The 57,671-nt window shown below is 37.5% G+C and carries 52 protein-coding genes, 2 tRNA genes and 3 pseudogenes (1 of these 57 running past the window's edge); 41 read left to right on the top strand and 16 right to left on the bottom strand.

Annotated elements, in window-relative coordinates; translation table 11 throughout:
* On the bottom strand, window positions 1-1,134 hold the 5' portion of the coding sequence (locus tag A0F92_RS12345; RefSeq protein WP_068246560.1) for a class I SAM-dependent rRNA methyltransferase. 42 nt of this gene lie to the left of the window's left edge; only the first 1,134 of its 1,176 coding nucleotides appear in the window; the start codon lies at window positions 1,132-1,134; its stop codon lies beyond the left edge, outside the window.
* A gap of 92 nt (window positions 1,135-1,226) precedes the next feature.
* On the opposite strand from A0F92_RS12345, the gene A0F92_RS12340 reads away from it, so the two are divergent.
* Window positions 1,227-1,787, top strand: a complete 561-nt coding sequence (locus A0F92_RS12340; protein WP_068246557.1) for a nucleotide exchange factor GrpE — start codon at window positions 1,227-1,229, stop codon at window positions 1,785-1,787.
* Window positions 1,788-1,827: 40 nt separating this feature from the next.
* Window positions 1,828-2,988, top strand: a complete 1,161-nt coding sequence (gene dnaJ, locus A0F92_RS12335) for a molecular chaperone DnaJ (RefSeq protein WP_068246555.1) — start codon at window positions 1,828-1,830, stop codon at window positions 2,986-2,988.
* A gap of 121 nt (window positions 2,989-3,109) precedes the next feature.
* On the opposite strand, the gene rfaE2 is transcribed toward dnaJ, so the two are convergent.
* The 4 genes from rfaE2 to panC are packed head-to-tail and all read right to left on the bottom strand — an operon-like array spanning window position 3,110 to window position 5,948.
* Window positions 3,110-3,604: a D-glycero-beta-D-manno-heptose 1-phosphate adenylyltransferase gene (rfaE2, locus tag A0F92_RS12330; protein WP_068246553.1), complete on the bottom strand. Its 495-nt coding sequence runs from the start codon at window positions 3,602-3,604 to the stop codon at window positions 3,110-3,112.
* 31 nt (window positions 3,605-3,635) lie between these two features.
* Window positions 3,636-4,658: a lysylphosphatidylglycerol synthase transmembrane domain-containing protein gene (locus tag A0F92_RS12325; RefSeq protein ID WP_068246550.1), complete on the bottom strand. Its 1,023-nt coding sequence runs from the start codon at window positions 4,656-4,658 to the stop codon at window positions 3,636-3,638.
* Window positions 4,659-4,698: 40 nt separating this feature from the next.
* Entirely contained in the window at window positions 4,699-5,043 is a 345-nt protein-coding gene (panD, locus tag A0F92_RS12320; RefSeq protein ID WP_068246547.1) for an aspartate 1-decarboxylase, read from the bottom strand.
* A 50-nt stretch (window positions 5,044-5,093) separates the two neighbouring features.
* Window positions 5,094-5,948 carry a pantoate--beta-alanine ligase gene (gene panC, locus A0F92_RS12315; protein ID WP_068246543.1) on the bottom strand — a complete coding sequence of 285 codons (855 nt, stop codon included), beginning with the start codon at window positions 5,946-5,948 and terminating at the stop codon, window positions 5,094-5,096.
* Window positions 5,949-6,053: 105 nt separating this feature from the next.
* Here panC and A0F92_RS12310 point away from each other — a divergent pair, with 105 nt between their 5' ends.
* From A0F92_RS12310 to A0F92_RS12285, 6 genes are all read left to right on the top strand, one after another.
* The gene (locus A0F92_RS12310; protein ID WP_068246541.1) at window positions 6,054-6,866 is read left to right on the top strand and encodes a glycogen/starch synthase; all 813 of its coding nucleotides are present in this window, start codon (window positions 6,054-6,056) and stop codon (window positions 6,864-6,866) included.
* A 95-nt stretch (window positions 6,867-6,961) separates the two neighbouring features.
* Entirely contained in the window at window positions 6,962-8,215 is a 1,254-nt protein-coding gene (gene metK, locus A0F92_RS12305; RefSeq protein ID WP_068246534.1) for a methionine adenosyltransferase, read from the top strand.
* A 93-nt stretch (window positions 8,216-8,308) separates the two neighbouring features.
* Window positions 8,309-8,878, top strand: coding sequence for an NUDIX domain-containing protein (locus A0F92_RS12300; RefSeq protein WP_068247090.1), 570 nt, complete (start codon window positions 8,309-8,311; stop codon window positions 8,876-8,878).
* Between the two features lie 9 nt (window positions 8,879-8,887).
* Entirely contained in the window at window positions 8,888-9,634 is a 747-nt protein-coding gene (gene rlmB / locus A0F92_RS12295; RefSeq protein ID WP_068246531.1) for a 23S rRNA (guanosine(2251)-2'-O)-methyltransferase RlmB, read from the top strand.
* Window positions 9,635-9,673: 39 nt separating this feature from the next.
* Complete coding sequence (locus A0F92_RS12290; RefSeq protein ID WP_068246520.1) at window positions 9,674-10,540, top strand: beta/alpha barrel domain-containing protein; 867 nt, start codon at window positions 9,674-9,676, stop codon at window positions 10,538-10,540.
* A 42-nt stretch (window positions 10,541-10,582) separates the two neighbouring features.
* Window positions 10,583-11,587, top strand: coding sequence for a GSCFA domain-containing protein (locus A0F92_RS12285; RefSeq protein ID WP_068246517.1), 1,005 nt, complete (start codon window positions 10,583-10,585; stop codon window positions 11,585-11,587).
* A gap of 19 nt (window positions 11,588-11,606) precedes the next feature.
* Here the strand turns inward: A0F92_RS12285 and miaE are convergent, their stop codons facing one another.
* Window positions 11,607-12,215 carry a tRNA-(ms[2]io[6]A)-hydroxylase gene (gene miaE / locus A0F92_RS12280; protein ID WP_068247087.1) on the bottom strand — a complete coding sequence of 203 codons (609 nt, stop codon included), beginning with the start codon at window positions 12,213-12,215 and terminating at the stop codon, window positions 11,607-11,609.
* An 88-nt stretch (window positions 12,216-12,303) separates the two neighbouring features.
* On the opposite strand from miaE, the gene A0F92_RS12275 reads away from it, so the two are divergent.
* From A0F92_RS12275 to trhO, 4 genes are all read left to right on the top strand, one after another.
* The gene (locus A0F92_RS12275; RefSeq protein WP_068246514.1) at window positions 12,304-13,401 is read left to right on the top strand and encodes an aminotransferase class I/II-fold pyridoxal phosphate-dependent enzyme; all 1,098 of its coding nucleotides are present in this window, start codon (window positions 12,304-12,306) and stop codon (window positions 13,399-13,401) included.
* A 167-nt stretch (window positions 13,402-13,568) separates the two neighbouring features.
* Window positions 13,569-16,031: a penicillin acylase family protein gene (locus A0F92_RS12270; RefSeq protein ID WP_068246511.1), complete on the top strand. Its 2,463-nt coding sequence runs from the start codon at window positions 13,569-13,571 to the stop codon at window positions 16,029-16,031.
* Between the two features lie 67 nt (window positions 16,032-16,098).
* Window positions 16,099-16,452, top strand: coding sequence for a hypothetical protein (locus A0F92_RS12265; protein ID WP_068247083.1), 354 nt, complete (start codon window positions 16,099-16,101; stop codon window positions 16,450-16,452).
* 142 nt (window positions 16,453-16,594) lie between these two features.
* A complete protein-coding gene (gene trhO / locus A0F92_RS12260) occupies window positions 16,595-17,641 on the top strand; it encodes an oxygen-dependent tRNA uridine(34) hydroxylase TrhO (RefSeq protein ID WP_068246508.1) in 1,047 nt (348 codons plus the stop codon).
* Here the strand turns inward: trhO and A0F92_RS12255 are convergent.
* Entirely contained in the window at window positions 17,638-18,573 is a 936-nt protein-coding gene (locus A0F92_RS12255) for a phosphoribosylaminoimidazolesuccinocarboxamide synthase (protein ID WP_068246503.1), read from the bottom strand. The two genes, trhO and A0F92_RS12255, sit on opposite strands and share 4 nt — an antisense overlap.
* Window positions 18,574-18,738: 165 nt before the next feature.
* Here A0F92_RS12255 and A0F92_RS12250 point away from each other — a divergent pair, with 165 nt between their 5' ends.
* From A0F92_RS12250 to A0F92_RS12195, 12 genes are all read left to right on the top strand, one after another.
* Window positions 18,739-21,609: a TonB-dependent receptor gene (locus A0F92_RS12250; protein ID WP_068246500.1), complete on the top strand. Its 2,871-nt coding sequence runs from the start codon at window positions 18,739-18,741 to the stop codon at window positions 21,607-21,609.
* A gap of 131 nt (window positions 21,610-21,740) precedes the next feature.
* The gene (locus A0F92_RS12245; RefSeq protein ID WP_068246497.1) at window positions 21,741-22,727 is read left to right on the top strand and encodes a pyruvate dehydrogenase complex E1 component subunit beta; all 987 of its coding nucleotides are present in this window, start codon (window positions 21,741-21,743) and stop codon (window positions 22,725-22,727) included.
* A gap of 179 nt (window positions 22,728-22,906) precedes the next feature.
* The gene (locus tag A0F92_RS12240; protein ID WP_068246495.1) at window positions 22,907-24,946 is read left to right on the top strand and encodes a TonB-dependent receptor; all 2,040 of its coding nucleotides are present in this window, start codon (window positions 22,907-22,909) and stop codon (window positions 24,944-24,946) included.
* Window positions 24,947-25,015: 69 nt separating this feature from the next.
* Window positions 25,016-26,176 carry a sigma-54-dependent transcriptional regulator gene (locus tag A0F92_RS12235; RefSeq protein WP_068246492.1) on the top strand — a complete coding sequence of 387 codons (1,161 nt, stop codon included), beginning with the start codon at window positions 25,016-25,018 and terminating at the stop codon, window positions 26,174-26,176.
* 122 nt (window positions 26,177-26,298) lie between these two features.
* Window positions 26,299-27,834: a signal peptidase I gene (gene lepB / locus A0F92_RS12230; RefSeq protein WP_068246489.1), complete on the top strand. Its 1,536-nt coding sequence runs from the start codon at window positions 26,299-26,301 to the stop codon at window positions 27,832-27,834.
* Window positions 27,835-27,933: 99 nt separating this feature from the next.
* Window positions 27,934-28,413: a cytidine deaminase gene (locus A0F92_RS12225; RefSeq protein ID WP_068246488.1), complete on the top strand. Its 480-nt coding sequence runs from the start codon at window positions 27,934-27,936 to the stop codon at window positions 28,411-28,413.
* A 379-nt stretch (window positions 28,414-28,792) separates the two neighbouring features.
* Window positions 28,793-30,088 (top strand): aminopeptidase P family protein, encoded by a 1,296-nt coding sequence (locus A0F92_RS12220; RefSeq protein WP_068246486.1) that lies wholly within the window; start codon window positions 28,793-28,795, stop codon window positions 30,086-30,088.
* Between the two features lie 28 nt (window positions 30,089-30,116).
* Window positions 30,117-30,887: a CDP-alcohol phosphatidyltransferase family protein gene (locus A0F92_RS12215; RefSeq protein ID WP_068246483.1), complete on the top strand. Its 771-nt coding sequence runs from the start codon at window positions 30,117-30,119 to the stop codon at window positions 30,885-30,887.
* Entirely contained in the window at window positions 30,884-31,135 is a 252-nt protein-coding gene (purS, locus tag A0F92_RS12210) for a phosphoribosylformylglycinamidine synthase subunit PurS (RefSeq protein ID WP_068246480.1), read from the top strand. The genes A0F92_RS12215 and purS overlap by 4 nt, the downstream gene beginning before the upstream one ends.
* A 24-nt stretch (window positions 31,136-31,159) precedes the next feature.
* Window positions 31,160-31,867: a 16S rRNA (cytidine(1402)-2'-O)-methyltransferase gene (gene rsmI / locus A0F92_RS12205; protein ID WP_068246477.1), complete on the top strand. Its 708-nt coding sequence runs from the start codon at window positions 31,160-31,162 to the stop codon at window positions 31,865-31,867.
* A gap of 32 nt (window positions 31,868-31,899) precedes the next feature.
* Complete coding sequence (locus tag A0F92_RS12200) at window positions 31,900-32,346, top strand: PepSY-like domain-containing protein (protein WP_068246474.1); 447 nt, start codon at window positions 31,900-31,902, stop codon at window positions 32,344-32,346.
* Between the two features lie 128 nt (window positions 32,347-32,474).
* The gene (locus A0F92_RS12195; protein ID WP_068246471.1) at window positions 32,475-34,418 is read left to right on the top strand and encodes a M1 family metallopeptidase; all 1,944 of its coding nucleotides are present in this window, start codon (window positions 32,475-32,477) and stop codon (window positions 34,416-34,418) included.
* 44 nt (window positions 34,419-34,462) lie between these two features.
* On the opposite strand, the gene rsmG is transcribed toward A0F92_RS12195, so the two are convergent.
* Both rsmG and A0F92_RS12185 read right to left on the bottom strand, forming a co-directional pair.
* On the bottom strand, window positions 34,463-35,095 hold the full coding sequence (rsmG, locus tag A0F92_RS12190; protein ID WP_068246468.1) for a 16S rRNA (guanine(527)-N(7))-methyltransferase RsmG: 633 nt from the start codon (window positions 35,093-35,095) through the stop codon (window positions 34,463-34,465).
* 25 nt (window positions 35,096-35,120) lie between these two features.
* Window positions 35,121-36,245, bottom strand: coding sequence for a glycosyltransferase (locus tag A0F92_RS12185; RefSeq protein ID WP_068246465.1), 1,125 nt, complete (start codon window positions 36,243-36,245; stop codon window positions 35,121-35,123).
* 141 nt (window positions 36,246-36,386) lie between these two features.
* Here A0F92_RS12185 and tgt point away from each other — a divergent pair, with 141 nt between their 5' ends.
* Entirely contained in the window at window positions 36,387-37,526 is a 1,140-nt protein-coding gene (tgt, locus tag A0F92_RS12180) for a tRNA guanosine(34) transglycosylase Tgt (protein WP_068246464.1), read from the top strand.
* A gap of 182 nt (window positions 37,527-37,708) precedes the next feature.
* Here the strand turns inward: tgt and A0F92_RS12175 are convergent, their stop codons facing one another.
* Window positions 37,709-37,888 carry a hypothetical protein gene (locus A0F92_RS12175; RefSeq protein ID WP_068246463.1) on the bottom strand — a complete coding sequence of 60 codons (180 nt, stop codon included), beginning with the start codon at window positions 37,886-37,888 and terminating at the stop codon, window positions 37,709-37,711.
* Between the two features lie 99 nt (window positions 37,889-37,987).
* Here A0F92_RS12175 and A0F92_RS12170 point away from each other — a divergent pair, with 99 nt between their 5' ends.
* The 11 genes and pseudogenes from A0F92_RS12170 to A0F92_RS12125 all read left to right on the top strand — a co-directional run bounded on the left by A0F92_RS12170 (window position 37,988) and on the right by A0F92_RS12125 (window position 48,595).
* Window positions 37,988-39,091 (top strand): LptF/LptG family permease, encoded by a 1,104-nt coding sequence (locus A0F92_RS12170; protein ID WP_068246459.1) that lies wholly within the window; start codon window positions 37,988-37,990, stop codon window positions 39,089-39,091.
* A gap of 228 nt (window positions 39,092-39,319) precedes the next feature.
* Entirely contained in the window at window positions 39,320-40,642 is a 1,323-nt protein-coding gene (locus A0F92_RS12165) for a citrate (Si)-synthase, eukaryotic (protein WP_068246456.1), read from the top strand.
* 126 nt (window positions 40,643-40,768) lie between these two features.
* Complete coding sequence (locus A0F92_RS12160) at window positions 40,769-41,230, top strand: EamA family transporter (protein WP_253810428.1); 462 nt, start codon at window positions 40,769-40,771, stop codon at window positions 41,228-41,230.
* Window positions 41,231-41,292: 62 nt separating this feature from the next.
* Window positions 41,293-41,366, top strand: a tRNA-Ala gene (locus A0F92_RS12155).
* A gap of 313 nt (window positions 41,367-41,679) precedes the next feature.
* Window positions 41,680-42,003: a hypothetical protein gene (locus tag A0F92_RS12150; RefSeq protein WP_068246452.1), complete on the top strand. Its 324-nt coding sequence runs from the start codon at window positions 41,680-41,682 to the stop codon at window positions 42,001-42,003.
* Window positions 42,004-42,156: 153 nt separating this feature from the next.
* A pseudogene (locus A0F92_RS16095) lies at window positions 42,157-42,240 on the top strand (histidine kinase); the annotation flags it as partial.
* Between the two features lie 286 nt (window positions 42,241-42,526).
* Entirely contained in the window at window positions 42,527-45,157 is a 2,631-nt protein-coding gene (locus A0F92_RS12145; RefSeq protein ID WP_068246449.1) for an MGH1-like glycoside hydrolase domain-containing protein, read from the top strand.
* A gap of 400 nt (window positions 45,158-45,557) precedes the next feature.
* Window positions 45,558-46,013: a hypothetical protein gene (locus A0F92_RS12140; protein WP_167517074.1), complete on the top strand. Its 456-nt coding sequence runs from the start codon at window positions 45,558-45,560 to the stop codon at window positions 46,011-46,013.
* Window positions 45,968-46,762, top strand: a complete 795-nt coding sequence (locus A0F92_RS12135; RefSeq protein WP_167517073.1) for a sensor histidine kinase — start codon at window positions 45,968-45,970, stop codon at window positions 46,760-46,762. Before A0F92_RS12140 ends, A0F92_RS12135 begins: the two co-directional genes overlap by 46 nt.
* Window positions 46,762-47,436 (top strand): response regulator transcription factor, encoded by a 675-nt coding sequence (locus tag A0F92_RS12130; protein WP_068246439.1) that lies wholly within the window; start codon window positions 46,762-46,764, stop codon window positions 47,434-47,436. Before A0F92_RS12135 ends, A0F92_RS12130 begins: the two co-directional genes overlap by 1 nt.
* 40 nt (window positions 47,437-47,476) lie before the next feature.
* Window positions 47,477-48,595, top strand: coding sequence for a glycoside hydrolase family 130 protein (locus A0F92_RS12125; RefSeq protein ID WP_068247077.1), 1,119 nt, complete (start codon window positions 47,477-47,479; stop codon window positions 48,593-48,595).
* Here A0F92_RS12125 and A0F92_RS12120 read toward each other — a convergent pair.
* Window positions 48,592-49,764, bottom strand: coding sequence for a trans-sulfuration enzyme family protein (locus tag A0F92_RS12120; RefSeq protein ID WP_068246436.1), 1,173 nt, complete (start codon window positions 49,762-49,764; stop codon window positions 48,592-48,594). The two genes, A0F92_RS12125 and A0F92_RS12120, sit on opposite strands and share 4 nt — an antisense overlap.
* A gap of 181 nt (window positions 49,765-49,945) precedes the next feature.
* Entirely contained in the window at window positions 49,946-50,371 is a 426-nt protein-coding gene (locus tag A0F92_RS12115) for an OsmC family protein (protein ID WP_068246433.1), read from the bottom strand.
* 67 nt (window positions 50,372-50,438) lie between these two features.
* Between A0F92_RS12115 and metX the strand changes: the two genes are divergently transcribed.
* From metX to A0F92_RS12100, 3 genes are read left to right on the top strand one after another with little or no spacing between them, the layout of a single operon-like run.
* Window positions 50,439-51,476, top strand: a complete 1,038-nt coding sequence (gene metX, locus A0F92_RS12110; RefSeq protein WP_068246430.1) for a homoserine O-acetyltransferase MetX — start codon at window positions 50,439-50,441, stop codon at window positions 51,474-51,476.
* 39 nt (window positions 51,477-51,515) lie between these two features.
* Window positions 51,516-52,784 carry an alkaline phosphatase family protein gene (locus tag A0F92_RS12105; RefSeq protein WP_068246424.1) on the top strand — a complete coding sequence of 423 codons (1,269 nt, stop codon included), beginning with the start codon at window positions 51,516-51,518 and terminating at the stop codon, window positions 52,782-52,784.
* A 42-nt stretch (window positions 52,785-52,826) separates the two neighbouring features.
* A complete protein-coding gene (locus A0F92_RS12100; protein WP_068246422.1) occupies window positions 52,827-53,009 on the top strand; it encodes a DUF6728 family protein in 183 nt (60 codons plus the stop codon).
* Between the two features lie 70 nt (window positions 53,010-53,079).
* On the opposite strand, the gene lpxB is transcribed toward A0F92_RS12100, so the two are convergent.
* Window positions 53,080-54,195 (bottom strand): lipid-A-disaccharide synthase, encoded by a 1,116-nt coding sequence (gene lpxB / locus A0F92_RS12095; protein WP_068246420.1) that lies wholly within the window; start codon window positions 54,193-54,195, stop codon window positions 53,080-53,082.
* 150 nt (window positions 54,196-54,345) lie between these two features.
* Here lpxB and A0F92_RS12090 point away from each other — a divergent pair.
* Window positions 54,346-54,422, top strand: a tRNA-Pro gene (locus tag A0F92_RS12090).
* Window positions 54,423-54,722: 300 nt separating this feature from the next.
* Window positions 54,723-54,857, top strand: coding sequence for a hypothetical protein (locus A0F92_RS15935; RefSeq protein ID WP_262490040.1), 135 nt, complete (start codon window positions 54,723-54,725; stop codon window positions 54,855-54,857).
* A gap of 118 nt (window positions 54,858-54,975) precedes the next feature.
* On the opposite strand, the pseudogene A0F92_RS12085 reads toward A0F92_RS15935, so the two are convergent.
* The 3 genes and pseudogenes from A0F92_RS12085 to A0F92_RS12075 all read right to left on the bottom strand — a co-directional run.
* Window positions 54,976-55,728, bottom strand: a pseudogene (locus A0F92_RS12085) (SDR family oxidoreductase).
* A 307-nt stretch (window positions 55,729-56,035) separates the two neighbouring features.
* Window positions 56,036-56,893, bottom strand: coding sequence for a DUF2306 domain-containing protein (locus A0F92_RS12080; protein WP_068246417.1), 858 nt, complete (start codon window positions 56,891-56,893; stop codon window positions 56,036-56,038).
* A gap of 407 nt (window positions 56,894-57,300) precedes the next feature.
* Window positions 57,301-57,671 (bottom strand): annotated as a pseudogene (locus tag A0F92_RS12075) (integrase core domain-containing protein); the annotation flags it as partial.

The following is a 57,671-nucleotide window of genomic DNA, read 5'->3' as shown; positions in this document are numbered from 1 at the left end:
CGTATTGTCTAATCCCCGAATGATTGGATGGTCATTGGATTGTGTTTGAAACAAAACCTGTCGTATTCTTTTTCTTGCATCCTTTGCAGCCATTTCAATGGTGGTTAAGAATTGCTGTGGTGTTATTAAATTGCTACAACTGGAGGTAACCAAAAAACCGCCGTTTTCTACTAATTTCATGCCGCGTAAATTAATTTCCTTGTATCCGTTTAATGCATTTTGAATATTGCTCCTGCTTTTGGTAAATGCAGGCGGGTCTAACATCACTACATCATATTTCTGTTCTTCTTTGGCCCATTGTTTCAGCACATCAAATGCATTGGCTACTTCAAACCGGCAAATGTTTTCTAATCCGTTTAAAGCCGCATTTTTATTGGCTTGCTGCACTGCCTGTTCGCTAATATCAATTCCTTTTACTTTTTGGGCACCAAAATGTGCAGCATGAATTTCGAATGTGCCGGTATAAGTAAACGCGCCTAAAACATTTGCATTTTTTACAATGGGTTCAATTGCATTCCGGTTGTGTTGCTGGTCTAAAAAATAACCGGTTTTTTGTCCGTTTTCTATATCCACATAAAATTGTAACCCGTTTTCATTCAATAGAATATTGGTGGGAAATGCAGCCGATAAAAACCCTTTTTGTTGTGGTAAACCCTCCAGTTCCCTTACAGGCACGTCATTGCGTTCATAAATTCCTTTAGGATGAAATATTTGTTCCAAAGCAGCTATAATGGCAGGTTTCCATCGGTCAATACCCAATGCCAATGTTTGAATAACAAAATAAGCATTAAACTTATCAATAATCAGAGCGGGCAAACCATCGGCCTCGCCAAAAACCAACCGGCAATTTTCCCGATAGCCTAATTTTTGTCGGTATTGCCAGGCCAACATTATTCTATTGTAAAAAAAGTCTTCATCTATTTTTTCCTTTTTTCTTGTTAACAGCCGAACCGTGATCTGCGATTTTGGATTGTAATAGCCAATTCCAATCAATTTTTTATCATTGTTGTATACTTCAACCAAATCGCCTGGTGTAATGTTTTCGGGAATCGGTTGTAATTCATTCCCAAATATCCATGGATGGCCACCGGCAATTCGGGGATTCATTTTTTTGTTTAAAAAAACCTTTGTCATTTTGCAAAAATAAGCGCAACACCTGCCAATTTTACTGATTCAGGCTTATTGGCAAAAAAATTGCCTTTCTTCAATCACTTCAAATATGAACTATGCAAGGAAAAGACAAACACCAAAAACACGTTACTGAGAGTGATTTATCATTAAATACTGACGAAAATGCAGCCGGGTCTGCACATTTAAAAGAACCCGTGGCAGAACAGGGGGAAATAGAAAAATTAGAAGCCGAAGTACAGGAACAAAAGGATAAATATTTACGTTTATTGGCTGAATTCGAAAATTTTAAGCGTAGAACAGCGAAAGAACGTTTGGAATTGCAACAAACAGCCGGAAAAGAAGTGATTGTATCTTTATTGGATGTATTGGATGATTGTGACAGGGCCGAGAAACAATTGAACACCACAGATGATATTGCCCTGCAAAAAGAAGGGATTCAATTAGTTTTTAATAAACTAAGAAATGTGCTGCAAAACAAGGGGTTAAAAGTAATGGACAGCATGCAAACTGATTTTGATATTGAAAAACATGAGGCTATTACCGAAATTCCTGCTCCGAATGAAAGTTTAAAAGGTAAAGTATTAGATGAGGTACAAAAAGGTTATTATTTGAATGATAAACTGATACGTTTTGCGAAAGTAATTGTTGGAAAATAATATGTAGTGTCTACTACCACAATCACAAGAAAAATTCTATATGTCAAAAAGAGATTATTACGAAATCCTAAGTGTTTCTAAAACTGCTACTGCTGAAGAAATTAAAAAGTCGTACCGCAAAGTAGCGATGCAATATCATCCGGACAGAAACCCTGGCGATAAAGCGGCGGAAGAAAAGTTTAAAGAAGCAGCAGAAGCCTATGAAGTGTTAAGTGATCCGGATAAACGTGCCCGCTACGACCGTTATGGCCATCAGGCTTTTGGCCCGGGAAGCGGTGGTTTTGGTGGTGCCCAAAATATGGAAGATATCTTCAGCCATTTTGGCGATATATTTGGAGATGATGTATTTGGCAGTTTTTTTGGCGGCGGAGGTTCCAGACGCGGTAACAGTGGCAGAAGACCAACCGGACAAAGAGGTAGTAATCTTCGGATAAAAATTAAACTAACTTTTGAAGAAATTGCCAAAGGAGTTAATAAACAGGTAAAAGTAAAAAAATATATTGTTTGTTCTACCTGTGGAGGCAATGGTGCAAAAGATAAAAACAGTATACAAACCTGCGGTACTTGTGGTGGCTCCGGACAGGTGCGGAAGGTTACCAATACTTTTTTAGGACAAATGCAAACAGTAACCACCTGCCCTACCTGTAATGGTGAGGGTAGTACTGTCACCAATAAGTGTACTGCCTGTAAGGGGGAGGGAAGGGTATATGGCGAAGAAACCATTTCAATTGATGTACCTGCCGGCGTGCAGGAAGGTATGCAATTGAGCATGAGTGGAAAGGGCAATGCAGGAGAACGAGGAGGTATGCCTGGCGATTTACTTATTCAGATTGAAGAAGAAGCCCATCCTGATTTACAGCGTGATGGGTTAAATGTAGCATTCGATTTGCATATTTCTATTCCGGAAGCCATTTTTGGTACACAGGTAGAAGTACCTACTATCGATGGAAAAGCTAAAATTAAAATACCGCCCGGTACGCAAAGCGGGAAAATATTTCGTTTAAAAGGGAAAGGCTTTCCTGAAGTACAGGGTTATGCTAAAGGTGATCAATTGATTCATGTCAATATCTGGACACCTCAAACAGTTTCGGCGGAAGAAAAGGAAATTATGGAAAAATTAAGCCATAGCCCCAATTTTAAACCGCAGCCCGGTAAAAATGATAAATCATTTTTTGAAAGAGTAAAAGAAGCATTTCAATAAACTCAAAAGCCCTGAAAGGGGCTTTGGTTTTATAGGTATAATACTGAAAAATAGTTGGTAAAATCGTCTGTAATTCAATACAGAGTTGAGTTATAAGGAAGTTTGGTGAAAGTATTTTCGGCTAACCAAGTTGCCTTATTTTTTGAAGAATGCCAGTGGTAGAAAAACCTTCAATTATCGGATTAATGACTACACGACCACGATTGGCTAAAACTTCTTTGGCACCTACAATCGTTTCAATGGTATAATCTCCACCCTTTACCAATACATCCGGTTCCAGTGATTTAATTAATTCTAACGGGGTATCTTCCTCAAAAATAACTACAGCATCCACCATTAATAAAGAGGCAAGTAATAGTGCACGGCTATGTTCATGGTTAATTGGGCGCTCTGCACCTTTTAAGCGTTTGGTACTGGCATCACTATTTACACCCACTATCAAAAAATCTGCTTCTTCAGCAGCTTTCGATAGGGAGGCAATATGCCCTTCATGTAAAATATCAAAACAGCCATTGGTAAAAGCAACCGTTTTATTGCGCATTTTCCAGCCTGTTCTAATGGCTTTAAGGGTTGCTAAAGGCATTATTTTTTGTTGAATAGCTTGTGTGTACCGCATACATTTTCTATATAAAAATTCATTCAATTTATTATGAAGCCTGTGATGTTGGCACCATTCTTTTTTTATTATACCAAGGTAATAATCCCAAACAAACAAATCCCCAAATTAATATAATAATAAATTGTGCAAACCATTGTAATGTTCCATTGGCATAACCAATTCCAAAAGCTATTCCGTTTTTTTCTAAAACCATTGCCATTAAATAAGCATAGGCTCCAATGCCGCCGGGTGTTACAATCATACCAATACTTGCAAAAGCTAATGCAGAAAAAGCTACAGGAATACCTAAACCGTTGGTACCAACGGTAGCATAAAAACCAACCCAGGTGCCCAACAAGTATAATAACCAAATGCCAAAAGAATAAAAAATGAATAAGCCTTTTTGCTGAATATCTTTAATACTGCTTAATCCTTCCCAAATGCCACGTATAATTTTTTTTAATTGAATTACCAGTTTTAAATGCGCAAAACGGTTAAACCAATGCCTGATGATTACAATGATAATCAGCAAAATACCCATTGCAATGGCCATTTTCCGCACCGAAATTCCTCCCGATTTTGATTGAAAGGTTTCTTTGAATAACTGGATGGCATAGTCGCCTATAATTTCATATTGGGTTAGCAGCGCCAGCAGGAAAACAATTCCAAGCGATAGTACATCAAACGCCCTTTCGGCTACAATAGTGCCAACTAATTTTTCGGCGGGTACTTTTTCATAGCGTGCCAGCAATGTACACTTTAATACTTCGCCCAGTCGGGGTACGGCCAAATTTGCCAGATAACCTATCATTACAGCAAAATAAGTATTGATGACAGATGGTTTATAGCCCATGGGTTGCATCAATATTTTCCAGCGCAGCGCTCTGAGAATATGGCTTAATGTAAGTATGAAAAATACCGGAATGAATAGTATATATTTTGCATGGGTTAAAGCGCCGGTAAACTCTCCCCACTGATTAGCAGGTATTTGATGAAGACTCCACCAAACCAAAAATATACCCAGCCCTAGGAAAAAAAGATATTTTACAAATACTTTCAGTTTTCTTTTCATGCAGGAAAATTCTACTGCAATTTACAGAAGCCTGTGTTAATTATAATTTATTTCCCGGTTTTGGAAAAACTACAATTGGTTTAAAAGTTTTGGCAGCGTCAAAATCCATGTGTGCATATGACATGATTACAATAATATCTCCAACAGCAGCTTTTCTGGCAGCCGGCCCGTTTAAACAAACCACGCCTGAACCTCGTTGCCCTTTAATTAAATAGGTTTCTAAACGTTCACCATTATTTACGTTCACCACCTGTATTTTCTCATTTTCAATCATATTGGCAGCATCCATTAAATCTTCATCTAAGGTTAAACTGCCAACGTAATTCAAATTTGCCTCGGTAATTACCGCACGGTGAACTTTTGATTTTAATATTTCTATCAGCATAATGGGCGCAAATGTAAAAGATGATAGGATTATAACAAGTTTCCTTTTATTTAGTTAATCATCAAATTGTCAATTAACCGAACGCCTTGTATATATGCGGCTGCCAGTACAATGGTTCGGTTGGCAGGTTTCGTGGTTGATATTGGGACAAGTGTAGCAGCATCTGCTATGCTAATGTAATCAACTTTTTCAAATCCAGCTTTCAACAGCATTTGGGTTGCCTGTTTCACTAATTCAGCTATTGTAAATTGTTGTATATTGGACTGAATAAATACAAGGCTTTGGTACAGAGCAGCTGCTTTTATCAAATTTTCTGCCGAAAGGCGTCTGTTTCTGGAACTCATGGCCAGTCCGCTTTGTTCACGAATAGTGGGTTGCAGGTGCAATTGTATTTCCGAAAATGCCGGGTTTAATTGTAATAAATGATTGATTACTAAGCATTGTTGGTAATCTTTACTTCCCATGTACAGTTGATGCGGCTGAATAATGGTTAATAACCGGTCAACTATTTGACAAACGCCCTGAAAATGGCCTGGACGGTACTTACCTTCTAAAATGGTTTCTAAAGTTCCTAAAGGGTATGGGGTAATCAGCCTTGCCCCATTGGGGTACATTTCTGAAACCGAAGGCAAAAACAAAACATCACACTGGTGGGTTATTAATAAAGCAATATCGGCTTCAATTGAAATGGGGTATTTTTCAAAATCTTCTGGATTATTGAATTGCGTTGGGTTTACAAAAATGCTGCAAACAGTAAAATTGTTGGCTTGTTTGGCTGCTTCAACCAGCGCAATATGGCCCTTATGCAAAGCCCCCATAGTGGGCACAAACCCAATTGAGGCATTGGCCTTTTTCTGAGATTGAATCATCTCCTGCAGTGCTAAAATACTTTTACAAATGACCATATTTTGCCGATATTATTTTCTATAAATATGCTTTTATCACCTATTTGGTGTATTTTAATTAACTTTGCACCCTTATTTTTCGCCTCACTTAAATTGGCTTAGTAGATGTCAAAGAAAAGAATTTTATTTATTGCAACCGAAATGTCGCCTTATTTAGAGTTGACAGAGTTTGCAGAAATTGTAAACAAACTTGCAATAAAGAGCAATGACAGTGGTTTAGAAGTGCGTTGTATTATGCCCCGTTTTGGTGTTATTAATGAACGCAGGCATCGGTTACATGAAGTAGTGCGTTTATCGGGAATTAATGTTTCGATTGATGATGATGATTATCCGCTTCAAATTAAGGTAGCTTCTTTACCGAATGCCCGCTTACAGGTTTATTTTTTAGAAAATGAAGATTTCTTTAAACGCAAACAAATTTTTCATGATGATGAAGAAAACTGGTTTGATGATAATGGCTTAAGAAGTATCTTTTTTTGTAAAGGAGCACTTGAAACGGTAAAAAAATTTGGCTGGCCTCCCGATATTATTCATTGCAGCGGCTGGATGACCGGTTTGGTGCCTGCCTATATTAAAACTGCCTACAAACGTGAGGCTGTGTTTAGTAACAGCAAGGTTGTTTTTACCGTAGGGCAAAATACATTTCAGGAAAAATTAGGTGCCGATTTTGTGAAGAAAGCAGTGATTAATGCCAATATTAAAGAGAAAGATTTAGAACTTTTTAAAGACGCTACCAACACTTCTCTTTTCAAAGGTGGTGCGTATTTTGCAGATGCCGTTACAATTGGTGATGATCAATTAGAGAAAAAATTAATGGGCGATATCACAAAACTGAAAGGCAAAACCATTGTTCCTTTTAAAGGATGGGATTCTGATTTAACTGAGTATATAGAACTCTATCAGGAATTGTCTAAATAACCGTTGATCAAAAATTATACAGTTGTCTTAGCAACCCATTTATCATTATAACAATACTATTATCTTTGCTTACATTTCAATAAAAACAAATATACATGTCTTATTTATTTACCTCCGAAAGTGTTTCTGAAGGCCATCCTGATAAAGTTGCCGACCAGATTTCTGATGCATTAATCGATAATTTTCTTGCATTTGATCCACAATCAAAAGTAGCTTGCGAAACTTTGGTAACTACAGGTCAGGTAGTATTGGCAGGTGAAGTTCGTTCGAAAGCTTATTTAGATGTTCAGGAAATTGCACGTGGTGTAATTCGCAAAATTGGATATACCAAAAGTGAATATATGTTTGAAGCACACTCTTGTGGTGTTTTATCTGCCATTCACGAACAATCACCTGATATTAATCAGGGTGTTGACCGTAAGAAAAAAGAAGAACAGGGTGCCGGCGATCAGGGCATGATGTTCGGGTATGCTACCAATGAAACGGATGATTACATGCCACTTACATTAGATTTGGCACAAAAAATATTGATTGAGCTGGCCGCCTTGCGTAGAGAAAACAAACAAATTAAATACCTGCGTCCCGATGCAAAAAGTCAGGTAACATTAGAGTATGATGACAATAATAAACCTGTTAGAATTGATACCATTGTAGTTTCTACACAACACGATGATTTTGATACAGAAGAAAAAATGCAGGCTAAAATCAGGAAAGATATTATTGAAATATTAATCCCGAGAGTAAAGTCGAAGTATAAGAAGTATGCCAAATTATTCAACAACCAGGTAACATACCATATTAATCCCACCGGAAAATTTGTAATTGGCGGCCCTCATGGCGATACCGGTTTAACCGGAAGAAAAATTATTGTAGATACTTATGGCGGTAAAGGCGCACATGGTGGCGGTGCATTTAGCGGAAAAGATCCTTCTAAAGTAGACCGGTCAGCCGCCTATGCTACCCGTCATATTGCAAAAAATTTAGTAGCTGCTGGTGTTGCCGATGAAATTCTGGTACAGGTTTCTTATGCCATTGGTGTTGCACAGCCCACCTCCATTTATGTAAATACATACGGCACAGCTAAAGTAAACATGAGTGATGCTGAAATCAGTAAAATTGTTACTGAAATTTTTGATATGCGTCCTTATTTTATTGAACAACGTTTAAAATTGCGTAATCCAATTTATAGTGAAACGGCAGCATACGGACATATGGGGCGTAAGAATGAAATTGTAACCAAAGAATTCAAAACTCCCGATGGAAAAGTAAAAAAAGTGAAAGTTGAACTGTTTACCTGGGAAAAATTAGATTATGTTCCAAAAGTGAAAAAAGCTTTTGGCATTAAATAGCTGTAAGTTAATTTTTTATTGAACAAAAAAGGGCTGTCTGAAAAGATGGCCTTTTTTCTGTTCAATGCAGTAGTTTTAACCAAAATAATTTGTATGTCTGCAAACAAGGAAGTCAATCCGTGGATAATTTTAGATGAACAGGAAGTATATCAAAATGCCTGGATACGGCTCAATCATTACAAGGTAATCAACCCATCCGGTAAAGAGGGGATATATGGAAAAGTACATTTTAAAAATAAAGCTGTTGGCGTTATTCCAATAGATGAAACGCTGCATACATATCTGGTAGGCCAATATAGGTTCACCATTCAGCAATATAGTTGGGAAATTCCGGAAGGTGGTTGCCCTGAAAATGAAACAGCTTTAAGTGCTGCTAAGCGCGAATTGATGGAAGAAACAGGGTTACAGGCAGAAAAATGGGAATATTTAGGAGCAGCATTTCTTTCCAATTCGGTAACCGATGAAGCGAGTGAATTTTTTGTAGCAACCGGATTATCAAAATATAAATCTGCTCCCGAAGAAACAGAACAGCTGGCAGTAAAAAAAGTAGCGCTTCAACAGGCATTTGAAATGGTTGAAAATGGAACCATTACCGATGCATTATCGGTACTGGCTTTGCAGAAACTGCAATTATTGTGGATGCAGGGAAAATGGAAAGCATAATTTTGCAACATGGGTAAATCATCATCAACCTTAATCATTGGGCGGCAACCATTAATTGAAGCTATTGAACAGGGTAGGGCAATCGATAAAATACTATTACAAAAAAATGCATCCGGCGAAACTGTGGCTGACATTCGGCAACTATCCAAACAACATCAAATACCCATTCAACTGGTTCCGGTTGAAAAATTAAATTATTTATCCAAAGCCAATCATCAGGGCGTAATTGCTTTTGCAGCTTTGGTGCCCTATATGGATTTACAGGAAGTAATTGACTTTTTGGTGCAACAGGGAACGGTGCCTTTATTTGTAATGTTAGATGGTATTACCGATGTAAGAAATATTGGCGCCATAGCAAGAAGTGCATTGTGTTGCGGTGCGCAGGCTTTGATTCTACCCGATAAAGGAGTAGGCGCCCTCAATGAAGAAGCTTTAAAAAGCAGTGCCGGTGCATTAGAGCAGATACAGGTATGCAGAGTAAACAGTTTGCTAAAAGCTGTTGATACACTGCATTTAAATGGTATTCAGGTGTTTACTTCAGAAATGCGTGCCAATAAAAATGTATTTGAATTAAATTTTACCTTACCCACCTGCGTTATAATGGGTGCAGAAGGAAAGGGAGTGCAGGCTTATCTTGCAAAAGCTGCTGATTATTTTTTTAAAATACCTATGGCCGGCCATTTTAATTCATTTAATGTTTCAGTAGCTACAGGTATTATTTTGTATGAAGCACTCAAACAGCGACAATTTTCATAATATACAATCATTATTTTTTCACTTTAGAATGTGTTTATCATGCCATCTGCTGTTAAAACCATACAATTGATTGAATGTCCGCGAGATGCAATGCAGGGCTGGCCACATCCCATACCTACCGAAAAAAAAATTAACTATATCAACCAACTTTTACAGGTTGGCTTTCATACCATTGATTTTGGCAGCTTTGTTTCACCCAAAGCCATCCCACAAATGGCAGATACGGTTCAGGTATTGAAGGGGCTTCATTTCAACAATAGCATTACAAAACTATTGGCCATTGTAGCCAATGTAAGAGGTGCTGAAGCAGCGGTTTTGTTTGATGAAATTACTTATCTGGGTTTTCCTTTTTCGGTTTCGCCAACATTCCAAATGCGCAATACCAACAGTACACAGGAAGAAAGTGTGCAAACCATTGACACCATTCAGGAACTGTGTATCAAAAACAACAAACAGTTGGTGGTGTATTTAAGCATGGGTTTCGGCAATCCCTATGGTGATGTATATAACAGTGAAATATTACTGCAATGGGCCGATGCAATGATACAAAAAGACATTACCATCATCTCACTGGCCGATACGGTTGGACTGGCAACGCCTGTACAAATTAGCGAAGCATTTCAGGCATTAATTCCTGCTTATCCACACATTATTTTTGGTGCACATTTACATGCAAGCCCCGATAATCGTATCGCCAAATTAGCAGCTGCCTATCATGCAGGCTGTGTGCGTTTTGATGGCGCTTTACGTGGGTATGGCGGATGCCCCATGGCACAAAATGAACTGGTCGGGAATATGGATAGCTTATCTATCATAGATTACTTCAGTAAGGAAGGATTGTTGTTTCATTTCAATGCAAATGCGTTAGAAAATAGTGTATTATTAGCGGGTGAAATATTCAGCTAATGTGCCTTTGATGCGTTTTTATTCCATATTAAAAATCTGAACATGAAGTTCCACGCCGAATTCGATATTAAAAAAATAGATGAACCCATTCATCATCGGCATAAAATAATGCTGATAGGTTCTTGTTTTACTGAAAATATAGGTGAAAAATTAAGTAATAGTGGCTTTTCAGTGCTGCAAAACCCAAATGGAATTCTGTTTAATCCGGTAAGTGTGGCGGAAGCCATTCTAAACATTATTCAACACAAAATTTATACAACATCTGATTTGTTTTGTTTCAATGAAACATGGCATAGCTGGCAGTTTCATAGCCGATATTCCGGCATTACTCCGGAAGATGCTGTTCAAAAAATAAATACATCTATTCAAACAGCGCATACCTTTTTAAAGCATGCCGATTATCTTATAATTACATTAGGTTCTGCGTGGGTGTACACATTAACGGAACAGGCTGCCAATGGCAAACCCGGTACCGTTGCCGCCAATAATCATAAAGCACCGGCCGGTTGGTTTCAAAAAAAATTAATGGATACCACACAAATTATTACCGTGTTGGGTACTATGCTGGATAGATTGGGCATTTTTAATCCAAATATCAAAATTATTTTCACCATCAGTCCGGTACGCCATTTAAGAGAAGGTGCTGTTAATAATAATCGCAGCAAAGCAGCTTTAATCAGTGCAGTGCATTACTTAACAGAACAACTGCCCAAATTGTATTATTTTCCTGCCTATGAACTTGTAATAGATGATTTGCGTGATTATCGGTTTTATGCGGAAGATTTGGTACACCCCAACCATGCAGCAACAGAATATGTATGGGCTAAATTGATGAATGCATGTATGGATGCAGATACCATTGCGTTGATACACAAGATTGATGAAATTAATATTGCACGTAGGCATACACCATTCAATCCTTCATCGGTGCAGCATCTGGCGTTTTTAAAAAAATATGCCGCCCTTACACAATCGTTACTAAACGAGTTCCCATTTCTTCCTTTAGCAGAAACATTGCAATATTTTCAGCAGGGCAGTAAAAATTAAAACAATGGGCACTCATTTTTTAATGTATTCTGTCGCCCCTTAATGCAGTGCTTTGCATAACGAGCATTTCATGTTCAAGCCATTGTTGCCAACGTTTTTCCACTTTTTCGGGTGTGGTATATTGTTTGGCTAAATCTAAAAACAGTGTATAATGACCTGCCTCACTTTCCATAAAACGACGGTAAAAATTACGCAGGCCTGCATCTTCCATGCCTTCACTTAATCTTTTAAAGCGTTCGCAACTGCGGGCTTCAATCAATGCCATGGTGAACAGCTTGTCTAATAAACGGCCATCTTCATGGCCTCCTTTTTGTTGAAAGGCTAATAATTGATTTACATAAACGTCTTTCCGTTGGTTGCCTAACGGTAAATTTCTTCGTTCTAATTCCTGTAAAACTAATCTGAAATGTCCCCATTCTTCGGTTACTATGGGCGATAAACGGTATACAATTTCTTTTTTTGAAGAATAATGCTGAATGAGTGAAATACAGGAGATGGCTGCTTTTTGCTCGCAATAAGCATGATCGGTTAAAATACCACCGATGCTGATTGCTGCCAGATTTACCCAGCGTGGATCTGTGGCTAAAGGTAAGTTTAAAATTGATTTTACATCTGCAGATAAATTCATAAAAACACTTAAGCACTGCAAAAATATCAATTGCTGCTGTTTAAGTTGCAGGCTGCACAATACAATTGTATTTATGTAGTTTTGAAACATGTACCACGATGAATTTCTTGACAACAAATTGAACGACCGAAAATTGCAAAGAACCTATCGCTCTTTACAACCATCGGACAATAAAATAGATTTTTTTTCAAACGATTATTTGGGAATAGCCCAACAACGGCTGCTTACATCCGAAGATGTGCATATTCATGCCGCAGGTGCAACAGGTTCCAGATTATTGTCGGGCAATTATGCATTGATTGAAGCGGCAGAAAGCACCTTAGCAACATTTCATCAAACGCCTGCTGCGCTCATTTTCAATTCGGGTTATGATGCCAATGTAGGTTTGCTTTCTGCCATACCTCAAAAAGGCGATACCATTGTATACGATGCTTTATCACACGCCTCTATACGGGAAGGCCTTCGTTTATCTTTTGCACAAAGTTTTTCATTCCGGCATAATGATCTGATGCATTTGGAAGAAAAGTTAAAACAGGCAAAGGGTCATATTTTTATTGTAACCGAAACGGTTTTTAGTATGGATGGAGACAGGTGTCCGTTGCCTGATTTGGTTTTACTTGCCCAAAAATATGGTGCACACCTTATTGTAGATGAAGCACATGCCACAGGAATAATTGGGAAAAATGGAGCAGGACTTACCCAACACCATCAATTACAGGAAGCTATTTTTGCCCGTATCCATACTTTTGGAAAAGCGGTGGGCTGTCAGGGTGCAGCAGTATTGGGTTCTGAACGATTGAAAGCATATTTAGTTAATTTTTCCAGACCCTTTATTTACACAACAGCACCTCCGCCATTGGCCATTAAAGCTGTAATCAAGTCCTATCAAATATTTCCTGAATTGCACACTGAACGGCAGATATTACAGCAGCATATCCAACAGTTTCAACAGGCAGAACTTCCATTTCAAAAGTTGATTTCAGATACACCTATTCAGGGTTTGATAATACCCGGCAATGAAAATGTAATTCAGGTAGCTACAACCTTACAAAATAATGGGTTTGCAGTACGGCCTATTCTTTATCCAACAGTGCCCAAAAATGCAGAAAGGCTGCGCATTATTTTGCATGCTTTCAATACGAAAAACGAACTGCAAAATTTATTACACCTGCTCGCTTCCACATAAAATCAACAATTGTTGAAATAAAAAAAATGAATGTATGCAAAAAATTATTATTTTCAATGCTGAATAAAACCTGAAATTGTTTTCAGTGATTTTTTTGTTGTACAAGTATTGCTGAAAACAATGGGTTTGAACACTGCCAATACCCTGAACTTTTATAAAACTTGTCTATGAAATATGTTTACACGGGCTTAGCTGCGCTGCTCACCATTGCTTTAATTGTAGTACTCAATATTCAGTTGCCGGTTGGTAATTCAAAAACACCGCGGCTGGGTTATTTTTTATCTCCTCAACAAGGATTTTGGCAAAATGCAGAACCTGATAATACTGATTTTGGTGGAGAAATTGTTTTAAGTGGATTAAAAGGCAAAGCAGATGTTTATTTTGACAATCGTTTAGTACCTCATATTTATGCCGACAATGATGCAGATGCATATTTTTTGCAAGGCTATTTGCATGCGAAGTTTCGTTTGTTTCAAATGGAATTTGAAACCAATGTGGCGGGAGGAAAATTAAGTGAATTAATTGGAAAAGACGGGCTGGCCATTGATAAATATTTCAGGAGATTAGGGATGGTATATGCCGCTGAAAATTCGTTAAAAGTGATGGAAGCAGAACCGGCAGTAAAATCAGCCATGGATGCTTATACGGCAGGTGTAAATGCTTATATCACTCAATTAAAACCCAATCAAATTCCTTTAGAATTTAAATTGTTAAATGCTACACCTGAACCTTGGACCAATCTGCGTTCGGCACTGTTTTTAAAATTTATGTCGTACGATTTAACCGGACAGGGCGATGATGATTTATTAATGACCAATACCAAAAACCTGTTAGGATACAATATGTTTCAAAAATTATTTCCCGACAGAGCCGATTCTTTAGAGCCTATTTTGCCCATTGGTACCACTTTTGAAAAACCTTCTATTGTACCCCAAATACCGTTGAATGTAGATTCTGTGTACTATGGCATTTCCGGTGGAAACACTACTGCCATTCCACCTATTATTCCCAATAAAAACAATGGCAGCAATAACTGGGCGGTGAGTGGCAGCAAAACAAAAAGTGGAAGACCTATTTTATGTAACGATCCGCATTTAGGTTTAAATCTTCCTTCTCTTTGGTACGAATTACAAATCAACACGCCAACCCAAAATGTATACGGTGCAACATTTCCCGGTGCTCCTTGTGTAGTTATAGGGTTTAACGACAGTTGTGCCTGGGGTGTAACCAATGCAGGCAGAGATGTGAAAGATTTTTATGAAATGCAGTTTAAAGATAGTACCATGCAGGAATATTGGTTTAATAACGCATGGAAAAAAGCTGAAATACGGAAAGAGGTGATTAAAGTTAAAGATGGCCCTGATGACTTGGAAACATTAGCTATGACTGTATTTGGACCGGTAATGTATGATAAAAATTATCAGAGTAAAAATAAAGATGGCCGTTACTATGCCGTACGTTGGAAAGCGCATGATGGTAGTAATGAATTGGCTACTTTTTATTATTTAAACAGAGCTAAAAACTATACCGATTACAGCAATGCCGTTAATTATTTTGAATGTCCAGGGCAAAATTTTGCATTTGCCTGTAAAAATGGAGATATTGCCATTAAGCAGCAGGGAGCTTTTGTAGCCAAGTGGAAACACCAGGGCGAGTTTGTGATGCCGGGTACAGATAGCGCTTATATGTGGCAGGGAATTATACCCAATAAAGAAAACCCGCTGATGTATAACCCGGCACGTGGTTTTGTAAGCAGCGCCAATCAAATGGCTGTAGATACAACTTATCCATATTATTTAGGCAGATCTGGAAATTTCCCTATTTACAGAGGGCTCATCATCAATCGGTTTTTAGCAGGTATGAATAATATTACACCGGAAGGTATGATGAAAATGCAAACCAATAATTACAATGTATTTGCCGAAATGGCCAGACCCGCATTGTTTAAATATTTAGATGAAACCGCATTAAGCCCAACAGAAAAGCGTTATATGGATAAATTGAAAGAATGGAATTTGGTGAGTGATTATGATGCAACAGCTCCTACTATTTTTGAATGTTTTTGGGATAGTGTTTTTGTAGATATTTATGCTGATGAATTGAACAGTACCGGCTTGCCGTACATGTGGCCGGAGCAATCAACCTTAGTAGAGGCAATGATTAAAGACACGAATTACCTGTTTGCTGATGATATTAGAACAAAAGATGTGAAAGAAAATATGCGCACCATTATACAAAATGCATGTAAACAGGCCTGTGCAGCATTAGAAAATTTAGAAAAAATGGGTAAGTTAAACTGGGGAAAATATAAGGACACCTACATTGGTCATTTATTAAAAATTCCTGCACTGAGCAGGTTGCATGTGCCAATAGGAGGTGGAACAAACATTATTAATGCCACCACATCCAATCATGGGCCCAGTTGGCGAATGATTGTACAATTAACGGATAAAACAGAAGCTTATGGAGTTTATCCTGGCGGGCAAAGTGGTAATCCGGGCAGTAAATATTATGATAATTTTATTGATACATGGGCAGTCGGTAAATATTATCCGCTATTGTTTTTAACGAAAGGTATGGCTGCAACAAGTGCTGATATGAAATGGCATTTGAAAGTGAAAAATGGATAAAACATCTGTTGGAGGAAAACTTTGCATTATTCAATTGCTAAAAAAAAACATTTATAAAATTAAAAATATGAAGTTTGTAATATCTGTTATCATCACTGCTTTTTTAAGTTACTCATTTGGGTTATATGCAGCATTCCCCTGGTATAGTTTTGCTATCTGTGCATTGGCAGTTGCATTGGCCATACATCAAAAACCATATAAAGCATTTTTGTCGGGATTTATTGCTTTATTTTTATTGTGGGGAATCATGGCATTGTTGATGGACAATGCCAATCACCATATTCTTTCGCAAAAAGTAGCCCAGATATTACCATTGGAAGGTTCTTCCATGGCAATTATATTGCTAACTGCATTCATAGGCGGATTGGTAGCTGGAATGGCTGCATTAACCGGCAGTTTAATCAGAAAAAGGTCAAATTGATTGGTTTAAAAAGAAAGGTCTTTTTTGTTACAATCATAAAATAAGTATTTTCGCACCGATATTTTGCCCACCCTGCAAGTGGGTCCATATTTAATCATGGAACTTTTGCCTTTGCGTAAAAAGTCTGAAATGTAATTTCTTTATGGCATTGTTACACAATCGTATTAATAATGAGGAGTTGAAAAAACGCCTCATGGAAGAAAAAGAACCCCGCATTACTGTAAGTTTCTATCAGTATTTTGAAGTATCCAATCCACTGGCTTTTCGAGATTACCTGTATAAGCATTTGCATGCGCTGAAAGTGTTTGGCAGAATTTATGTTGCCAAAGAAGGCATTAATGCACAAGCCAGTGTGCCCGAATCTAATTTTGAAGCATTCAAAACATTTTTATACAGTATTGAACCTTTAAATGGCTTGCGAATTAATATTGCCGTGGATGATGATGGGAAAAGTTTTTGGGTATTAAAAGTTAAGGTGCGTGAAAAAATAGTAGCAGATGGTATTAATGATCCCGATTTTAATATGTATCAAAAAGGGAAGTATGTAGACGCCGTTACCATGAACCGGCTACTGGCTGACCCCAATACCATTGTAATTGATATGCGTAACCATTACGAATATGAAGTGGGCCATTTTGTAAAAGCATTAGAAGTGCCTTCAGATACTTTTCGCGAACAATTGCCCATGGCAGTGGAGATGATGAAAGGAAATGAAGATAAAAACATTATTATGTATTGTACCGGTGGAATTCGTTGTGAAAAAGCCAGTGCATATATGTTGCATAAAGGGTTTAAAAATGTATATCATTTGGAAGGTGGAATTATTAATTATGCCCGTCAGGCCCAACAATTGGGGTTAGAAAGTTATTTTAAAGGTAAAAACTTTGTGTTCGATAACAGGCTGGGTGAAAGAATTACACCCGATGTAATTGCGCATTGCCACCAATGCGGAAAACCCTGCGATACCCATACCAACTGTAAAAATGATGGTTGCCACCTTTTGTTTATACAGTGCGATGAATGTGCCACAAAATACAATGGTTGTTGCAGTAAGGCTTGCGCAGAAACCATTCATTTACCTGTTGAAAGGCAAAAGCAAATTAGAAAGGGAATAGATAAAGGTCAAAATATATTCCACAAATCTAAAGCCCGTTTAAGGCCCAGATTGAATGAAATAAATGGCGTTTAGTGATAAACGCCTAATGTTTTTAATGCTTCCATTGTTTTTTCAAAAGTAATTTCATCAGAAAGAGATTGTGGAACAAATTTTTCTCCAATCAGTTTTTCGTATAATTCAATATATCGGTTCGATATGGTTTGAATCCATTCATCCGTCATTTCCGGAACAACTTCTCCTGCTTTCCCCATGAAATGATGGGCAATTAACCATTCTCTTACAAATTCTTTACTCAATTGTTTTTGCTTTTCGCCTTTTTGCTGGCGCTCCTCAAATCCTTCTGCATAAAAATATCTTGAACTATCCGGTGTATGAATTTCATCCATTAAATAAATTTCATCTCCAATTTTCCCAAACTCATATTTGGTATCTACTAAAATCAGCCCCCGTTGTGCAGCCAGTTGTTTTCCCCTTTCAAAAAGCGCTAATGCACATGTTTCTAATTGTGCCCAATCTTTTTCACTGGCCAGTCCGCCTGCAATTATGGCTTCTTTTGCAATATCTTCATCATGCCCTTCTGCAGCTTTGGTAGAGGGTGTTATAATGGGTGACGGAAAAAAATCATTTTCCTGCATACCCTCGGGTAATGCCACACCGCATAATGTTCTTTTGCCCAATTGATAGGTACGCCAGGCATGTCCGGTTAAATTACCCCTTACCACCATTTCTATTTTAAACGGTTCGCATTTTTTTCCAATACTTACATTGGGCGCAGGTACACTTAATAACCAGTTTTTGCAAATATCTTGGGTAGCCTGCAACATATAAGCAGCAATCTGATTCAGTACCTGCCCTTTAAATGGAATGGGCTTGGGTAGTATTACATCAAAAGCCGAAATTCGGTTACTGGCCACCATTACTAGTATATCTTGGCCAATACTGTATACATCTCTTACTTTACCCTTGTAAAAATTGGTTTGTTGGGGAAATTGATACATTGCCATGCATCAAAAATACTCTTGCAAAATAATATATAGGCGCTTTTTTCGTTTTTTTTCTTTCGGATAATTTTTTTGAACGATTAAATAAAAGTACTTTTCAAGTATTTTTTAATAATTTTTTTATTCAGCCAACTATTTTCTAAATTGCTATTAAACAAAAACTGCCGTATGAGAAAATTAATGTTAATGGTTTCATTTTGCATTACTGTTTCATTGTTTTATGTAACAGCCCATGCACAAGAAGCTACTACTGTTAGTGGCGTTATTAAAAATGCAAGTAACAATGAAACTGTATCATCTGTTTCAGTAACCATTAAAGGAGGTTCAACCGGTGCCTATACCGATGAAAAAGGTTATTTTAAATTTACTACCGCACAAAAACCGCCCTTTACATTGGTTATATCTTCTGTTGGTTTCTCTAATAAAGAAGTAACATTTAACGGAACACCTGTTGAAGTGCGCCTTCAACCACACTATACTTTAGGTGATGAAGTGGTAGTAGCTGCCTCTCGTGTTCCTGAAAAAATTATTGAATCGCCGGTAACTATTGAAAGGGTAAGTGCTGCTACCATTCGTTCGGCTCCTTCTTCTAACTATTATGATATTATCGGAACTTTAAATGGGGTAGATGTGGTAGCTTCCAGTTTAACATTTAAATCGGTAGGTACCCGTGGATTCAATGTTAATGGAAATTTAAGATTGAATCAAATTGTGGATGGTATGGATAACCAGGCCCCTGGCTTAAATTTTCCGGTAGGTGGTGTAATTGGATTAACTGAATTAGATGTAGAAAGTATAGAACTGTTGCCAGGTGCTTCTTCTGCATTGTATGGTCCCGGTGGTATGAATGGTACCGTTTTAATTAATAGTAAAGATCCGTTCAAATACCAAGGATTAAGTTTTCAAATTAAACAGGGTGTAAACCATGTAGATAATTACCAACGCAATGCTGCTCCATTTTATGATTGGAGTGTACGTTGGGCCAAAAAAGTATCAGATAAGTTTGCTTTTAAAATAGCTTCACAATATGTACAGGCACAAGACTGGCTGGCCAATGATAAAAGAGATTATTCTCGTACTACCGGAACGCCCAATGGGCAAGTAATACCCGGTACCAGAGATTCTGACCCTGCTTATGATGGAGTAAATGTATATGGTGATGAAACAAACTTAGTAAGTGCTGGCGGTATTACTTTTAATTCGCTGGCGCAACAGGTAGGGCAGGGATTTATTGCTCAGGGTGTTCCCAGTTCAATCATTAATGGTATTGTTTCAACTATTCCGGCTAACCAGAATATATCCAGAACCGGATTTGATGAAAAATATGTGATTGCACCTACTACCTACAACTTTAAAATTTCAGGTGAAGCGGTTTATAAAATCAGTAGCCGAACTGATTTAATTTTTGATGGCAACTGGGGCACAGGTAGTACTGTGTATACGGGTTCTGACCGTTATGCACTGAAAAATTTAAAAATGGGTCAGTATAAAATTGAATTGAAAAACAAAAACTGGTTTTTAAGAGCTTACACTACGCAGGAAAATGCCGGTGATTCTTACAATTCAACCATTGCTGCCCGTTTGTTTAATGAGGCTTTATTACCCAGCGGTGGTGCCACCGGCTGGTTTTCCCAGTATACGCAGAATTATATTAAATCGCGTTTACCTGCTTCATTAGGTGGCGCCGGTTTAAGCGATGCTGCTGCTGAAGTGTATGCTCGTTCTGCTACCGACGCTGCTTCAGGAAGGCCGAACGGCGCTATTTATAATAACCCATTGTTTCAAAAAATTGTACAAACCCCTATTTCTAAAGGTGGTGCACTTTTCGTAGATAAAACTGCATTGTATATGATAGAGGGTCAATACAATTTATCCCATGCATTGGGGTTAGAAAAAACTAAAACCGACTTATTGATAGGCGGCAATTGGAAACAATATGCATTAAACTCACAGGGTACTTTGTTTGCAGATACTGCAGGTAAAATTTATATAAATGAAGTGGGAGCCTATGCTCAACTTTCGCAGCAATTATTTAATGATGTTTTAAAATTAACCGCCTCCGGCAGGTACGATAAAAATTCAAATTTTGATGGAAAGTTTACCCCTCGTTTTTCAGCAGTGGTAAAATTAGCTAAAAACCATAACCTGCGTTTTTCTTATCAAACCGCTTATCGTTTCCCATCCACACAAAACCAATGGATTAACTTATTGGTGAGTGGCGGAATTCGTTTAATGGGTGGCTTGCCACAATTACGTAATTACTACAATTTTAATAATAATCCTTCTTACACTTTGGCCAGTGTGCAGGCATTTGGAGCATCGGTACTCAGTGGCAGTCCTAATCCCGGTTTGTTGCAAGTGCAAAACTTCGGCAAATTTAAACCTGAGTCTTCCAACTCATTCGAAGTGGGTTATAAAGGTCTGATTGCCCAAAAACTGTTGATTGATGTATATGCTTACTGGGCAAATTATAAAGACTTTTTGGGTGGCGTTACTGTTATTCAATCGCAAAATGGTTCGCCCTTGGGCTTGTTGGGCTTAAATCCAAATGGTTCATCCGGCAATGCGGCTGCTACAAGAACCATTTACAGCATTTCAGTAAATACACCGGGTAATGTAAATACCAACGGATGGGGTGCCTCTGTTCAATATTTATTACCCCAAAATTTTGCATTGAATGCCAATATTTACTCTGACCAAATAGGCAACCTGCCTTCCGGTTTTGTTTCTTATTTCAATACACCTAAAATCAGAACCAATGTTGGTTTCAGTAATTCAGGATTTTTATTAGATAATCGTTTGGGCTTTAGTTTAATGTATCGTTATCAGGATAGTTTTTATTATGAAGGAACTTTTGGAACCGGTAATGTACCTTCTTTTGCAACCTTTGATGGCGTAATTACCTTTAAATTGCCTGCTACCAAGTCAATGATTAAAATTGGTGGTACCAATTTATTCAACCATTACTATACCAATGGCTTTGGTAATGCACAGATTGGTGGTTTGTATTATGTAAGTTATGGGTATAATGTGTTTTAAAAATTACAACCCTGTTTTTAAAGCTCTTCGGTTGCTTTCGAAGAGCTTTTTTTATTACAGAACCGCTGTTTTTGGTTTTATACATGATAATCTTCTATTTTTGCTGCTCAATTCACTAACCGATATATATTATGCGATCAATTGCTTTTAGAGAGGCACTCAGAGAGGCCATGCAGGAAGAAATGAGAAGAGATGAAAGGGTTTTTTTAATGGGTGAAGAAGTTGCTGAATACAATGGTGCTTATAAAGTTAGTCAGGGTATGCTGGCTGAATTTGGCGCTAAGCGTGTCATTGATACGCCAATTTCCGAATTAGGTTTTGCCGGTGTAGCAGTTGGTGCTGCACAGAACGGTTTAAGGCCAATTGTTGAATTCATGACCTGGAATTTTGCAGTGTTACCATTAGACCAAATTTTAAATACTGCCTCTAAAATGCTGGCTATGAGTGGTGGCCAAATTGCCTGCCCCATCGTTTTCAGAGGGCCTAATGGCAGTGCCGGACAATTAGGAGCGCAACACTCCACCGCTTTTGAAAGTTTATATGCCAATATACCGGGTATTAAAGTGGTATCTCCCTCAAATGGCTATGATGCTAAAGGGTTACTGAAACAAGCCATTCGTTACGAAGAAGATCCGGTTATGTTTATGGAAAGCGAAGTAATGTATGGAGATAAATCTGAAGTGCCTGATGAAGAATATTATATTCCCTTAGGAAAGGCAGACATAAAAAAAGCAGGAAGCGATATTACCATTGTTTCTTTCAACAAAATGATGAAAGTTGCATTGGGCGCAGCCGCAGAATTGGAAAAAGAAGGGATAAATGCTGAAGTGATTGATTTAAGAACCATACGCCCCTTAGACTGGCATACTATTTTAGAAAGTGTTAAAAAAACCAATCGGTTATTGATTGTAGAAGAACAATGGCCCTTTGCATCAGTAAGTTCTGAAATTACTTATCGTATACAAAAAGAAGGATTTGATTATTTAGACGCACCCATTCGCCGCATTACCAGTGCCGATGCGCCCATGCACTATGCACCTAATTTAGCAGCTTTAGCTATTCCCGATGTGGAAAGAACTGTAAAACTGGCTAAAGAAGTGATGTATATGAAGAAATAAAGAAATAATTGTGTTAATGGTTATACTATTTAATCCCGAAACTCACCTTTCGGGATTTTTTTTGATATCAATCATATTACGTATTGGGTTAGGTGTAATGCTGTGGGTTAACTTTAGGTTGCTAATCAATTAAAAAGCATATTGGTTTAATTTGCATGAAAAAATATTTCTATTTTATAATGCTCGTAATTGTACAAAAAGCAACTGCACAAAACGAAGCATTGCCTACCTTTGGAAATGATACACTACAAGATGTAACGGTGCATGCCTTTATGCTGAATAAAAAATGGAAAGATGCGCCTGTTGCAGTGGCACTCATCAGTCAGGCCGATATTCAACGAAGTGCCCCCACCAGTTTATTACCGGTGCTTAATGCTGTTGCAGGTGTTAGGATGGAGGAACGTTCTCCAGGCAGTTATCGTCTTTCTATTAGGGGAAGTACCCTTCGCTCACCCTTTGGTGTTCGGAATGTGAAAGTATATTGGAATGATATTCCATTAACCGATGGTGGTGGCAATACCTATTTAAATCTGGTAGATGTGCGCCAGATCAACAATGCAGAAGTCATCAAAGGGCCTTCTTCCAGCGTATATGGTGCAGGTACCGGAGGTGTTTTGTTGCTCAATTCAGTACCCTCTTTCACATCAAAAAATCAAAGCCATTTTAATGTGGGTATTACCGGTGGTTCATATGGATTATTTGCGCAAAATGTAGGATATACTTATCAAAATAAACAGTTTACTTCTTTGTTACAACAAAGCCATTTGCAATCTAATAGCTATCGTCAACAGTCGGCCGTTAGAAGAGATACGTATAATTGGATAGCCAAATGGCAAACCGGTTCACAAATATTTGATGTGCTGGCATTTTATACCAATATGTATTATCAAACACCGGGCGGACTAACATTGGCAGAAATGTTAAAAAATCCCACTGCGGCAAGACCTGCAACAGGAACAACGCCGGGTGCGGTAGAACAAAAATCAGCTATTTACGATAAAACTGCTTTTGCAGGAATACATCATTCTATACAAATTAATTCATCTCTTTCGGCAGTATCAGTAGTGTTGGTGAACAATAATGCTATTACCAATCCCTTTTTAACCAAATACGAAAACCGTGATGAAACCAATACCGGCGTATCGTCTAAACTCATTTATCAACACAAAATTGGAAATGCTGCTTTACAATGGGTAAACGGGGGAGAATGGTTATACAATCATTCCAGAATAGATGATTATGCAAACAATGGAGGGGTACAAGGCAATGTACAGTTTAAAGATAATTTGTTTGCCAGTCAATGGTATGTTTTTTCTCAATTACAGCTTAGCTGGAAAAAAATTACACTCAATGCAGGCGTAAGTTTCAATAATCAGCAATTGCAGTATCGACGTCTTACTGACAGCACCATGTTACATGATTTAAGCACCCAAAATCAACAGGTATTCACGCCTCGTTTTTCATTAGGTTATCAATTAACGTCATCTGTTTCGTGGTATGCCATTGCAGCCAAAGGATTTTCACCCCCAACACTGGCAGAATTTTTCCCACAGGATAGAATTTTTCACAGTAAACTAAAAGCAGAATATGGCTGGAATATTGAATCCGGTATTAAAGGCAGTGCGTGGAACAATAGTTTACAATTTGATGTAGCAGCTTATCATTTTCAATTACAAAATGCCATTGTAATGCGGGTAAATGCTCAGGGGGCACAGTATTTTGTAAACTCCGGCGGTGCGCTCGAAAAAGGTATTGAAGTAACGGGCAAATATCGTTTATGGCAAAAGGCTTCAGCTTTTATCAGTCAGTTCAATATATGGGGCAGTTTTAGCTATCAGCCTTATTATTTTTCAGATTATAAACAGGGCAATAACAATTATACCGGCAATGCGGTAACAGGTGTTCCCAAACATATTACCAATGCGGGCATTGATATGGCCACAAAAAATAAATATTATCTGCATTTGCTGCTCAATGCAACTGCTGCTATTCCTTTAAATGATGGTAATACAAACTACGCAAATGCCTATCAAAACTTACAATTAAAAATGGGCAGGTATATCCATTGGAAACAGGCTAAACTCAATATTTTTTGTGGTATTGATAACCTGTTGAATCAAAATTATAGTTTAGGTAATGATATCAATGCATTTGGAGGGAGATATTATAATCCGGCACCCAGTCGGAATTATTATGCAGGAATAAATTTTAGCTGGTAGCTTTATTCCGTATCTGTTATGTGCAAACAGTAACTAACACTTATCTTAGCAAAAACTTACCAAAAAATTATGTTTCAAATTCTCGTAATTGATGATGAACGTGCCATTAGAAGCGTTCTGAAAGATATTTTAAGCAATGAAGGATATAAGGTAGAGGAAGCTATCGATGGTGAAGATGGTTGGAAGAAATTTATCGCAGCCAATTATGATGTGGTATTATGTGATATTAAAATGCCCAAAATGGATGGCATTGAATTTTTAACGAAAGCTTTGGAAGAAAAACCGGAAGTGCCCATTATCATTATTAGCGGACACGGTAATATTGAAACCGCAGTTGATGCTGTTAAAAAAGGTGCATTCGATTATATTGCCAAACCGCCCGACTTAAACAGGATGCTCATTACCATTCGTAATGCAATGGATAAAACAACTTTGGTAAAAGAAACCAAGGTATTGAAAAGAAAAATAAGTCGGGTTCAGGAAATTATTGGAGAAAGTGATGTCATCAAAAAAATTAAAGCTACCATTGATAAAGTAGCTCCTACCGATGCTCGTGTATTAATTACCGGAGAAAATGGAAGTGGCAAAGAATTGGTTGCCCGATGGTTGCATGAAAAAAGCAACAGAGCCAATGCACCATTAATTGAAGTAAATTGTGCTGCCATTCCAAGTGAACTGATTGAAAGCGAATTATTTGGTCATGAAAAAGGTTCTTTTACTTCGGCCATCAAACAACGCATCGGCAAATTTGAACAGGCCAATGGTGGTACGTTGTTTTTAGATGAAATTGGCGACATGAGCCTGCAGGCACAAGCCAAGGTATTAAGGGCCTTACAGGAAGGTAAAATAACCCGGGTAGGTGGTGATAAAGAAATTAACGTGGATGTTCGGGTGGTAGCTGCTACCAATAAAAATTTGTTGGAAGAAGTAGAAGCAAAAAATTTCAGGTTAGATTTATACCACAGGCTGGGCGTAATATTAATACATGTACCTTCTTTAAATGACAGAGCTGAAGATATTCCGCTGCTAATAGAAAAATTTTTGGAAGATATTGCCGAAGAATATGGCGAAGCCAAAAAAACAATTGAAAAAAACGCAGTGTTGGCATTAAAGAATAAAAAATGGTCGGGCAATATTCGCGAATTGCGAAATGTAATTGAACGACTGGTAATTTTATCCGGTAAAACCATTACGGCCGATGATGTAAAAAATTATGCAATGGCCATGTAATGCAAGTTTGTATTTTGTTTAACAAAACTAAACCAAGCTTTGTAAACTTCATATTGCAAATAACATCATCATACAAACCAATGTATTACTGATGCATCATTTGTTTTAACTAAAATATATTTATGGGCATAACATTATTTATTATTGGAATTATTGGCTGGCATGTAGGTATGTATGGTATGTTTAAAAAAGCAGGTATTGAAGCTTGGAAAGCATTTATCCCATTTTACAATACCTGGTTAATTGCAGAAAAATGTAACATAAAAAAATGGTGGTTCTGGTTACAACTTATTCCCATTGCCGGGCAGTTCATTACAATATGGATTACTATTATTTTTACCATGTATTTTGGTAAGTTTAATTTAATACACCATACGCTGGCGGTTTTTCTGCCCTTTATTTATTTTCCATATTTAGGTTTTTCGAAAGATGTGCGTTGGGTTGGCGAAAAAGCAGTAAAACAATACAAAAAATCGGTTGCACGGGAATGGATAGATGCGGCGGTATTTGCTATTGTGGCAGCTACCATCATCCGAACTTTTGTATTTGAAGCCTACGTAATTCCAACCGGTAGTATGGAGAAAACCTTAATGGTGCACGATTTTCTTTTTGTAAACAAAATGGCCTATGGCCCAAGAATTCCGGAAACGCCTTTATCTTTTCCTTTTGTGCATAATATTATGCCTTTCAGTGAAACAACCCCATCTTATTTAAAATGGATAGAATTAAAGTACATGCGCCTGCCGGGTTATGTGCCCATTAAAAGAAACGATGTAGTAGTATTCAATTTTCCTGAAGGTGATACCATTATTAATTTGCCCGGTTATGGTTCTGCCCAACCTTATTATGATTTTGTTAGAAGACAAGGAAGGGATGCCGTATGGCAACAATTTGGTGAACACATTTTAGTACACCCGATGGATAAAACTGATAATTACATTAAACGTTGTGTGGGTTTGCCGGGCGATACTATTCAGGTAAAAGAAAGTGTGCTGTATGTAAATGGGCAAAAGGCTATTCAGCCCGAATATTCACAAACCACTTTTGTGGTGAAAACCAAGGGCAGACCACTTGATTTTGATATTTTAAAATCACAATACAATATTGATGTGCGCAACGATGAAAAAACAGATCAACTACATGATGATTTGCAAAACATGTACCGGCAAAGTGGTGCCTATTATATGCCGTTAACGCATAATGATGCAACCGCATTGCGAAAGGTGCCCGATGTGCTTTCCGTAGAGCGTTTTGTTATTCCATTCGATTCATCAGAAGCTACCTATAGTATCTTTCCATACCAGGTTTCAAGAGGTTGGGGGGTAGATAATTATGGCCCACTATACATTCCCCAAAAAGGCGCTACTGTTACACTTACAACCGAAAACATTCCTATTTACAAGCGTTTGATTCATGTATATGAGCACCATAACCTGGAAGAAAAAAATGGAACTTTTATTATAGATGGTAAACCACAAACGCAATATACCTTTCAATACAATTATTACTGGATGATGGGAGATAACCGCCACAATAGCCAGGACAGTCGTTTCTGGGGTTTTGTACCGGAAACAAATATTGTGGGAAAAGCATCACTCATTTGGTTTAGCTGGGATAATGGCCCCCGGTGGAACCGAATTTTTAAATGGATAAAATAGTTATCTTTATCCTCATAATTTTTTAAGTCCTTGTTACCTAAGTAACAAGGACTTTTTTATCGAATAAATTTAACCGCTTGAACCATAAAACATCACGGAATGCAACAACAATATCAATTTAATTATCAGTTATTCCAACACATTCAGGAACTTGCTGAATCAGATGCACTTTTATTAGAAAAAGCCAGAATCAATACCAAACTGGCTTATGCACCTTATTCTCAATTTCAGGTTTCGGCAGCTGCGCTTTTAAGTAATGGAGAAATAGTGTTTGGTACCAATCAGGAAAATGCAAGTTATCCTGTAGGCATTTGTGCAGAAAGAAGTTTACTGGCATCTGCGTCAGTATTATTTCCACAAGCGCATGTGGTAACCATGGCCATTAGTTACCAATCGCTCAAAGGCAACAGCAACAAACCTATTTCGCCCTGTGGTATGTGCCGACAGGCCATTATAGAACATCAAACAAGATACGGGCATACTATGCGCTTAATTTTAAGCGGGCAAACGGGACAAATATTTGTAATTGAAAATGCAGCGGCCTTGCTGCCATTGGCATTTATCAGTAAAGAAATATAATGGAAGCCTAAAAAAGAGGAACCCCCGAAGAATCGGAGGTTCGATAATTATTTTGAAAAATTAACATTATGAATCAAAAATACTGGGATACCTGTATACCTCATTGTTAAGAATTACAATTTCAGTATAATTTAATGGCTTTTAAACCACTATTCAGCATAAGGGTATCAATTATGTATTTTTTAATACAAAAAAAGCATAATATACTTTTGGTTTTAAATATATGTATGCAAAATGCGTAACGGTTTATAGCATCCATTCATGTAAGTGATGGTACAAACTATTGATTGAATTGCAGGATGTATAATCAGTAACCGTTCTATTTGATTGAATATGTTTTGGTATTAAAACTTTATCTTTCCACTTTAAATTTTTTTGTATGAAACACTTACCCTTGCCATCAAAACTATTTGAAGAAAATCGGCAACGCTTCATAAAGGCCATGCAACCCAACAGTATCGCCATATTTGTTAGTAATGATGCTTTCCCATCTAACGGAGATGCTTTACATACATTTAAACAAAATAGTGATTTGTATTGGTTAAGCGGTATTACACAGGAAGACTCAATGGTTATTTTATATCCCGATAATTCTGAAAAAAAATTTCGGGAAGTGCTTGTTTTGGTGCGTCCGAATGATTTAAAGGAAAAATGGGATGGTAAGCGTTTAAGAGAAGCAGAAGCCCGGGCAATTTCCGGAATGGAAACTATTGTGTGGGCCGATACTGTTGATGCGCTATTGCAAGGTTGGATTCATGCAGCAGATACCATTTACTTAGATTCAAATGAAAACGATCGGAAAGCTTCCTTAATTCGCAGCAGTGAATATCGGTTTATTGATGAAATGAAGGCACTCTACCCATTACATGAATACAAACGGGCTGCTAAAATTTTAAAACAGTTACGCAGTATTAAAACAAAAGAAGAAGTAGCAGTAATTCGAAAAGCTATTGACATTACTGACATTACTTTTAGAAGGTTATTGCAATTCATAAAACCGGGTGTTACTGAATATGAAATTGAAGCAGAAATTTATCATAGTTTTTTAAGTAACCGCGCAGAAGGCCCTGCTTACCATAGCATCATTGCCAGTGGCGATAATGCCCGAACATTACATTATGTTTTCAATAATCAGGAATGTAAAGATGGTGATTTGGTATTGATGGATTTTGGTGCGGAATATGGGGGCTATTGTGCCGATTTAACCCGTACAGTTCCTGTTAATGGTAAATTTACCAAACGTCAGAAAGAAGTGTACAATGCCTGTTTACACCTTCATAATTACGCTAAATCTATTTTAAAACCCGGAATACTTTTAGCAGATTATCACAACAAAGTAGGAGCGGAAGCCACCAAACAGTTTATAAAAATTGGCTTACTATCCAAAGCCGATGTAAAAAATGAGGATAAGAATAATCCCGCTTATCGAAAATACCTGTATCATGGCATCTCACATCATTTAGGAATTGATGTACACGATTTGGCCAATAAACACCAACCGGTTACTGCCGGAATGGTATTTACCGTTGAGCCGGGTATTTATATTGAGGAAGAAAAAATGGGTATTCGTATTGAAAACAATGTTTGGATTACCAAAAACGGTAATATCGATTTAATGAAAAATATTCCTGTTACCGTTGAAGAAATTGAAAAATTAATGCATATCAAAAAATAATATTTATATAGCTTTTATACAACCCATTATGCGTAAACAAATTCCCAATGCTTTTACAATATTGAATCTGCTTTTTGGCTGTTTTGCCATTGTAGTAATACTGCAACCGGGTTTAATGTTAAGTGTAGATGAAACCGGCCAGCAAACTATTGAAATACCGCAAAAATTTTTTTGGGCATCTGTTTGCATTGGTGTGGCTGTTTTGGTTGATTTTTTTGATGGATTGGTAGCACGTGCATTGAAAGCCAGTTCAGAAATGGGGAAACAATTAGACTCCTTAGCCGATGTGGTAAGTTTTGGAGTGGCACCCGGCATGATATTGTTTGAATTTTTAAAAAGAGCCTACGCCGCTCAACCCAATGGATTAGATGTTTCCGTTCTTTGGTTATTGCCTGCTTTTTTAATACCCTGTGCCGGAGCATATAGATTAGCAAGGTTTAACATTGATACAACACAAACGCATTATTTTAAAGGCGTACCCATTCCGGCAGTAGGTATTTGCATTGCTTCTTTTCCGCTTATTTATTGGTTTTCGAATACTGCCTGGATGATTGAGTTAATGGTGAATAAATGGTTTTTATACAGTTGTGCAGTTGTATTGAGTTTTTTGATGGTATCAAAAATGCCTGTAATGGCATTAAAATTTAAAAAACTTTCTTTTGCTGCTATATGGCCTTTCATAATTATTGTTGTTGTTGCAGTGGTGAGTGCATTGTTTTTAGGATGGATGGCTGTGCCGGTTAGTTTTATCGCTTATGTAGTTTTATCTTTGCTTTTAAAACAAAGGATAGTATCATGATATACCATGTTCAAATTAAGGTAATGCCTTTAAAAGATTTATTAGATCCACAGGGCAAAGCCGTATTAGGCGGTTTGCATAATCTCGGCATACTGGCGGTAAACGATGTAAGGGTAGGCAAACATATTACCCTGCAAATTGAAGCTGATTCTGAGAAAACCGCAAAAAGTATTGCTGAGGAAGCCAGTAAAAAATTATTGGCCAATCCGGTAATGGAATTTTATGAAATTGAAATGATTCAGGCATAAATAAAAAATTTTTATAAGCCGGCTATGGATGCTGAACAACAATTGCAACGAACCAACCAATCCGTAAGGCTCTATCTTGTACCAACCCCCGTCGGCAATTTAAAAGATTTTACGTATCGATCCGTTGAAGTGTTGCAACAGGCAGATGTTATTTTGTGTGAAGATACACGCACCTCTTCCCGCTTACTGCAGCACTATGGCATTCAAAAACCGGTATCGCCATATCATCAGCATAATGAACATAAAATAGTAGACCATTTGGTTACGCAAATGCTATCGGGTAAAGTTTTTGCATTAATTACCGATGCAGGTACGCCAGGTATTTCCGATCCGGCTTTTTTACTGGTGCGGGCCTGTGTGCAGCAGCAAATTCATGTAGAGTGTTTACCAGGAGCCACAGCTTTTGTTCCTGCATTGGTGGTAAGTGGATTACCAACCAATCGGTTTGTATTTGAAGGTTTTTTACCACCTAAAAAAGGAAGGCATACTTTGCTTTCCAAGTTGGCTTTGGAAGAAAGAACTATCATACTGTACGAAAGTCCAATGCGATTGCAAAAAACATTACTTGAATTAATCACCTATTTCGGCGCTGAACGCCCATGTTCAGTAAGCAGAGAGATTTCTAAAATGTTTGAAACCCATGTGAGAGGTACTTTACAACAAGTGCATGATTGTTTTCAGCAACAAGTTGTAAAAGGCGAAATTGTTATAGTAATTGGAGGTATATCCTGATAACAATATTTTATTCAATTAAAACATTATCCATGAAACGTATTATGAGTTTTTTATTTGTTATTGTATTGTTGAGTTCGGTTCAAGTGCAGGCTCAATTTCGTAAAATACCGGCAGAGGTAACTGAAGCCTTTACTGCACAATTTCCACATGCCACCAAATTGAGTTGGAAAGATAATATTACCAACTTTCAGGCAAATTTTAATAATGAAGATACCGTGATGCAGGTAAAATACAATAATAAAGGCCAATGGTTAGAAACCATTTCAAAAATGCCATACGACCAGTTGAATGATGCCATAAAAGATGGATTTGATAAAAGTAAATTCAACGATTGGGAAATTGTATTGGTGCAGAAAATAACTTCATTAAACAATGAACTACTTTACAGAATAGAAGTTCGCAAAAATGCATTTCGCAAAACCTTTCTCTATTTTAATCAGAAAGGTCAACTTCAAAAAGATATACCGGCACTGTAAATTTTATTTGTAATAAAAATTTTATCTTGCCCAATAGCATTCATAAATTGAAAGCGATTTCAATTTTTTATAAGATGAGGTTGAGTTTCTGTTAGAATATTCATTGATTTTTTAAAATTTTACGGCATATGATGAAACAATTTTTAGCCATTCTTTTCATTGTTGGCATTGCACAGCAAGCTTTATATGCACAGCCCGATCGCTGGCAGCAACATATTTCTTATCAAATTGATGTACGTATGAATGTGGTAACCAACAGGTTTACCGGTACTGAAAATATTGTATACACCAATAATTCACCTGATACTTTGCATCGTGTGTTTTTTCATTTATACTGGAATGCATTTCAACCAAATAGTAGTATGGATGTTAGAAGTAGAGAACTGGGTAAAATTGCTACCCGCCAGGATCGCAATGGTAACCCCATACCCGATTGGGATGAAAGAGTGAAAGACCGAATCAGTAAACTTGAACCAAATGAAATTGGGTATGATAGTGTAATCAGTATTGTTATTAATGGTGTAGAACAAAAATTAATATATCATGAAACCATTTTAGAGGTGCCTTTATCTACTCCAATATTGCCTAACAGTAAAACCAATATGAAGGTAGTGTTTAAGGCGCAGGTGCCCATTCAAATTAGGCGTAGCGGACGCGATAATGCTGAAGGTGTGCGTTACAGTATGAGCCAGTGGTATCCTAAGATGGTAGAATATGATTATCAGGGCTGGAATGCCAACCCTTACATTGCCAGAGAGTTTTATGGCGTATGGGGCAATTTTGATGTTAAAATTACCATTGATAAACATTATATGGTGGCTGCTACGGGTATATTGCAACATTCAGATGAAATTGGTTTTGGCTATGAAAAGCCGGGTATAAAAGTTCCGGAGCACAAGGGCAATACCATTACCTGGAATTTTATTGGTAATAACGTGCACGACTTTGTGTGGGCTGCAGATCCTGATTACAGGCATTTATCTAAAAAAGTTAGACCAGGGTTGGTATTAAATGTTTTTTACAAAGCAGGAGATGCTCATACTGACAGTGCCTGGAACAATGTGCTATGGTCGGCAGAAAAAGCACTACCTTATATTGAAAAACGTTTTGGCGCTTATGCCTATCCACAATATTCATTTATTCAGGGTGGCGATGGGGGTATGGAATATGCTATGGCTACTTTAATAAAAGGGCCTGGTTTGGGTACTGTTTTTCATGAATGGATGCATAGTTGGTATCAGCACATGCTGGGTACCAACGAAAGTTTGTATCCTTGGATGGATGAAGGTTTTACTACTTATGCAGCCTCTGAAGTGATGGCATGGTATAACCAGAATATTGCACAACAATCGCCTTATACCAGCATTCCCGTTAAAAATTATATTAAAAACAGAGTGATGGAAGATGTTGAAAAGTTGCCTAAAAATCAATATGATAGCTATATGGGGTATTTTGCCTTAGCCAGAAGTCCTTATGAAGAACCCATGAGTACACATGCCGATCATTATAATACCAACTTTGCCTATTCGTTGACTGCATATAGTAAGGGGGCAGTTTTTCTTGAACAATTGGGATATATTATTAGTGATAGTTTGCGAAATAAAGTTTTATTGGCATACTACAATACCTGGCGGTTTAAACATCCCAATGCCAATGATTTTATAAGAGTAGCTGAAAAAGTTAGCAATATTGAGTTGGAATGGTATAAAGAATATTGGGTATACTCTACCAAAACAATTGATTACGGCATTGGAGATATTAATGTAGTGAATGGCAAACCACAAATAACCTTAAAACGTATTGGCAAGATGCCCATGCCCATTGATGTATTGGTAACTTATAAAGATGGAACCAGTGAGCTGCATTATATACCCATGAGCCTGATGTATGGTATAAAACCTGCTGAAGATACAATACCCAGAATTATACATGAAGAATGGCGCTGGACACATCCTGAATACAATTTCACCATCAGCAAAAGTATTCGTGATATTAAGAGTATAGAAATAGATCCTACACAGCGTATGGCCGATGTAAACCGTAGCAATAACAAATTAGTAATACCTGAATAATTGATTGGATTGCATAGAATAGGAGGCACATAAAAAATTGCTTCCTATTTTTTTACATGTACTATGTATTTTTCCTGAAAATAGGGTTCAGGAAAAATATCATAAATACTGTATAAGAATGGCCGGGTTAAACTTTCTGAAATTTCCTGATGTAAATCGCCCCCTTTCAGGCATATTAAACCATTTGCCAAATTATCGGTAGTAACGGTATTCCCTTTTTTAAGGAGTGGTTTACTCCATTGCCATAAGTCTTTCAATGGTGCTACTGCACGGCTTATGGCAAAATCAAATTTTCTGTTTTTAATTTGTTCTGCACGGGTATGTTGTGTAGTTACATTATGAATTTGGGCTCCTTCACAAACAGCCTGTACTACAGTAAGTTTTTTGGCAATACTGTCTACCAAATGAAAATGAACATCAGGAAAAAATATGGCTAAAGGTATTCCTGGAAACCCGCCACCGCAGCCAATATCTATTATTTCCATACCCGAATCAAAATTGGTAATGGCAGCTATACTCAGTGAATGTAATACATGGTGTACATAAATACTGTCTATATCTTTTCTGGAAACAACATTTATTTTTTCGTTCCATTCTTTATAAAGTGGCGCCAGTGCCATAAGCTGCTGCTGCTGTTGTGCTGTAAAATCAGTAAAATATTTTAAAATATTATCCATACAATAAAATTATGGAGCATTCAAATTAGCTCCATGTTTTTTTCGGCCTTTTCCATAATGCCGGAAAAAATAATATATAATAAAAAAACATCCAGATATCAAAAAACAAATACAATGGCCATAAATCTTTTTCGTTTAATTTTTTCATGGCATTAAAATAAATAATACCCTGAATCAATAAACGCAATCCAAATACAGCCAGTGTTAGCCACCAGTTAAACAAAATAATACTGGCTGCTAATAATGGATAAATCCAAAAAAAACTAAAAGTATACAATCCCAGCCAGAATTTATGTTTGGCTTTATAATATTTAGAAGTAGAATAATGCCTGTTTTTTTGTTTCATCCAGTCACTCCATTTTTGTTTTGGCTCACTCAATGTAAAAGCATCCGGATCAATCACTACTGCGGTATTGTTTTTCCTGGCTACTTTATTAATAAATAAATCATCATCTCCTCCGGGTATCTGATTCATGGACGAAAAACCTTTGTTTCTGATAAATACATCCCGCTTATAACTTAAATTTCGCCCAACACCCATATACGGCATGCCGGCCAAAGCATAGGAAAAATATTGCAGTGCAGTATGAAATGTTTCAAAACGGATAATTTTATTCAGTAATCCCGGTTTTTTATGATAGGCTCCATAACCCAATACAATTTCAATTCCATCATCATAAGCAGCCTGCATTTTTTGAATCCATAATTCGCTGGCAGGAACACAGTCTGCATCAGTTAGTAAAAGGTATTCATAACGGGCGCTTTTAATGCCCATCGATAATGGGAATTTTTTACCGGCAATGAGTTTTGCTTCCTGCGTCAGTTCTATGTGATGAATATGCGGAAATGCTGCTTTTAATTCATCTAAAATATATTTTGATTCGTCGGTTGAATTATCATTCACTACAATTACCTCATGTATGGCATTGTATTCCTGTACCAGAATGCCAGGCAGGTTTTTTACCAAATTAGCTGCTTCATCTCTGGCACAAACAATAACAGAAACGGGTTTTTCTGCCTGCTCTGAAAAATCTTTGTTTTTATAAAATGCAGTTTTGCTAAATAAAAATAAATAATATAAAACTTGTATGGCAATGCAAGTGCAGAATGCAACAAAAATAAAGAAAGGCAAGGGTAAAGGTATTGTCATTATGCAAAAATAGCTTTCCCAATAACTTGCTTTTGTTGGTTGAATGCTTTGTGGATAACAATTGCTTAACCTGTAGTTATTTACAGGTAATCTGTATAATCTTGTTTTAAAAAACGGCCATACACTTATTTTTGCAAACTTATGCCGCAACTTCAATTTAATATTCAGGAAACAGATGCCGCCAGTACTGCCCGGGCAGGAACTATTGTTACCGATCATGGTACCATTCAAACGCCCATTTTTATGCCTGTTGGAACCGTGGGATCGGTTAAAGCCGTTACGCAGCAACAATTGCAAGATGATATTCATGCACAAATTATTTTGGGCAACACCTATCATTTGTATTTAAGACCTGGAACCGATATTTTACAACAAGCTGGTGGATTGCATCAATTCATGGGCTGGAGCCGGCCAATCTTAACCGATAGTGGCGGTTATCAGGTTTTTTCATTGTCTGCCCAGCGAAAGATAAAGGAAGAGGGTGTTACTTTTCAATCGCATATAGATGGCAGCAGGCATCTTTTTACACCTGAATATGTAATGGATATACAACGCAGTATTGGGGCAGATATTATTATGGCTTTTGATGAATGTCCGCCTTATCCTTCTGATTATGCATATGCAAAGAATAGCATGGAGCTTACACATCGCTGGTTGGATCGGGGTATTGCCCGGTTAGCCGAAACACCCGATTTATATGGCTATACACAAAATCTATTTCCCATTGTTCAAGGCGGTATATTCAAAGACTTACGAACTGCTTCCTGTGCATACATTGCGTCAAAGCAGGCTGCGGGTAATGCTATTGGAGGATTATCTGTAGGGGAACCTGAAGCGATGATGTACGATTTTACTGCTTTATGTTGCTCAATTCTGCCTTCAGAAAAACCACGATACCTGATGGGAGTAGGAACCCCCTGGAATATTTTGGAAGGAATTGCTTTAGGAGTGGATATGTTTGACTGTGTAATGCCAACCCGAAATGGCCGGAATGGGATGCTTTTTACCTCAAAAGGTATTATTAATATTAAAAATAAAAAATGGGCTACCGACTTTTCGGTGATTGACGATGGTATACCCGCATCCATCAGCAATTATTATTCAAAAGCATACTTGCGCCACTTATTTGCAGCAAATGAAATTTCAGCTTTGCAAATTGCCAGTTTACACAACCTTTCATTTTATTTATGGCTGGTTGCTGAAGCACGTACACAAATACTGCTGCGTAACTTTAATCCATGGAAGCAGGAGATGGTACCAATCCTAAAACAACGCTTATAAAATCATCATTCCATATGGAATGCAGTATTGGGTTTAATAAAATTGCAACCAAAATTATACATATAAATTTTTTAAAATAAATTTGAACAACTGAAATACGAATTCATTACTTATCCACCAACTCTTCTTTTGTTTTGTATTCTGGCAAAATAAAATTAGTTTCATACTACATTACTAATCTGTTACCTGTGAAATGCATTTCCCCCTACATCCATTTTAATGGATGTTTTTTTCTCTGCTGCCGTCCATAGGATAGGGTTTAACAGCTTGTTGCCCATTGGTATATTTTCTCCCATTATCTTTGTGCCCATTGTTATTTGTATTACATCAATAAATTGATATTGGTGATGAATCAAAATCATTTCAACAATAATTGGAAACAATTACAGTAAATGAATTGATTTTAACCTACACCCATTGCAAAAGCTTTAGTGCTTGTTTATGCGGGAAATTAGAAAAGTATGAAAAAGATAGACTGGTATATTATTAAAAAATTTTTGTCCACTTTCTTCTTTTCCATTTTTTTATTCACCGTAATTGCCGTTGTTGTTGATATTAGTGAAAAGGCCGATGATTTTGCCAAATCAGGGTTAAGTGCCAGAGCCATAGTAATCCAGTATTACTTTGGATTTGTTCCCTATATTGTTGCATTACTTTTTCCATTATTTATATTTATTGCAGTTATTTTTTTTACATCCAAAATGGCCGGCAGAAGTGAAATAGTGGCTATTTTGGCAAGTGGTACTGCTTACAATCGATGGTTGCGGCCTTATTGGATGGCGGGTATTCTATTGGCGGGTATTCTATTGGTTTCCAACTTATACATCGTTCCAAAAGCCAATGTTATCAGAGGGAATTTTGAGGCCAAATACCTTGATCCCAATTCTTCCTATGAAAACCTTACCAAAAGCAGAAACGGCAGTGGCAGTGATTTTTATATGAAAGTAGATTCATTTACCTATGCCGGTATTTATAATTATGATACCATTAGCAAAAGAGGTGGCCCCATTTTTTTAGATCAAATTCGGAACAACCAAATGGTTAAAAACACCCGTGCAGAAGGCATTTCATGGGATACCCTTACCAAAAAATGGAAATTGGAATATGTTATTGAACGTGATATATTACCACTGGGTGAAAATGTAAGAATGCTGCCTGCATTGTATAAAAATTTAAACTTTACTCCGGTTGATATTCGACAGGATAAGTACACAAAAGATAAATTAACCTCGCCGCAATTGGCCCATTTTATTAAACTGCAGGAATTACGAGGTGCCGAGGGATTAAACGAACTAAAAGTAGAGGCAGGCAGAAGGTATGCCACGCCAATAACCGTTATTTTATTAACCCTGATTGGTGCTATCGTTGCCGGCAGAAAAGTGCGTGGCGGCAGTGGCTTGCATTTAGCCGTAGGATTTGTAATTGCTGCTTTATTTATAATTACAGATAAATTTTCAACCATTTTTTCAACCAAAGGCAACTTGCCCCCTGAAATTGCCCCCTGGATTCCTAATATGCTTTTTTTATTTGTTGTGTTTTATTTGTACCGCAATGCCCCCAAGTGATTCTGTTTATCAATTTCTTGTTATAATCAGGCAACTGACTGCTATTTGTTTTGTTACAACAATGAAGTTCTTTTACCTTTATAGCCGCTAATTATCATAATAATGGAAGCAGAAAATGGCTAATTGTAATTCATCCATTATTGTATAGCCACAATGCTGCATTTTTTAAACAGAACTTGATCAAAATATTTTTAAATTAATTTTTAATCGAATATAAAATGTTGCAACATGGGAATTATTAAAGAGCGGTTTAGATTAAAAGCCGAATCTGCTAATGCAGAAATTAAAGATCTTTTAAAAGAACACGGTAATAAAAAAATTGGCGAAGTAACCCTTTCTCAAATATATCAGGGTATGCGCGGTATTACCGGATTGGTTTCAGAAACCAGTTTATTAGATGCGCAGGAAGGTATCCGGTTTAGAGGCTACTCTATTCCTGAATTGCAGGAAAAATTACCCAAAGTACATCCAAACGGAGAGCCCTTACCTGAAGGCTTATTTTATTTGATGTTAATTGGTGAGCTTCCTGGTGAAGAAGATGTGCAGCACGTTACCAATGTTTGGCAACGGCGCAGCCATGTACCTACACACGTGTTCAAAGCAATTGATGCATTACCATTGTCTACCCATCCAATGACGATGTTTGTAGTAGGTGTTATGGCCTTGCAAACAGAAAGTGATTTTGCCAGAGAATATGCAAAAGGTATCAATAAAAAAGATTATTGGAATCCAGTATACGATGATGTGATGGACCTGATTGCCCGGTTACCTCGTATTGCAGCATACATATACAGGCGCAAATACAAAAATAAAGAGCACATTGAGCCGGATGGACTGTTAGATTGGGCAGGTAATTTAGCCCATATGATGGGTTTTGAAGATGAAAGCTTTAAAGAACTGATGCGTTTGTACATGACCATTCATGCTGACCATGAAGGCGGTAATGTAAGCGCTCATGCCACTCATTTGGTGGGTAGTGCCCTTAGCGATCCTTATTTAAGTTATGCTGCAGGTATGAATGGATTGGCCGGTCCGTTACATGGTTTGGCTAATCAGGAGGTGATAAAGTGGATTTTTGAAATGCAAAAAGAATTGGGTACCGATAATCCATCTAAAGAGCAAATTGAGGAATATGTGAAGAGAACTATTGCTGATGGAAAAGTGGTTCCGGGTTATGGACATGCCGTTTTACGTAAAACGGATCCACGCTTCACTGCACAAATGGAATTTGGCAAAAAACATATGCCCGATGATAAATTAGTGAATACGGTATGGAAAATTTATGAAACCGTTCCGCCAATCCTGCAGTCAATGGGCAAAATTAAAAACCCATGGCCCAACGTAGATGCCCACAGCGGCGCATTATTGGTGCATTACGGTTTGGTAGAATATGAATTTTATACGGTTTTATTTGCAGTAAGTCGTGCGTTGGGTGTATTGGCCAATTTGTGTTGGGACAGGGCATTGGGTTTCCCATTAGAACGCCCGAAAAGTGTAACTACCAATGCCATAAAACGCTGGTTAAAAGGCGAAGACGAAATTTGGGATTAATATTGTATCATACCATTCCTTATACATTACAATATTTGATTGAAAGGGAAACAATAACGGATGCAAATACTTTAGTAAACATGTTTGCCCGTTGCGTGGCAAGCAGTTTTTTTATTGTAGAACTTAATGCATCAACAACGAGGATTAGCCTTACTTTTAAATAAAGCTATTATGTGGTGGATATATGCACTTTTATCAGCCTTTTTTGCAGCCCTTACCGCTATTTTTGCCAAGAAAGGTATTAGCCATATTGACAGTGATTTGGCAACGGCTATTCGAACCTCTTTTATTTTATTGCTTACCTGGAGTATTGCTTTGTTTAAAGGAAATATGCAGGAAAGTATTCATTCTCTCAGCAAACAAAACTGGTGGTTTTTATTATTATCGGCTATGGCTACCGGCCTCTCATGGCTATTTTATTTTAAAGCATTGCAAATTGGTAAAGTATCGCAGGTGGCACCGGTTGATAAGGCCAGTGTGGCTATTGCCATTGTTTTATCTGTTATCTTTTTAGGAGAAACCATTACCCTTAAAATGACCATTGGAGCTACGCTGATTATTATAGGAACTTTTGTTCTAATAATTTAAAATGAGAAAAATTTTGTGCAACAAACTGCACACTTTACATTTGCAATCCTATCAAACAAAAAGGGGAATTAGCTCAGTTGGCTAGAGCGCTTGCATGGCATGCAAGAGGTCACCGGTTCGACTCCGGTATTCTCCACAACTCATCCCGTGAAAACGGGATTTTTTTTCACAGCTAAACTTTATAAAGTCACCCCATACTTTTTTGTACCTGCACATTTTCAGCCTGTTTTTTCTGACCTTCTTCCTGTAATTTGGCCAATTCAGAATAGTTTAATTGCGGTTATTCAATATTGAGGCAATTTAAACTTTCAAATAGCAATAGGGCAATTATCAGGTAATTTAAGAATAGATAGATAATTTATATGATTGAAGAAGATAAATCTAATACCATTTAATGCAGATCTTTTTATAATGCCAATTGCAAATAAAATTGTAGGAAGCCTTCCTTTATGGCGGTCTCTTACTGGCTTTATTTTCTTTTTTTGGCTACACTGGACTATATAAACACAGGAAATCTTGGCCCTTTATTAGATATTAAAAGCATCGTCAACGAGGATTTATATTTATTGTTTAATAGGATAGCATCCATGTATTTTGTGTATGATACTATTCAGTTTTTTAATAAAAAATTTGCTGTAAAAGCATTGTCCATTCAACGGTATTCCATTGAAGTCCCGGTAGTGTTTCTGTGTGGATTTGCATTGAAGGGTATTTTTTATTTTTTGTTTGTACAATTAGTAGTAGTGCCTGAGGCTAATGCTGGTGCCTTATAAATAAGATTGCGTAATTTATTGGCCATGACGCATACATATCTGATGATTACTTATGTAGTGATTACCGGTTTTAATTCTTTTAGAAGCATGGAGCATAGAAAAACTTAAGTAAACAGATTAGAAAAAGAATATGCGCAGTCAAAATTTGAGGATTTACAAAACCAGTTAAATCCACACTTTTTGTTCAATAGTTTGAGTGTATTGTCTAATTTGGTACATATTGATAAAAATGTATAATAAAAAATTTATTATTCAACTATCAAAAGCCTATCGGTGCTATACATGTGTATCCGAAAGGTAAATAAGGGTTGATTTACAACCTGCATTTAAAGAAGAGGTATTTCTAAGCCTTGATAGGGTTACCCAATTTAAAGAATGGCTTGGCAAATAGCATTCTACTGATGAAAACAGACAATTATTTTTTTCAGGAAGAATTCAAAAAAACGAATATGATAACATTTTTCGCACAAAATTGAGTTGAATCTGTTATTGAATGCGTTGCATACCTAATTTGCAGCCTGTTATGAATGCAGAAGAAAAACGGTTAAAAGACAATAGTGCAAAAAGAGTGCCCTTAGAACAATGGGGGCCGTATCTTTCCGAACGCCAGTGGGGCACCGTTAGGGAAGATTATAGTACCAACGGAGATGCCTGGAATTATTTTCCATTTCATCATGCCATTTCCAGAGCCTATCGCTGGGGAGAAGACGGGTTATGTGGCATCTCGGATTTTTTTGGAAACCTGTGTTTTGGCCTTACGCTGTGGAATGGGAAAGACAGTATTTTAAAAGAAAGATTATTTGGCTTGGGTAATTCAGATGGTAATCATGGAGAAGATGTTAAAGAATTGTACTATTATTTGGATAACCTGCCTACGCATTATTATATGCAAATGCTCTATAAGTATCCGCAGGAAGCATTTCCTTATGAGCAACTGATTCAGGAAAATAAAAAGCGCAGCAAATTAGAGCCCGAGTATGAAATTTTAGATACCGGTATTTTTAATGATAATAAATATTTTGATGTTTTGGTAACCTATGCCAAACTCAATAAAAAAGATATTGGAATTAAAATTGAAATAACGAACAGAGCTGCCACAGCAGCCCCTTTAACCCTAATGCCAACACTTTGGTTTTTTAATCGCTGGCAATCTAAAGCAACCGATAAAAAACCTGTCATTAAATTAACTAATAAACCCGGCCTTGTAAAAGCCATGCATGAACGGTTAGGTAATTATTATTTGTATTATCCCGAAACAAATCTCTGTTTATTTACCGAAAATGAAACCAATACTGAAAAACTATTTGGTATACCCAACGCATCCCCATTGGTGAAAGATGCATTTCATGATGCCATCATTCATAATAAAAACAAAGAGCTGTTAGCTGCGCAGAAATCGGGTACTAAATTTTCGCCGGTATATGAATTTATAATAGAACCTAGCCAAACATCAACGACGTATTTGCGCTTAAGTTCAGCTGCAGTTCAACATCCTTTTGGTTCAAATTTTGAACAATTATTTGTAAACCGTAAGGCAGAGGCCGATGAATTTTATCATGATATATTACCTAAACATATTTCAGACGATTTAAAAAATATACAACGGCAAGCCCTTTCCGGGTTGCTATGGAGTAAACAGTTTTATTATTATGATGTGGAAAGATGGTTGCAGGAAGGTGATGGAATTACCGCGCTTTCCTGGCAAAGAACCCATGGGCGTAATAGTGAATGGCAACATCTAAAAAATCAGGATATTATATTAATGCCTGATAAATGGGAATACCCCTGGTATGCGGCTTGGGATTTGGCATTTCATTGCGTTTCTATGGCAATGGTAGATACCAATTTTGCCAAACATCAGTTAACACTCATTATGCGGGAATGGTATATGAAACCCGATGGGCAACTGCCGGCTTACGAATGGCATTTTAGCGATGTAAATCCGCCTGTTCAAGCCTGGAGTGCCTTACAAATATATCATTTGGAAAAAGCAAAAACAGGAAAAGGCGATATTCGGTTTCTTAAAAAAGTATTTCATAAATTAATCATCAATTTTACCTGGTGGATTAACCGAAAAGACCCGCAGGGCAATAACATTTTTGAAGGGGGATTTCTTGGCTTAGATAACATAGGTGTATTCAATCGTAGTATTCAGTTAAATAACCAGTCAAAGTTAGAGCAGGCCGATGGCACCAGTTGGATGGGGATGTATGCATTGAATTTAATGGATATTGCCATTGAAATTGCTATGCAGGATGATGCTTTTGAAGATAGCGCTACAAAGTTTTTTGAACATTTCATTTTAATTGCAGAGGCCCTGAATCAATTAGGCATGTGGAATGAAGAAGATGAGTTTTTTTATGATAAATTGGGTTTGGCCGGAGGAGAAACATTGCAATTACGCATTCAATCAATCGTGGGATTAACCTCTTTATTTGCAGTTTCAGTGATTGATAGAAAAGTGTTGAAAAAATTACAGGATTTTGATAAACGTATTTCCTGGTACAAACAATACCGGTTAAAAAATGATAAATTTTGGCCCAATGAAGAAAAAACAGATCAGGATAAAATATTAATATCTTTAATACCTAAATCAAAATTAGTAGGACTGCTCAAACATTTGCTGAACGAAACCGAATTTTTATCAGATGGAGGCATCAGGGCTTTATCGAAATTCCATGAAAAAAATCCATATTCTGTTATCATTGATGGCATTCAGTACTCTATTCAATACGATCCCGGTGATTCAACTTCCGATTTTTTTGGAGGCAATAGTAACTGGCGGGGCCCGGTTTGGATGCCCATTAACTACCTCATCATTAAAAGCATTCAAAAATTTGGCGAGTTTTATGATGGTTCTTTAAAAGTAGAATACCCCACCGGTTCGGGAAATTTTTTAGAATTAAGCCAGGTGGCCGATGAGTTAGTGAAAAGGGTAATCCGTTTATTTACGTTGAATGAGCAAAACGAAAGAAAATTACATGGCAAGGATAACTGGTTTTACCGGCTTCCCGAAAACAGGCATCTGTTGCAGTTTTATGAATATTTTCATGGCGATAACGGTCACGGGTTAGGTGCCAGCCATCAAACGGGATGGACCAGCCTTATTGCCGAATTAATTGCCGAACGGGCCGAACTGAATGGCGGGGCATAAAAAAAAGAGGGAGGCCACATCCTCCGCTCTCTTATCCCCAATCAAAAACCAAAAAATATAAAACTGTGGTTGGTTTAGAATTATGGTGCGAACATATTTTAAAAGGTGCATCCAAAAAAACGTATTTCTACGTAGTGAAATCACTTATTTTTACATATAATAACCCTCAATGACCGGATTTTTAGTGTATATCGAGCTTTTACTGCTGCTAATTGGCGGGTATTACCTTTTTGTTAAACTGAAAAATTCCGGGTTTCCCGACCTGAATTTTTTAAAAATACTGTATGTTTTAACGTTTTTTACAGAAATAACCGGTAAAATCACAGCACATTATGGCTTTCATAATATATTATTATATAATTTATTTATACCGATCGAGTTTTTTTTACTGGTAAAAATTATGGAAAAGAATATTCCGGCCTATTTACAATGGCGTAATTGGCCCAATACCGGACTCTTCATTTTTTCACTGATATATATTGGTGAAATTATTTACAATAGAGGGTTTAACCATTCCTTCGTTTTTTTCAGTCATACTTTTACTTCCTTTTATTTTATGGTGTTGGGTTTTGTTTATTATTACAGGTTAATTCAGTTAGAAATTGCCATATACGCCAAATCTGACTGTGTTTTTTGGTTGGTTACCGGTTTATTTGTGTACCAATTTGCCAACTTTTTTATCAACCTCTTTTTTCCCTATATTGTTGCACTGTATCTTTCAGATGTCAATAACTTAGGTATTTTAATCATTAATATACTCCGGGCAATTTTCAATGTCTTTTTTTATGGTGCCTGGGTTTATGCGTTTATATGCAAGTATCGGGAAACTATATCATCTTCATCATCCTATGCCTAACTGCTGTATTTCTACTGGTGGCTTTTTATATTGTAGTGCAGGTAATTGCTTATGCCAGAAAAAAAAAGAAATACGAGGCTGAAAAAAATCAAATGAGCCAATTGTTTGAGCAACAATTAATTCAAACCAAATTAGAAGTACAGGAACAAACTTTACAAAATTTTTCAGCCGATTTGCACGATAATATTGGCCAGCTATTAAGCCTAACCAATGTTACCCTGGCTTCTGTAAATATTAAAGAAGATGCCAAAGCTGCCACTAAAATACAAGTTGCTCAGGATTTAATTAAGCGTAGCATTAAAGAATTAAGGCTACTGGCTAAATTATATCAGGGCGAAAAATTGATTGAAAATGGTATAGCAGAAGCTATTACACAAGAGGTACAGTGGTTTCAGCGAAACGATTATTTGAAAGTTGAATTTAAAAATAACTTACCCGACAATTTTAATCTTTCTCACCCTTACGCAAACTTATTTGTATATCGTTTAGTGCAAGAATGTTTGAGTAATATCATCAAACATGCCGATGCAACTGAAATTTTTATATTTTTAGGAATAAAAGAGGGTCATTTAATGTTGGAAATAAGCGATAACGGTAAGGGGTTTGTTTATGATGAAAAGAACTTCCAATATACCGGCATGGGTATTTTTAACATGAAACAACGTATTGCTCTTTTAAATGGAACCATGAATATTATTACCCGTGAAGGAAAAGGCACTTGTATTGTATTTAATATACCCTGTGAATAATGGAAAATGAACCTATTAGAATTGCTTTGGTTGATGACCATGCACTATTTAGAAGTGGTATTGCTGCTTTGTTGAAAGAGTTTGATGATTTAATGATTGTGTTTGAAGCCTCGAATGGCAAGGAATTACAGTTTTTATTACCCGAACATCAACCCATACACGTTGTTTTAATGGATATTAAAATGCCGGGATTAAACGGGTTTGATACAACGGAATGGATTAGCAGTAATTATCCCCAAACTGCAGTATTGGCTTTGAGTATGTTTGATGAAAGTACTGATATTATAAAAATGCTGAAGGCAGGTGCAGGTGGTTATTTGCTGAAAGAATCTTCGCCGGAAGAATTGTATGCCGCCATTACTACCATTCATCGCGATGGATTTTTTAGTAACGAATTGGTATCTGATAAATTAATTAAATCCTTAAAATCTGGTCGCCATATAGAGGATTGGTATGAACAATACAATTTAAACCAAAAAGAATTAGAGTTTTTAAGATTGTGTGCTACTGAACTTACTTATAAACAAATTGCTGAGACCATGGGTGTAGCCGAACGAACAGTAGAAAACTATCGCCAGTCATTGTCAGAAAAATTAGAAATTAAAAACAGGGTAGGGCTGGCTTTATTTGCCATCAAAAATAAACTGGTAAGTTTGGGAAATGAAACATTGTAAAAAACTTTTGCCTGCCTATTGTTTTATCCTATCTATCATTATGCAGCCTTGCGTAAATGGTTTATTTGCGCAAACAGTAATGCATAATGATGCATGGGCATTATTGCCATTTACGAAAGTGAATGCATACAATCCCATTTTATTACCCGGTAATCATTCTTTTAATGATCCAATAACACATACCCAAACTTTTTGGGAAGCTGCACATGTGTTCAATCCGGCAATAATTGTAAAAAATGATTCTGTTTTTATGCTATACCGAGCACAGGATAGTGCAGGTACTTCACGCATAGGCATGGCCGTTAGTACCGATGGTTTTCATTTTACAAAAATGCCAAAGCCCGTGCTGTTTCCAGATAATGATGCATTTAAAAAATATGAATGGCCCGGCGGATGTGAAGATCCTCGTATTGTTATGGATGAAAATGGTACTTATTGCCTAACCTATACCGCTTTTGATGGGCATTTAGCCCGTTTAATGGTGGCCACTTCCACCGACTTAATGCATTGGAAAAAACAAGGCCCTGCATTTGTAAATGCGTATAGCGGAAAATACCTGAATGTATGGTCTAAATCAGGTGCTATTGTTGCTACTTATACCAACAATAACATTATTGCCACCAAAATAAAAGGCCAATATTGGATGTATTGGGGCGATCAATACATATGGTGTGCTACCTCCCCCGATTTAATTCATTGGAAACCGGTGGAAATGCCAAAAGGCACCCAACCTGCTATTGCATTAAGAGGGCAGGCGCAAAATATGCCGCAATTGCAAATAGCATTACCCACCCGTAAAGGCAAATTTGATAGTGATTTGGTGGAATCAGGTCCTGCAGCGATGCTAACACCTAACGGTATCCGCTTGCTGTATAATGGCCGAAATATTCCTGCAATTGGCGATACCAGTTTGCCGGAAGGTACTTATGCAGCCGGACAGGCCTTATTCAATAAAAATAATCCATTACAGTTAAAAAATCGCCTACAGCATTACTTTATGAAACCAACTGAGCCTTATGAAATTAACGGACAGGTAAACCATGTTTGTTTTATTGAAGGCCTCGTTCATTTTCAGCAACAATGGTTCTTGTACTATGGTACAGCCGATTCAAAAATTGCTGTAGCAACCTGTCCTAAACCATTATTACTTCATCCTTAACAATATTGCAAGGCTTGTTCAATATCGGCTAAAATATCTTCTTTATGTTCTAAACCAACGCTAATACGAATTAAGCCGGGTGTAATACCAACGGCTAATCGTTCTGCATCACTTAATTTGGCATGGGTAGTACTGGCCGGATGTGAAGCAATGCTTCTGGTATCGCCTAAATTAGCAGTTAACGATAACATTTGTAATGCATCTAAAAATTTTCTGCCGCTATTTAATCCACCTTTTAATTCAAAACAAACAATAGCGCCGCCATTCTGCATTTGTTTTTGTGCAATGGCATATTGAGGGTGCGAAGGCAAAAATGGATAACGAAGTGAAGCGATTTTAGCATGGCCTTCTAATGCATTCGCCAGAAAAAGCGCATTGGCACAATGCCTTTCCATTCTTACTTCTAATGTTTCTAAGCTTTTACTCAGTACCCATGCATTAAATGGCGATAGTGCAGGTCCGGTACTTCTGCAAAATGCATAAATTTCTTTGATCAAATCTTTTCGGCCAACTACTACACCACCCAAAACCCGGCCCTGGCCATCCATCCATTTGGTGGCAGAATGTATCACCAGGTCAGCACCAAAATCAATTGGCTGTTGTACGATGGGCGTAGCAAAACAATTGTCAACATTTAAAATAATCTGATGTTTTTTGGCCAAACTTCCCAGCATCGATAAATCTAAAATATCCAAACCAGGATTAGTGGGTGTTTCCACATAAATCATTTTGGTATTGGGTTTTATGGCTGCTTCCCATTCATTAGCTGAGGCATTAGTGCTGATATAACTGTATTCAATACCGTATCTGTTCAGGTATTTCGTAATAACAGTGTGGGTACTGCCAAAAATACTGTTACAGGCAAGCAAATGATCACCCTGCTTTAATAAAGCCATGAAAGAGCCAAATACAGCACTCATGCCCGAAGCTGTAGCGTATCCGGCTTCAGCACCTTCTAAAGCACAAACCTTATCAATCAATTCCTGCACATTCGGATTACTGAAACGGCTGTAAATATTATCATTTGTTTCGTCGGCAAATGCAGCCCGCATGGCTTCTGCGTCATCATAGCAAAAGCTGCTGGTTAAAAACAGCGGTGTGCTATGTTCCATTTCATTGGTGCGTTCTGTTTGAATGCGAATGGCCTGTGTAATTTTATCTTGTTGCATAACCTACATTTTTTAATTTAAAAACATTAATCTGCTAACGCGTTGTTCTATTAAGCTCTGAAAAGCTTACTGGGAATAGGTTTCAATAAACCTGGCTCAACAGCCATTAGTTATACAGCGTTTACTGAAACACCATTAGCCATGAGTTTCAAACGAAAACTGATTTTAATAGCACAATACCTTAATCTGCTATTACTTCAGCATCCCATTCAATGGTGCACCCGGCTGCTCTTAAGGTGGCAGCAACCGAGCAGTATTTATCTATAGAAAGGGCACATGCTTTTTTGATCTTTTCTGCATCAACAGTTCCCTTAAAAACAAAGTGAATGTGTACATATTTCCATAAAGCCGGTTCTTTACCCTGCTCACGTTCGGCCTGAATGGTCATGGTAAAATCATTAATTTCCTGCCTTTGTTTTTTTAAAATAGAAACAATATCAACGCCACTGCATCCGCCTAAACCCATTAACAGGGTTTGCATGGGCCTAAAACCGCTGTTGTGTCCGCCAATTTCAACAGCACCATCTGTTCTGATGGTGTGTCCATTACTGTCTGTACCCACAAAAGCATAGGCATCATCTATTCTTTTCACTTCAATTGTTGTCATTTGTAAAAGATTTCTGCAAATGTAATTTAATCATGTGCTTATTTTGCTGTTGAAACCCGGAATTAATATGACGCAACTTTTTGAATACCAGGATGATTTTAAAGTAGAGAATGGATCTGTATTGCCCGGCATAACCATTGCTTATACCACTTATGGCACGCTCAATGCAGCAAAAAATAATGTGGTATGGGTTTGCCATGCTTTAACAGCCAATGCCGATGCAGCTGCCTGGTGGAAGGGTTTGGTAGGTGAGGGCTGTTTTATTGATCCGGAAAAATATTTTATTGTAGGGGCTAATATTATTGGCTCCTGTTATGGTACAACAGGTCCTTTAAGCATTAATCCGGTTACACAACAACCTTATTACGGAACATTTCCGGGCATTACCATTCGCGATATGGTACAGGCACATATCTTATTGCGCAAGCATTTGGGTATTACATCTATCCATTTATTAATGGGTGGTAGCATGGGCGGATATCAGGCTTTAGAATGGGCCGTAATAGAGCCTGCCGTAGTGCAACGTTTATTTTTAATTGCCACCTCACCTTCTGAAAGTGCCTGGGGCGTTGCCGTACATACCGCTCAGCGCTTAGCCATTGAAGCCGACTGCACCTGGCAACAAGCACATCCTCAGGCAGGTGCAAAGGGTTTAAAAGCCGCCAGAGCCATTGGTATGCTTACCTATCGCAATTATGATACTTTTCAGCAAAAACAAACTGACCCTGATCCTGAAAAAATAGACCATTTTAAAGCATCTTCTTACCTTCATTATCAGGGCGATAAATTGGTGAATCGTTTCAATGCGTATAGTTACTGGCTATTAACCAAAGCAATGGATAGCCATCATTTAGCCAGAGGCAGGGGAGGAGATTTAGTCCGTGTATTGCAGCAACTCAAAACTCCAACCTTAATTATGGGCATTACCAGCGATATTTTATGCCCGGTTGCAGAGCAGCAATTTATGGCGCAACATATGCCCAATGCTACTTTGGTTAAAATTGATTCGGCTTTTGGGCATGATGGCTTTATTATTGAAACCGAACAAATTACCCGTTCTTTGAAACAGTGGATGAAGGATGAAATGCATCCGAATATGGGCTGAATAAACATGATTTGTTATCAACAAATTTTTTCTTAATATATGAAACAGATATATAAAATAACACTTCGTTTATTTTGTTGGCTATTCATGCAACAGTTGTTGGCACAAGATACCCTTCAACACATAGTGCCAGGCAGGATAAACAGTGCCGAACAACAGCAAAAACCTTATGTAATTCTTATCTCTGCCGATGGGTTTCGGTACGATTTAGCCGATAGTTTTCAAGCCATGCATTTACAGCAGTTTCGTACGGCAGGGGTACAGGCCGAGTATATGAAGCCTGTTTATCCCTCTTTAACTTTTCCCAACCATTATGCGATTCTTACAGGTATGTATCCTGCTCATAACGGATTGGTTGATAATAGTTTTTACGATGTTAACAAAGGCCAGTTGTACACCATGGGCAATAAAAAAGCAGTGGCAGATAGCTCCTGGTATGGTGGCACACCATTGTGGGTATTGGCCGAGCAACAACAAATGCTTACTGCCAGTTTTTACTGGGTAGCTTCTGAAGCAGCTATTCAAGGGGTAAGACCTACCTACTATTATATTTACAATGATAAAATTGGAATTGATGAACGTGTTGATGTGGTAAAAAATTGGTTGCAATTGCCTCCTGAAAAGCGCCCTCACTTTATATCATTTTATTTGCCGGAAGTTGACCATGCAGAGCATATGTTTGGCGTAAATAGCAAGCAAACTGACGAGGCTGTTCATTTTGTAGATGAAGCCATTGCCAAATTAAATACTGCTATTGCCCCTTTAAACCTGCCGTTAAATTATATTTTTTTATCAGATCATGGCATGGCCGATGTTGATGTAAACAACACTATACCGCTTCCTTCTGCCATTGATACCAATAATTTTATCATTCCCCGCAGCGATATGTTATTGCATTTGTACGCTAAAAACAAGGCAGCTATTTTACCTACTTACCAAAAATTAAAAATGCAGGCGAAAGATTTTAGTGTGTATTTAGCCAACGAAATACCCGAACGCTGGCACTACAACCAATCTAACGATTATTATAATCGGGTGGGCGATATTTTATTGGTACCACATTTTCCAAAAGTATTTAATTTAGGTTCCGGGAAAATTACTCCCGGCAAACATGGATATGATAATAATATGCCTGAAATGAGGGCTACATTTTATGCATGGGGGCCGGCTTTTAAACAGCATTATACCATTCATGGTTTCGAAAATATACATGTATATCCATTAATTGCAAAAGTGCTGGGTTTGCAGTATCAAAGTGATGCGATTGACGGGCAATTAAAAGTTTTAGCACCCATTTTAAAACAATAAATCAACAAAACAGGCATCTGCTTGTTTCAATAAAAAAAACTTATGGGCATCTGGAATCAAATATTACAATACCTGTTCATCAAAAAACGCGATCCCAATCAACCGCGTACCACCTACTTAAAATATATGCATGGCATGAACCGAATTTCATTGCTCATGTTTATTGTAGCGCTCATTATCATGCTGTTTAAACTGGTTATTATACCTCTCATACACAAAGGGTAGGTAGTTATGTAACCGGCAATAGTGCTACTATGTAGCTGCTGTTGCGTTGCACACTTGTACGTTTAGCACATTATTCAGCTTTTTGTGCCGTTTCAAAAACCCGGTTTGCGGCTTTGAAGGATGCATGTCCGCCTGCCTGCAGCAAGGTTTTCAATGCTGCATAATCTTTTTTCAGGGCTTGTAGTTTCACCTCATCGGTTAAAAGTGCAGTCAGTTCATTAATAATGTTTGTAACGGTCATATCTTGTTGTATCAATTCTTTTACTACCGGCTTATCCATTATCAAATTCACTAAACAAATATATTTTATCTTCACTATTCGTTTGGCAATAGCAAAACTAATAGCGCTGCCTTTGTAGCATACTACTTCCGGCACACCAAATAAAGCGGTTTCTAAAGTAGCAGTACCACTGGTAACCAATGCGGCTTTAGCACTGCATAACAAACCGTAGGTATTGTTTTTAACAATAGAAACATTTTGATAAGGGGCTAAAAATGGCGTATAAAAAGCATCTTCTTGTCCCGGTGCTTGCGCCACCTTAAATTCATATTCCGGAAAATGCGCAGCTACCTGTAGCATCACGGGTAGTTTAACGGCAATTTCTTGTTTACGGCTGCCGGGTAAAATGGCAATAATGGGCTTATTGGCCGTAATTTTTTGCGGTGCATTTTTTTGATATTGTTCAATTACATCTACCAGTGGGTGGCCTACATATTCAACATCCCAATGCCATTTATGTTGATAATAATCTTTTTCAAACGGCAGGATGACCAACATTTTGTCTATGGATTGTTTCATTTCTTTTACCCTATTTTCCTTCCATGCCCATACCTGTGGAGAAATATAGTAAACTACTTTAATATTTTTAGTTTTAGCCCATTTAGAAATACGCAAATTAAAACCCGGATAATCAATTAACACCAGTACATTGGGTTGATAATTCAAAATATCCTGTTTACAAAAAGCAATATTTTTAAAAATGGCAGGCAGGTTTTTAATGACTTCTGCAAAGCCCATAAAAGCCAGGTCGCGATAATGTTTTACCAATGTTGCGCCGGCCTGTTGCATTAAATCGCCGCCCCAGCATCGAATGTTTGCTGCGGTATCAATATGATGTAATTCTTTTATCAGGTTACTGCCATGTAAATCGCCACTGGCTTCTCCTGCAATAATATAGTATTTCATTACCGGGTAAAGATAAGAAGGTTGGCAAGAGAAAGATAATTTTGAAAGCAATACCTATTAATAGGGTAGATCACAAAACATGCTTCAGCTTCTTTTCTAAAATAGCGTTTTGTTTGTATTTTTACGGCGCTTATTTAAAATGGAATGTTACGGGATGTAGCGCAGCCCGGTAGCGCGCTTCGTTCGGGACGAAGAGGCCGCTGGTTCGAATCCAGTCATCCCGACCACGCCCGCCATAGTTTCAGCAAAGGCGGGCTTTTTAACTGGTATTCGTGCCACCCCACAATAAATGCTTTCTTAAAGCGGCTTAAAAATAAGGGCTGGCAAAAAATTGCTTCCTATTCAAAAAAAGCGTAAAACAGAGAGAAGATTAAATGAGGAGCCTGCAAGGGTTGTAAATAATAACCGGTAGATAAAACAACTGAGCGCATATCAGGAAATGGCATATAACACCGGTTGGGCAATTTGCCCGCAGATCATTGGGGAAATTTTAAAATAAAATTTTAACCATTAAAATGCCATGCACTATGATTGCTTTAAAAAACACACAACACAAAACGCTCATTGATTTTTATGACAAAACAGGAGAAACCCTGGCGGGATTGGCCTGTTTCATTCAACATGGTTCAGGTGGTGCATATGCTGTAACAATTCCTGCCTGAAGAAATACATTTTCGATGCATTTCAAAATTCTCTGTTTCCCGGGTCTTCAAGTCTTGTTGTTAACTCTAATCTTACCGGCCGAATTTAGGGAAGCATACAAAATCTATAGCATTCTGTTTACAACTCCTGTTTGGTGGGTCTAAACAAAATTTCGTTGATGTCTACGTCCTCTGGCTGACTAATAGCAAATGCAACAGCCCGGGCAAAGGAGTTTGCTGGAATTGCATAATTCTCGTTGAAGTCTTTTATGCCTTTGGCTATATCTTGTTCGCTAATGCTATCAGGCAACTCGGTATCGATCGCACCGCGTGAGATGATGGTGGTGCGAATATTGTATGGCTTCACTTCCATCCGCAGTCCTTCGGAAATGACTCTCACAGCATGTTTGGTAGCTGCGTACACCACACCATTCGGGCGAACTTAATGACCGGCTACAGAAGATACATTAATGATATGCCCGGATTTTTGTTGCTGCATATACGGGAGCGCTGCCGCAATCCTGTATAATACACCTTTGATGTTCATGTCTATCATCTGGTTCCATTCGTCAATCTTCAAACGATCTAATGGTGAATGTGGCATCAGACCGATATTGTTGAGAATAATATCAATTCGGCCAAATGTTACAACAGCTGTATCCGCCAATGCCTTCACCTGTTCATACTTTGTAACATCTGTCATGATTGCAAGCGCCTTAGCACCTTTATTTGTTAATTCGTCTGCCAAAGACCGGATGCGGTTGACACGCCCTGCACCTAATATGACAATTGCTCTCCGTTCGGAAAGGTGCCTTGCGGCGGCTTCACCGAGCCCACTGCTTGCTCCTGTAATAACTATCACTTTCCCCTCAATATTGTTATTACTTTCCATACTACGCTTGGATTATTAATATCTTCTATCATGAAGATTATCACTTAATTCTTTACTTCACTGTTATATTCCTCATCAGTCACAGGAGCCAACCATACTGTTGAACCTTTTTGCGTATTCGTTATTGTCAGTTGAATCAATTCATTATCGCGACTTGCACCATGCCAATGAGGAGGACCATTAGGGGGGACATGTGATCACATCCCCTTTGTGAATGATCCTTTTCGCTTTGCCTTTTTCCTGGTAGTAACCTGTTCCGCCGGTAATGAATATTTTCATAGTATAATGTTGTTCTCTCTTTATTCCTTTAATTATTCAAATATTCAAAAATAGCAGGTCCCCAATAGTATTTGGTAAAATAGTAAGTACCTATACTAAAAAATATGGAAGTAATAAGAAATAATATAGAAACTATTGTTTTTAAAACAGGATGGATGCTTTTGTCTTTATATCGGATATAGAATTCAATAATAATGAGATTTGGTATATAAAAGAAGAAATCCATTATCATATCAAAAGATCCTTGGAAGTCTGGAGTACGCCATAATCTTCCTGCCAAAATTATCCAAAAACCATAATACATCCGGTATAGCCACGATGCTATGCCAAGAGCAAATAATCTTAAAGCCCATTCCCAGTGTTTATCAAATTTTTTTAGACGTGCGTAATAAAAGGTTTTAATACCGGCAAATAGAGTAAGCAAACCATATAAGCCGAAACCAACATTCATCATAAAACCTCCAATGGTTCCTTGCAAAAGAATATAAGATAGTCCACCTACCGCAGCAAGGATTGAAGATAACACATAAACTTTACCTATAGTTCTGTGAAATGCGGGAAATTTATTTCTTATCGGACTAATAAACTGAAGACATCCCATCAATAAAATTAAAGCACCAGCTAGCATATGTAGCATTAGTCCATTACTTGCTGTAATATTATTTGGATTGTGTAAGCCGGGTAGAATCTGATTCCATCTTTCGGGATGACCTTTTATTGTAGAACCTACATAAAAGGCAAGTATATACAAAGCAAAAAGTAACGAACTACTCCACGCTACAGTAAGAACAGAATTTCTACTGAAAATATACAAGGATTCGCTATAATTGTTTTTATTTTTATCTAATAAATCCTCGGAAGTTGAGAGAAATGTGTTAGATTTCATACATACCTCATTTTTAGAGTATCTTTAAAAACCTAAGTTACGAAGCAATATTTTAATATACAATAGTCCGGTAAGAAAAAGAGTGTGAATATGTGGAAAAGTCGGATACAATAAGAGCCTGTTTAAAATTTAGGGCATCTCTAATAACCCATTTTTTTGTTGGCGATATTTAAATGGATGATTTTTGATGCAGTTTAGTTGTAATTGCTACTACTTAATCTGACAACCGGTTAAATTTAGAGCAGGTTTTTTTAAGGCATATGCGATAAAAATTATTGGTTAAAAGTGGTTGGGTTTTGATCAACCGCTTTATTATTTTCATCGGTCAGAATATTCCTGGCAGGTTGCTCCTCAGCAGAGCCTGCTTCCGCTTCTTCTGACATGCTAAAGTTAGCGTCTTTTTCCAAGAGTTCATCGATACGTTTTTCTTTGGCTAAATGCACACTGTCAATAAAAGTTTGCATGGGCGTTTTGCCATAGCAGTATTTACCTGAGTGTGTCCGCTCTTCATTGTAGTGTCTTAGCCATTGGTCAAGATCCTGCTGCATTTGATCTACGGAGGTGTATATTTTTTTTCTGAACGCTACTGCATAAAATTCTTCCTGAATGGTGCGATGAAAACGTTCACAGATACCATTGGTTTGAGGGCTGCGGGCTTTCGTTTTTGAGTGTTCTATTCCTTCGATTTGAAGATACAATTCATACTCATGATACTCCGGCTTGCCACAGAATTCGGTTCCACGATCAGTTAAAATCCGCAGCAGTGGCAGTTGTTTAG

The sequence above is a fragment of the Hydrotalea flava genome (assembly GCF_001623405.1).
GTDB lineage: Bacteria > Bacteroidota > Bacteroidia > Chitinophagales > Chitinophagaceae > Hydrotalea > Hydrotalea flava.
Note: the sequence above shows the minus strand (reverse complement) of the source record. Positions and strands in the feature narration are given on the sequence as shown.

Bases quoted from the DNA above. Each gene is read 5' to 3' on its own strand.
- A0F92_RS12340 (WP_068246557.1), top strand. From the start codon at position 1,227: ATGCAAGGAAAAGACAAACACCAAAAACACGTTACTGAGAGTGATTTA.
- dnaJ (WP_068246555.1), top strand. From the start codon at position 1,828: ATGTCAAAAAGAGATTATTACGAAATCCTAAGTGTTTCTAAAACTGCT.
- rfaE2 (WP_068246553.1), bottom strand. From the start codon at position 3,604: ATGCGGTACACACAAGCTATTCAACAAAAAATAATGCCTTTAGCAACC.
- A0F92_RS12325 (WP_068246550.1), bottom strand. From the start codon at position 4,658: ATGAAAAGAAAACTGAAAGTATTTGTAAAATATCTTTTTTTCCTAGGG.
- panD (WP_068246547.1), bottom strand. From the start codon at position 5,043: ATGCTGATAGAAATATTAAAATCAAAAGTTCACCGTGCGGTAATTACC.
- panC (WP_068246543.1), bottom strand. From the start codon at position 5,948: ATGGTCATTTGTAAAAGTATTTTAGCACTGCAGGAGATGATTCAATCT.
- A0F92_RS12310 (WP_068246541.1), top strand. From the start codon at position 6,054: ATGTCAAAGAAAAGAATTTTATTTATTGCAACCGAAATGTCGCCTTAT.
- metK (WP_068246534.1), top strand. From the start codon at position 6,962: ATGTCTTATTTATTTACCTCCGAAAGTGTTTCTGAAGGCCATCCTGAT.
- A0F92_RS12300 (WP_068247090.1), top strand. From the start codon at position 8,309: ATGTCTGCAAACAAGGAAGTCAATCCGTGGATAATTTTAGATGAACAG.
- rlmB (WP_068246531.1), top strand. From the start codon at position 8,888: ATGGGTAAATCATCATCAACCTTAATCATTGGGCGGCAACCATTAATT.
- A0F92_RS12290 (WP_068246520.1), top strand. From the start codon at position 9,674: ATGCCATCTGCTGTTAAAACCATACAATTGATTGAATGTCCGCGAGAT.
- A0F92_RS12285 (WP_068246517.1), top strand. From the start codon at position 10,583: ATGAAGTTCCACGCCGAATTCGATATTAAAAAAATAGATGAACCCATT.
- miaE (WP_068247087.1), bottom strand. From the start codon at position 12,215: ATGAATTTATCTGCAGATGTAAAATCAATTTTAAACTTACCTTTAGCC.
- A0F92_RS12275 (WP_068246514.1), top strand. From the start codon at position 12,304: ATGTACCACGATGAATTTCTTGACAACAAATTGAACGACCGAAAATTG.
- A0F92_RS12270 (WP_068246511.1), top strand. From the start codon at position 13,569: ATGAAATATGTTTACACGGGCTTAGCTGCGCTGCTCACCATTGCTTTA.
- A0F92_RS12265 (WP_068247083.1), top strand. From the start codon at position 16,099: ATGAAGTTTGTAATATCTGTTATCATCACTGCTTTTTTAAGTTACTCA.
- trhO (WP_068246508.1), top strand. From the start codon at position 16,595: ATGGCATTGTTACACAATCGTATTAATAATGAGGAGTTGAAAAAACGC.
- A0F92_RS12255 (WP_068246503.1), bottom strand. From the start codon at position 18,573: ATGGCAATGTATCAATTTCCCCAACAAACCAATTTTTACAAGGGTAAA.
- A0F92_RS12250 (WP_068246500.1), top strand. From the start codon at position 18,739: ATGAGAAAATTAATGTTAATGGTTTCATTTTGCATTACTGTTTCATTG.
- A0F92_RS12245 (WP_068246497.1), top strand. From the start codon at position 21,741: ATGCGATCAATTGCTTTTAGAGAGGCACTCAGAGAGGCCATGCAGGAA.
- A0F92_RS12240 (WP_068246495.1), top strand. From the start codon at position 22,907: ATGCTCGTAATTGTACAAAAAGCAACTGCACAAAACGAAGCATTGCCT.
- A0F92_RS12235 (WP_068246492.1), top strand. From the start codon at position 25,016: ATGTTTCAAATTCTCGTAATTGATGATGAACGTGCCATTAGAAGCGTT.
- lepB (WP_068246489.1), top strand. From the start codon at position 26,299: ATGGGCATAACATTATTTATTATTGGAATTATTGGCTGGCATGTAGGT.
- A0F92_RS12225 (WP_068246488.1), top strand. From the start codon at position 27,934: ATGCAACAACAATATCAATTTAATTATCAGTTATTCCAACACATTCAG.
- A0F92_RS12220 (WP_068246486.1), top strand. From the start codon at position 28,793: ATGAAACACTTACCCTTGCCATCAAAACTATTTGAAGAAAATCGGCAA.
- A0F92_RS12215 (WP_068246483.1), top strand. From the start codon at position 30,117: ATGCGTAAACAAATTCCCAATGCTTTTACAATATTGAATCTGCTTTTT.
- purS (WP_068246480.1), top strand. From the start codon at position 30,884: ATGATATACCATGTTCAAATTAAGGTAATGCCTTTAAAAGATTTATTA.
- rsmI (WP_068246477.1), top strand. From the start codon at position 31,160: ATGGATGCTGAACAACAATTGCAACGAACCAACCAATCCGTAAGGCTC.
- A0F92_RS12200 (WP_068246474.1), top strand. From the start codon at position 31,900: ATGAAACGTATTATGAGTTTTTTATTTGTTATTGTATTGTTGAGTTCG.
- A0F92_RS12195 (WP_068246471.1), top strand. From the start codon at position 32,475: ATGATGAAACAATTTTTAGCCATTCTTTTCATTGTTGGCATTGCACAG.
- rsmG (WP_068246468.1), bottom strand. From the start codon at position 35,095: ATGGATAATATTTTAAAATATTTTACTGATTTTACAGCACAACAGCAG.
- A0F92_RS12185 (WP_068246465.1), bottom strand. From the start codon at position 36,245: ATGACAATACCTTTACCCTTGCCTTTCTTTATTTTTGTTGCATTCTGC.
- tgt (WP_068246464.1), top strand. From the start codon at position 36,387: ATGCCGCAACTTCAATTTAATATTCAGGAAACAGATGCCGCCAGTACT.
- A0F92_RS12175 (WP_068246463.1), bottom strand. From the start codon at position 37,888: ATGATTTTGATTCATCACCAATATCAATTTATTGATGTAATACAAATA.
- A0F92_RS12170 (WP_068246459.1), top strand. From the start codon at position 37,988: ATGAAAAAGATAGACTGGTATATTATTAAAAAATTTTTGTCCACTTTC.
- A0F92_RS12165 (WP_068246456.1), top strand. From the start codon at position 39,320: ATGGGAATTATTAAAGAGCGGTTTAGATTAAAAGCCGAATCTGCTAAT.
- A0F92_RS12160 (WP_253810428.1), top strand. From the start codon at position 40,769: ATGCATCAACAACGAGGATTAGCCTTACTTTTAAATAAAGCTATTATG.
- A0F92_RS12150 (WP_068246452.1), top strand. From the start codon at position 41,680: ATGGCGGTCTCTTACTGGCTTTATTTTCTTTTTTTGGCTACACTGGAC.
- A0F92_RS12145 (WP_068246449.1), top strand. From the start codon at position 42,527: ATGAATGCAGAAGAAAAACGGTTAAAAGACAATAGTGCAAAAAGAGTG.
- A0F92_RS12140 (WP_167517074.1), top strand. From the start codon at position 45,558: ATGGAAAAGAATATTCCGGCCTATTTACAATGGCGTAATTGGCCCAAT.
- A0F92_RS12135 (WP_167517073.1), top strand. From the start codon at position 45,968: ATGCAAGTATCGGGAAACTATATCATCTTCATCATCCTATGCCTAACT.
- A0F92_RS12130 (WP_068246439.1), top strand. From the start codon at position 46,762: ATGGAAAATGAACCTATTAGAATTGCTTTGGTTGATGACCATGCACTA.
- A0F92_RS12125 (WP_068247077.1), top strand. From the start codon at position 47,477: ATGCAGCCTTGCGTAAATGGTTTATTTGCGCAAACAGTAATGCATAAT.
- A0F92_RS12120 (WP_068246436.1), bottom strand. From the start codon at position 49,764: ATGCAACAAGATAAAATTACACAGGCCATTCGCATTCAAACAGAACGC.
- A0F92_RS12115 (WP_068246433.1), bottom strand. From the start codon at position 50,371: ATGACAACAATTGAAGTGAAAAGAATAGATGATGCCTATGCTTTTGTG.
- metX (WP_068246430.1), top strand. From the start codon at position 50,439: ATGACGCAACTTTTTGAATACCAGGATGATTTTAAAGTAGAGAATGGA.
- A0F92_RS12105 (WP_068246424.1), top strand. From the start codon at position 51,516: ATGAAACAGATATATAAAATAACACTTCGTTTATTTTGTTGGCTATTC.
- A0F92_RS12100 (WP_068246422.1), top strand. From the start codon at position 52,827: ATGGGCATCTGGAATCAAATATTACAATACCTGTTCATCAAAAAACGC.
- lpxB (WP_068246420.1), bottom strand. From the start codon at position 54,195: ATGAAATACTATATTATTGCAGGAGAAGCCAGTGGCGATTTACATGGC.
- A0F92_RS15935 (WP_262490040.1), top strand. From the start codon at position 54,723: ATGATTGCTTTAAAAAACACACAACACAAAACGCTCATTGATTTTTAT.
- A0F92_RS12080 (WP_068246417.1), bottom strand. From the start codon at position 56,893: ATGAAATCTAACACATTTCTCTCAACTTCCGAGGATTTATTAGATAAA.